Below are 53508 nucleotides of genomic sequence, written 5' to 3'. Positions count from 1 at the left end.
CCTCCAGGTAGCTCTCGTCTTGGGTGAAGGGCTCGAGCGGCACGTTGAGCTTGCGGCCCAGCCCAGCTCCCTTGCCGATCTCGTAGATGGCCCCGGTGCCGGGGAATAGGTAGCGCCCCGACTCGTGCAAGCTCAGCGTGAGCACCTCGGCCTCGTCGTAGTGGATCCACTGCACCCCGTCGCCGTGGTGCACATCTATATCGAGATAAGCCACCCGCAACCCGGCACGGGTGAGGTGCCGGATCGCCACCGAGAGGTCGTTGTAGACGCAAAATCCCGAACTACGGTCATACTGGGCGTGGTGCAGCCCACCTCCCAGCTGCAGCACCTCCCGGGCCTCCCCCCGCAGGATCATCCGGGCGGCCTCGAGCGTCCCCCCCACCAGCCAACGGGTGGCCTCGTCCATGCCGGGGAATATAGGGGTGTCGGCAGTCCCCAGGCCGTAGTGTTCGACATCGGCGGCAACCTCCCCCACCGAGCAACCCTCTACCCGCCGCACCAGCCGCTCGGCGTGAACCGTCAGAACCTCCTCGCGGGTGGCCGGTTGCAGGGGGCGCCGAGGAACCGCATGGCCCCATGCCTCGAGGAGGCTGAGCAGCATCTCCAACCTGCGCGGGCTAAAGGGGTGCTCCGGCCCGAAGGTATAGGTCTTATAGGCCGGATGATACAAAACGGGGACGCTCATAGCGTAAAGCGTCTTCCCTCTAGCCCTTTTTCTGCGGTGGCCAAATAACGTTAAAACCCTCTATCCGTAGCATCTCAGCGACCTGGTGGGTCATGGGGGTACCTACCCGCAGCACCGCGCGCACTGTCTTGGGATCATCGGGGTAGGTAAGCAGAGAGTGAATATTAATCCCTTCACGCCCCAGGAATTGGGTCAGCCGTCCCAGCTCGCCGGGGCGGTCGGGAAGGCGCACCTCGAGCCTGCCGCTGGGCTTTTCCACCCCGGTGAGGATCACCAGGGCGTCCAGCAGGTCGATCCCGGTAACGATCCCTACCAGCTCCTCTCCCTCCAACACTGGCAAGGCCCCGATCTTGCGGCGGCGCATCAGGCGGGCGGCCTCCTCCACCGGGTCCAAGGGATCCGCGCTCAGCACCGGTTGGCTCATGATCGAGCCCACTGCGGCCTCCAAGTGGCGGGGACCGCCCTCCGCCAATGGGCTCACCGCCAAGCGGATGTCCCGGTCGGTGACGATGCCCACCAGCTTGCCCGCCCGGGTCACCGGCAGGTGGCGGATATGGTGGTCTTGCATCACCTGGTAGGCCGAGCGCAAGGTGGCCCGCTCGTCCACGGTGAGCACCGGGCGTCGCATCACATCCCTCACCAACATCACGGGCTCCTTGGGCCTGGGCTCAGCCGAGCGAACGGGCCGCCCCTTGGGCAACAGGCTAAACCCGAGAACCCTCCGCTTAGCCGGCATCGGCGACCTGGGACTAGGCTCCCTTCAGGCCAGGGGCTTTTCCTCGCGCCGTCCAAAACGCACGCCCAGGCCCAAGAAAAAGCCGGAGGCCAGACACAGCAGCATGGTGAGCACCACCATCCCCATGGGGTTGGGGTAGGTGCGGTTGAGGGTAGAGGCCGCCGCCGAAAGCCGCACATAGTCCACCGAAAGATAAGCCAGCAGGATGAGGGCAACCACCAGCAAGGCGAAACCGATAAACAGCGGGATTCTTCCGAGCGCGCTTCTCATGCTATCAGTCTAGCGCACCCGGGCCTGGTGCCAAGCGAGGTAGTTCAAAACGTCCCCTGCCGGCCCAGGCATCGCCTTTAGGCCACAAGGCGTACGACATATAATTGACCCTATGCAAACCCTCCCCAAGTCCGAACCCCGCGACGAGCTGCTATTCAGCCTCATCGCCAAAGAGGAAGCCCGCCAGCGCGAGGGCCTCGAGCTCATCGCCAGCGAGAACTTCACCTCTCGCGCCGTGCGCGAAGCCACCGGGAGCGTGCTGACCAACAAATACGCCGAGGGCTATCCCGGCAAGCGCTACTACGGCGGCTGCGAGGTGATCGACGAGATCGAGCAGCTCGCCATCGACCGCGCGAAGGAGCTCTTCGGCGCGGCCTGGGCCAACGTGCAGCCGCACTCGGGCTCTAGCGCCAACCTCGCGGTGTACTACGCCCTGCTGGAGAAGGGCGATACCGTCATGGGCATGGCCCTCGACCAGGGAGGGCACCTCACCCACGGTTCGCCGGTCAACTTCTCCGGGCTCAACTACCGCGTCATCGGCTACCCCGTGGACCCCCAGACCGAGTACATCGACTACGACCTGGTGCGCAAGCTGGCCCTCGAGCACAGACCCAAGCTGATCATCGCCGGGGCCAGTGCCTACAGCCGCATCATCGACTTCGAGAGGTTCCGCGTCATCGCCGACGAGGTGGGCGCCTACCTGATGGCCGACATCGCCCACATCGCCGGGCTGGTGGCGGCTGGGCTGCACCCCTCGCCCATGCCGTACGCCCATGTGGTGACCTCCACCACCCACAAGACCCTGCGCGGGCCGCGCTCAGGGCTGATCCTCTCCAACGACCTCGAGATCGGGGCCAAGATCGACAAGATGATCTTCCCCGGCCTCCAGGGGGGGCCGCTCGAGCACGTCATCGCGGCCAAGGCGGTGGCCTTCTGGGAGGCGCTGCAACCCTCCTTCAAGGACTATGCCCGCCGCATCATCGAAAACGCCCAGGCCCTCGCCCAGAGCTTCCTCGAGCGCGGCTACCGGGTGGTCTCGGGCGGTACCGACAACCACCTCTTCGTGCTCGACCTGCGCCCTCAGGGCATCAAGGGCAACAAGGCCTCCAGCCTCCTCGACCAGGTCAACATCACCGTCTCCAAGAGCACCGTTCCCTACGACCCCGAGAAACCCTGGGTGACCTCGGGCATCCGCATCGGCACCCCGGCCATCACCACCCGCGGCTTTACCCCCGAGGAGATGCCCCTCATCGCCGCCTTCATCGACGAGGCCCTCACCCAGGGCCCCAGCCCCGAACTCAAAGCGCGGGTGCGCGAGCTGGCCCTCCAGCACCCCATGCCCTAGCCCGGCGGCTTCAATCGCACCGGGCCCTGGTTTTTGGGGGTACGCCCCACTTTACCGGCATAAAACTGCTCGATGATCGCGAAGTCTTTTACGATATCGCCGCTGGGCACAAAGTACCCGCCCACCCCGACCTCTTTGCTCGCGTAGTCCAGGTAGGCCAGCGCGATGGGAACCTTGGCCTCGAGGGCCATGTAATAAAACCCGCTGCGCCAGTGGTCGGCCCGGCTGCGCGTGCCCTCGGCGGCGATGACCAGCCAAAGCTCTTCGCGTTGGGCGAAGATCTCTGCCACTTGCTTGACAAAGTTCTTAGTCTTGTCGCGGTCAACGGGGATCCCACCCAGCCGCCGCATGAGCGGCCCCATGAGGCCGCCAAAAAGTTGCCGTTTGCCGATAAAGCTCATCTTGGTGCCGGTGGCCCAGGCCCACAAGATGGCATAGAAGAAGTCCACGTTGGAGGTATGGGGGTAACCCACCATCACCACCTTGGGGCCAGGTGGAGGCTCGAGGACGACCTTCCAACCAAGCAGCCTGAGCATCCCTGTTGCCAGGCGTTGGCGTAGGCCAAGGGGAGAGTGTACGGTGGGCATCCTTAGGGCAAAGTATAAGCGGCCAAGGTAAGCTTGGGTTAGGTGGGGGATACGTGAAAGCACATAGTCTGCGCCTTTATACCTCCGCCGCCATGCGGCTCGCCGACCAAAAAGCTGCTCGGGGGGGCTACCCCAGCCTGCTACTGATGGACGCCGCGGGGCGCGGGGTCGCCCAAGCCTTGCTGCGGAGCTATCCCGACCGGCGGGTGGTGGTGCTGTGCGGTAAGGGGAATAACGGCGGGGACGGGCTGGCAGCGGCCCGCTGGCTAAAGGTGTGGGGGTGTGAGGTCGAAGTCTACGCCGCCCCAGGGCAACAGGGGGAGGCAGCGGCCATGCGGCAGGCGCTCGAGGCCCACGGCGTGGAGGTGCAGCCCCTTTCGGCATGGGAGCCTAGGCCCCATACCGTGCTGCTCGATGCCCTTTTCGGCACCGGCCTGAACGGCCCCCTGCAAGGCTTTTACGCCGAGCTGGTGGAAAAGATCAACCAATCCGGTCTCAGCGTGGTGGCCGCCGATCTGCCCTCCGGGCTTCCCTACACCCCCCACGTCAAAGCTGACCTCACCGTGGCCCTGGCCGCCCTCAAGCGCGAGCACCTCTTCTACCCCCAACGCGCAGCTTGCGGAAAGATTCTGCTGGACGACATCGGGATGCCTCCCGGGGCCTTGGCAGACGAATCCTTGGCGGAACTTCTCACGCCCCAGGCCATGCAGGCCCTGCTGCCCTCCCGCCCTGGCGACGCCCATAAGGGCAGCGTGGGGCGGGTGCTGGTAGTGGGGGGTTACCCCAACTATACCGGGGCTCCGGCGCTGAGCGCCATCGCCGCCTATCGCGCCGGAGCGGGGCTAGTGACGGTAGCCTATCCCCAGGAAGCCGCAGTGGTTCCCCCGCTCGAGGCGGTACGCCTTCCGGTGGTGGGCTGGAGCCCAGCGGCCCTAAAGCCGGCCAAGGCCGAGGCGGTAGCGGTAGGGATGGGGGCCGGGCCATCGGGGAAGGAGGCGGCACAGGCCGTGCGTGCGCTGGGCCTCCCCACCCTTCTGGACGCCGATGCCCTGCACCCTGAGATCGTAGAGGAGTTCGCCGGGGCAGGGATTCCCACCGTCATCACCCCGCACCCTGGCGAGGCGGCCCGGCTGTTGCAAAGCTCCGCTCAGGAGGTGGCCCGCTTCCCCCTCGAGAGCGCCCGCACCCTGGCCGGGCGCTTTGCGGTGACGGTGGTGCTCAAGGGGGGGCCCACGGTGATCGCTGCAGGAGAGCGCCTGGCGGTCAATACCACCGGCAACCCGGCGATGGCCACGGGCGGGATGGGGGATGTACTCTCTGGGGTAATCGGGGCTTTGCTAGCGGCGGGGCTCGCGCCTTGGGACGCAGCCCGGCTGGGGGTCTACCTGCACGGCCTGGCCGGGGACCTGCTGGGGAGGGTGGGCCTGTTGGCCCACGAGCTCGCCGACGCCATACCCCAAGCCAGAGAACGGCTGGCCCAAGGGCAGGTCCGGCCTTACTGGCATTAGCAGACCGGTCACACTCCGGTATAATTCGCCGCAGTGGTGCGCCTGTACGTTCCCGCAACTTTGGCCAACCTGGGCTCTGGCTTCGATGCTTTGGGGGTGGCCCTGGACCTATATCTGGAGGTCGAAGCCCGCCTTGCCGCGCAGGACTCCTTTTTCTACGAGGGCGAGGGGAGTGTGCCCCCTCACCCTGATAACCTGATCCACCAGGCCTACCGCGCGGCCTGGGCCGAGATCGGGGAACCCCCTCCGGCCATCGCTATCAGGGCCTACAACCCGATCCCGCTCGCGCGGGGGATGGGCTCGAGCTCGGCGGCGTTGGTAGCGGGCGCGGCCCTGGCCGATCGCTTCTCGGGGGGCAGGCTGGGCAAGGACGGGGTGTTCCGGGTGACGGCCCAGCTCGAAGGTCACCCCGACAACGTAGCCCCGGCGGTTTACGGCGGCTTTGTAGCGGCCTTGGCCGATCCCCCTTTGGCCCTACCCCTACCCTCCCCCAAGGGCCTGAGGTTCGTGCTGGGGATTCCCGCCTACGAGGTTCCAACCCCCCTCGCGCGGGCCGCCCTGCCCCCAGCGATACCTCATGCCGATGCGGTCTTCAACCTGGCCCGGGCTGCTTTGTGGCCTGCGGCGCTCTTTTCAGGACGCCTGGATGCTCTGCGCGAGGCCGCACGGGACCGGCTCCACCAACCTTACCGGGCCCAGCTCATGCCGGGGCTCGAGGCCGCCTTAGAGCGGGCCTACCAGGCCGGGGCGTTGGCGGCCTTCGTCGGTGGGGCCGGACCAACCCTGGCCGCCCTCGCCCCTCAAAGTGCAGTTGCGGCCCTGCGGGAGGCGCTGTTGGAGTATGTTGGTACCCAGGGGAAAACCCTAGTCCTGGGCCTGGGCGAAGGATACCGGGAGGAACGCTAAAGAAGGCCACCTGTGGAAGGCAGCTTAGCAACAATCGGGCTTCTAGAACTGCTGGAGATGATCCACGAGAACCGCGGCTCGGGCGAGCTTCGCCTCGAGGTAGGGGGCCTACCGGTGCACTTACACTTCCTCGAGGGCGAGATTACCGGCGGAGGCATTCTGGACTGGGAGGGGCTGGAGGCCATCTCTACCCTGCCGTTGCAGCCTCAGGAGGGCTGGTTCCGCTTCACCAGCGCAGCGCCCGCTGGCCACGGCGACTCGGCGCCACCGCCTGCGCTGCGCTTCAAAGCCCTGATCGGCGAATGGGCGCGCCTTTACGACGAGTGGACCCGCTTCCGCCAGCTTTTCGACTCGCCCAGCCGGGTGTTGGAGGCTTTGCGGGCCTCTGAGCCCTATGGGCTCTTCATAGGTGGAAAGAGTATCCGAGGGGCCGCCAAGATCTGGGAGGTTCCGCTCATCATCGCAGCCGAACGAGCCTGGCGCGGTCTGCGCGAGGGCGACCTGATGCCCCTGCGCAAATACGCCTGGTTCGGGCTGCGTATCCGCCACCCTACCGCCCGCCGCACGCTGGCCGGGCAAGCCCCCCACCCTGACGACATCACCGTTCACCTCGACGGCAGCCGCAATCTAGGGGAAATAGTCCAGAGCGGCTACAGTATCGGCCTGGTGCGCCGTTACCTGATCCAGAGCATCCGCAAAGGCGAAATCGCCCCGCCCGGCAAAGGCTGGCTGCTGCGGGACTTGCTGTGGGAGGAAGAAGCCGAACACAGCGGCACGGTTCGCTGAGGGCACGGGTGACTTGGCTTCTGGGGCCTGAGGTTTTACTCACGCCGGGGCTCCCTCCCCTAAAAACCCCCATCCTTATCCAGGATGGGGGCTGCGAAACTCCCGTATTCGCGGCTACTTCTTGCGGGGGCGGTATTTGCCGTAGCTACCGCGCCAGATCTTGCCTCGACGAGTGCGACGATCTCCCTTGCCCATCCTTCACCCCTACAGGTTGCTACGCCGAAGCGCTGAGGAGCTTGTGCACGCTCCTGGCCAAGCGGGACTTCTTGCGGCTGGCGGCGCGCTTGTGCAAGGTGGAGCCCTTGGCAGCTTTGTCAATCAGGCTCTCGGCCAGGCGTAGAAACTTGGTGGCTTCTTCGGCATTGCCCTGCTGAGCCAGGGCTACGGCCTTCTTGCTGATGGTCTTGATCGTGGACTTCTTGGAACGGTTGGCCGCCCGCCGCTTGAGAGACTGACGGTGGCGCTTCATCGCCGAGGGATTACGGGTGGTTTTTTTCTGTGCCATGCTCCTCCCAGAGTTTGCTTTCTTGCGCCCGTTTCGGGCAAGCCAACCCCAAGGTTACCACACAGGATGGCTTCTAGCAATCGCCGCGGGTGGGCTGGGCACGCCCAGGTTTTTCCCCTGACTCCCTCGGTAATGACACGGGCGGTGCACGGAAACCCCGCATGGTCCCAAGCATTTAGTAGGGATCGAATTTAGTCGAGACCCAGTCATAGCGGACGCTGCCCTTGGCCCGCTCGATGCGGAAGACGATGTCGTAAAGCCCCGGGCTCACCCGGTACTGAAGCTGATCCTTGAAGGTGCCGGTGTAGGTCTTTGGCGTAGAAACGAGCTGTCCTCCCTGGCGAAGCTCGATGGTCACGCTACCTTCGGATAGCCCGCCGCTGAGCATGATCTTGACCGAATCGGCGATCCCGCTCACCCGGAGCTGCTTGGTGGCGGTGCCAGTGTACTTCCAGTAATAAACCGGGATGAAAGGCGGCGCGCCTATGGCCAGACCAAAATTCTCGGCATAGAGGTAAAGCCCCCCCAGCAGGACGGCCAGGATCAACAAGGTACGCACGGGTTTAGTATAGGGGCTCCCCTCGCAGGGCTTGGTTCACTTGAGCATCGTGAGGATGGAAGGCCGGCTATTTCCGTATACTTGGGGGCATGAACTCGGTTGCATCCCCCGTCGAGGCCTTGAAGCAGCTCGAGGCCGGCTCGGTCGAGATCATCCCCCACGAAAAGCTGCTGGAAAAACTCTCTTCGGGCAAAAAGCTCACCGTAAAGCTGGGCTTGGACCCCACCCGACCGGACATCCACATCGGCCATGCGGTGGTGCTCAGGAAGATGCGCCAGTTCCAGGAGTTGGGGCATAAAGTCGTCATCATCATCGGGGACTTCACCGCCATGATCGGCGACCCCTCCGGGCGCAGCGCCACCCGCCCCCCTCTCACCCTCGAGGAGACCCGCGCCAACGCCAAGAGCTATGTCGAGCAAGTCGGCAAGATCCTGATCACCGAGGACCAAGAGCGCTTCGAACTGCGCTACAACTCGGAGTGGCTGGAGAACCTGAACTTCAAGGAAGTCATCAAGCTGGCCTCGCAGCTTACGGTGGCCCAGATGCTCGAGCGCGAGGACTTCAAAAACCGCTACACCCAGGGCATCCCTATCTCCATCCACGAGTTCCTCTATCCCTTCGCCCAAGGGTACGACTCGGTGCCAATCCGGGCCGACGTGGAGATGGGGGGTACCGACCAGAAGTTCAACCTGCTGGTGGGCCGCGAGGTGCAGCGGGCCTACGGCCTCGAGGAGCAGGTGGCTTTCATCATGCCCCTGCTGGAGGGCCCCGACGGGCGCAAGATGTCCAAGAGCTACGACAACTACATCGGCATCACCGAGGAACCCGCCGAGATCTACCGCAAGCTGATGAAGGTAGGCGACGACCTGCTACCCAAGTACCTCGAGCTGTGCACCGACCTGACCCCCCAAGAGATCCGGCAGGTTCTCGAACGAGGCGGGCCAGTAGGGGCGCACCGGGTCCTGGCCCGGCTGGTGGCCGGAAGCTATGCCCTGCCGCGCATCCCGGCGCGGCTTGACCGCGGGTTGTACGAGGAGATGGGATACCGGCTCGAGGCGGCCGGGCGGGATAGCGAACCCCAGGCAGTGATGATCGTGGTGGCACCCCTAACCGGTTACTCCCTCAACGTCAGCGAGACCGTGCGCCAAGCCGAGGAACGGTACAACGAGGTCGCCAAGGGCGGCATCCCCGACGATATTCGCACCGTCCAGATCACCTCGAGCGAGCTCCAGGAGGGCCGGATCGGGGTCGCCAAGCTCTTTACCCTCTCCGGCCTCACCGAGTCCAACGGCGAGGCTAAACGCTTGATCCAAAACCGGGGCCTGCGGCTAGACGGCGAGGTCATCACCGACCCCAATCTGCTGGTCTCGCTGGACAAGCCGCGGGTGCTCCAGCGGGGCAAAGACAAGTTCGTACGGGTGCAGCTCACGGGGTGAGGCCACCACCGCCTCACCCTCCCTCCGCCGGGCGTAGCGGAATCTCGTGGCCGACTACATAGATCGTCCCGGCTTCCTCTTCCAGGCGCAGCCGGGGCAATGGGTAGCGCGGCGGGCCGTATACGGCCTTCCCGGCCTGCAAGGGGTCGTAGGCCCCAAAATGACAGGGGCAGCCCAGGAAGGGATGGTCGGAGCGGTAATTATAGGCGATGGAGCCCACCTCGGGGTCGGGCACGTACCGCACCGTGCAGCCTTGGTGGGTGCAGATGCGCGAGAGGGCCAGGAAGTGGGCCTCGCCCACGGTGAGACCGCCTTCTTGCGGCTGGGGCACCCGGATCAGCACCGCCTCGAGCAGCCGCGTGGCAGCCCCGATGGCGACCGGGTACTCGAAGTAGCGGAAATCCCAGGGCTGGGCCAGCGCAAAGACCCTAGCCACCTCGAGCCTCGGCCCCTCCTTCCACTGCGGCGCGCCGACCCCGGCTTTTCTGAGCTGGATGTTATAGGCCCGCAGGGCGAACCAGCCGAAAAACCCTGCCGTAGCCGTGCTGGGTAGGATCCAGATGAGGTCGCGCCGGGTGAGCTTCATAAACCCCCCAAGTACTCCAGCAATGCTTTCAGCTCCTCGTCGCTGAGCAAAACCGCGGGCATCTTTCCCCGCCCGTTCTTCACGATCTCGCTGACCGCCTGGGGCACTTTGACGATGGGGTTTCCGGCCAGCTTGGGCCCGACTCCCCCTTGGGCCTGCGCTCCGTGGCAGGCGGCGCACTTTTGCAGATAGACCTGCTGCCCCGACGCGCCGGGAGCGCTCTGTTGGGCCTTGGCCGTGGCGATGAGGTTTTGTACGCGCTCTCGAGCCTCGCCGCCGTTGGCCAGGTAGTTCTCCCAAGCCCGGATAGCCGCTTCGCGCTGGCCGAGTTGGAAGTAAGCATTCCCCAGGAAAAGCCAGCCCTCGGTGGCCTTGGGGTCGGCGCGCAGGGCGATCTGGAGGAACTGCACCGCTTCCTGTGGGCGGCCCCCCATAAAGAGCAGGATGCCCACCCGCCGCACCGCCTCGACGTTGCGGGGGTCTTGCTGGAGCACCCGAACGTAGGCTTGTGCAGCCCGGTCGAAGTCCTGGAGTTCCCAGGCCTTGTGTGCAAAAGCCAGCCAGTCCCCCGTCTGCCCACCCTGCTTGGCCCTCTCCTCCAGCCGCTTCAACTCCCGTGCTTCGGAGCGGGCGGTAACCGTGGTCTCGCCGGGCAGCCGGGGCAGGGTGAAGGCGTAAAGGCCCACCCCCAGCGCGATCACCCCCAGCGCCGCCACCCCCCAAAGCGCCGGAGGGAACCGGCGCGGGGGAGGCAGTTCGCCGGGAAGCGGTCCAATTTCCCGTTCCAACTTCACGATCTGCAACAGAAGCCGTTTGCGCTCTTCGCCCTCGGCCTCCTTAGCCTGGGCCTTGAGCAGCTGCAATTCGGCCTGGAGTTCTTCGGGGCGGGGGTTGGGGGGGAAAGGCCGAGCCGCCTGGCGCAACGGTAGCATCGCGTAGCCGATGGCGGCCAGCAAGACTAGCAAGGCGAGGATCAGGGTCATGGTCGGTCGAGTTCGGCTTCGGCGCGGCGCAGCTCCTCTTCGGAAACCTCCGCCGCGCCCGCCTCGAGCAAGCGCCGCCGGGCGGATTGCAGGTAAAAGTACAGGCCCGCCCCGATGAACCCCACCCCCACCAGCGGGGCCAGCCAGACCCAGAGGGTGAGCCCGGAGCGGGGCGGTTCGTAGAGGATCCAGGGCCCATAGCGGCTTACGAAGTAGGCTTTGATCTGCTCCTTGGTCTTGCCCTGGGCCAACTGCTCGGCGATGATGCGGCGCATCTCCTGGCTGATCCCGGCGTTGGACTCCGCCACCGATTCCCCCTGGCAGACCGGGCAGCGCAGTTCCCGGGCGATCTCGAAGACCCGGGGCGAAAAATCGGGGGGTGGGGTGTTGGCAGCGGGTTGGGCGAAGGCCGATCCCAGGAGCCAGAGGCAATACGCCATCAAAATGACCCCTGGTATCCGGCGTTTAGCGTTTGGCGTTTGGCGTTGCGCCATCCCCTATAGCACCTTCCTCAACAACTCCTGGAGCGTGGCCGGGCTCAGCGGCCCGGCGTGGCGGTAAAGCACCTTGCCGTCTTTGCCGATCAAGAAGGTCTCGGGCACCCCGTAGCCGCCATAGTCGATCCAGACCCGCCCGTTTGTGTCGATGCCGCTGGGGAAGGTGAGGCTGAACTCTTGGATGAACCCCAAGGCCGCCCCGGGGTTGGTATCCTGCACGTTCACCCCCAGGATCAGCAGGCGGTCTCTGTAGCGCCGCCAGGCGGCCTCGAGCAGGGGGGCCTCGTCACGGCAGGGCACGCACCAACTGGCCCATAGATTGAGCAGGATGGGTTTTCGACCCAGGTACTTGGAAAGCTGGAGCTGCTCCCCCCACTCCGCTCGGTACGGAGCGAAGGTGGGCAGGGTAAAATCCGGGGCCGGTTTTCCCACCAACACCGAAGGCAGCGCACCGGGGTCGCCCCGCCGCAAACCCCAGAACAACAGCGCCCCCAACCCGACCAGCAGGGCGAAGGGCCACAAGCGCTTCACGCGGTGGCCCCTCCGGGAGCCTTGGCCAAAGCCCGCACGCCCGCAGGCCATAGGATGTAGAGCGTCCCCAAAACCACGATCATCCCCGCCACCCACAACCACAGCACCAGCGGGGTGACGATCACCCGCACCGTAGCCCACACCCCCCGCTCGTCCTGGCCGAACTGCTGAAGGATGAAGTAGTAATCGTTGCCCGGGGTGTACTTCACCGCAGGGGAGGGCAACGGCTGGTTCATCGCCCGGTAGACGTTGAGCCGGGGCCGGTACTGCCCTTCCGCCCACAGGCCCTGACGAGAGGTGCCGCGCACCTCCAAGACCGCGACGGTGGCCAGGCGGTTGGGTTCTTGTAGCTGCCGCAGGTCGATCAGCCGCACCTCGAGCCCCACCTCTTTCCAGGTCTCCCCGAGGCGCAGGGTCTTCTGCGCCTCTACCCGGTAGGCCTGGCTGAAGGCGATGGCCAGACAGCCCAACGCCACCCCCACGTGAACGATGTGGCTGCCGAAGCGCCGCTTGTTGCTGAGGGCGAGATCCGCCAGGGCTCGGGCCGCCGAAATGCCCAGCGATCTGGCCCGCTCGCGCACCCCCTGGTCCACCATCAACCCCACCGCCGCCAGGTTATACAGGAAAAGCCCCACCGCTAGCGAAACCCCTACGGTCCAGCCCCGAGCCAACCCCACCAGCGTGCCGATCAACAGCACCGCCAACAGGATCTGCAGGTTACGCACCGCCTCAGGCTTGCTCCGCCGCCAGGGCAATACCGGCCCGATGCCCATCAGCGTCAGCATGAACACCCCGAAGGGGGCCGCCATCTGGTTGAAGAAGGGGGCCCCTACGGAAACCTTGGCCCCGCTCAGGGCCTCCACCACCAGCGGCCAGACCGTGCCGACCAGCACCACGAAGGTGAACACGGTGAAGAGGATGGCCCCACCCAGCAAGGCCCCTTCGCGGCTCACAAGGCGCACCTCCCCGGCATCGCGAAGCTCCGAGGAGACTCGGGAGAGGAAGTAAAAGCTGGCGAACGCCACCGAGAGCAAGAAGGCCAGAAACACCGGCCCCACCGGCCCTTCACCAAACGCGTGCACCGACTGGATGACCCCCGAGCGGGTCAGAAAGGTCATGAAGAAGGTGGCGACGAAGGTCAGGATCACCAATGCAAAGTTCCAGCTTCGCAACAGTCCCCGCCGCTCCTGCACCATGGAGGTGTGCAAGAAAGCCGTGGCGAGCAACCAGGGCAGGAAGGAGGCGTTTTCCACCGGGTCCCAGGCCCAGTACCCGCCCCAACCCAGCACCTCGTAGCTCCACCAGGCCCCGGCCATCTTGCCCGCGGTCAGGAAGCCCCAGGCGATCATGGTCCACCAGCGGGTCTCGTGCACCCAGCTCTGGTAGCGCCGGGTGGCCATCGCCGCTACCGCATAGGCAAACGGCACGCTGAAGCCTACGAAGCCCAGGTACATCAGCACCGGGTGCACCGCCATCATCCAGTGGTTTTGCAAGAGCGGGTTAGGCCCTGGCCCCTCGGTGGGCGGGGGGATCACCGCGTCGAAGGGATGGGCCAGAAAGACCATCACCGCGAAGAAGAACACCTGCACGGTGAAAAGCACCCCCAGCGCGATAGGGGCGCGGTAGGGATCGAGGCCGTTTTTGCCCCCGGGAAGGGCGCGGGTATGCACCCGCCAGGAGACGATCCAGGTATAGAGGGTTTGCAGGGTAGCCCATAGCAGGATGCTGCCCTCGAGCGCCGCCCAGGGGGTGACCAGCTTGACCCATAGGGGCGAGGTGCTGGAGTGGTGCTCCGCCACATACCGTACGCTGAAATCATCGCTGAGCAAGGCCCACTCGAGCGCCCCGAAGGCCACCAGGGCCGCGAGCAGGGCCAGCCCCGAGGTGCGTCGGGCGGCCTCGAGGTAGCGCCCGTCCCGCTGGAAATGGGCGAAGCCAGACAAACCCAGCCCGATCAGCGAGAAAAGGAGCGCAGCGACCAGCGAGAGTCCACCGAGGAGGCCGGGGGTCATGCCTACCTCCGCCTCACCTCGTGCGTCGCACGGGGTACGTCAAAAGGTCCCTTAAGCGTATCGCCTAAAACGTACGGCTTCATCTGGTCTCCTCGATCAGCTTGCGTACTTGGTCGGGGGTCCAGCCCGCTTTAGGTGCCTGGTAGGACTCCGAGTGTTTTACCAAGAGGGTATCCCCCCGAAAGCTCTGGCCCTGGAAGCGGCCCTCCACCACCACCCCCTGGCGCTCCTTGAAGAGCGCCGGAGGGGTACCCCGGGCCTCCACCGGAACCTCAGAAACCCCGTCGGAAAGGACAAAGCGCAGCTCGAGGGTGTCCTTGTTGTAGCGAACCGTCCCGGCTTTGACGATCCCGCCCAGCCGCACCGGCCGGTTTTGGTAGCGCGCAGGCTGCTGGAAGTACTCCGAAGGGGTGATGAAGTACACCAGGTTCTGCCCCAGGCCGCCAAAGACCATGTAGGCCAGTGCCGCGAGGACGACCAGGATGCCGAGGATGTATTTGGGTTTCATTCTTCCTTACTCCCTCCGCCGGTAGCGCCAGACCAAATAGCCCAGATACCCTAGCACCGCTCCGTAAGTAAGCAGGTAGGCCCAGACCACGAAGGGGTTGGCCGGGTTGAACAGGGGGTTATCCATCCATGGCCTCCTTATGGGCGCTCTGGGCGGCCAGGTACCCCTTGAAGCGGGCGAAACCGAAAAGGAGCAAGGTGAGGGCCGTTAGGGTCACCAAGAGCGCGGGGAGCATGGCCGGGTCGAACTGGCTTTTGCCGGTGGTGAGGTTGAAGCTTTGCACCTGGTGCAGGCTGCGCCACCAGATCACCGACATGTAGCTGATGGGCACGTTGATGACCCCCAAGATGCCCACCGCTGCGGCGGCCTTGGCCCTGAGCTCAGGATCTTCGATGGCCGCGCGCAGCACGAAGTAGCCCACGTAGACGGCAAAGAGGATGGCGGTGGTGGTGAGGCGGGGTTCCCACTCCCAGTACACCCCCCAGGTCGGGCGGGCATAGAGCATCCCCTGCACCAGGGTCAGGCCCATGAACAACAGGATCAGCTCGGCCATCACCGCGGCCATGCGGTCGTGGGCGGGTTTTCGGGTCACCAGGTAGGCCACCGAGTAGGCCAGGCAGCCGAAGCAGGCCAGATACCCCACCCAGGCCGTGGAGATATGAACGAAGACGATCCGGTAGACGTACCCCTGGCTCACCTCAGGGGGGGAGGTCAGCACGAAGTACAGGGCAACGAGAAAGGCCAGGGTGCCGGTTCCCAGGAGGGCCAGGGTCAGGCCGTCCAGGCGGGTAGCAGGGGTGCGCTCGAGGGTCTGCATACGGACTCCTTTCTATTGTCCGACAAGCGGCATGAGAATGGGTACGCTGGGCCGGGCCAGATGTAGAGCATGACGCTCACCCCTCCAGCACCCAGGGAAAAAGCAGGCTGCACACCGTAACGTAGATCACGTCGAAGACCAACAGAAGCTGCCACCAGTGGCGCATCTCGGCCACCGGCGTACCTTGGACCAAGGCGATGGTGGCCTGCACCGAGGAAAGCACCACCGGGACCACAATGGGGAACAAGAGCAAGGGCAGCAGCACCTCGCGCCCGCGCAAGCGGGCCAGCATCCCAGCGTAGAAGCTGGAGACGCTGGCGTAACCCAAGGTGCCCAATAGCAAGGTGAGCAAGAGCCCCGGCCAGGCCGAGAGCGGCAGGTAGAAAAGCCCGGCGGTGAACACGATCAGGACGATTCCCACCAACAGGAGCAGGAGCATCTGAAACAGCAGCTTGCCGAAGTAGATCCACTCCTTGCCGCCGGGGGTGAGCAGCAGGTCATCCAGGGTGTTGTCCTCGAGCTCGAGCCCGAAAGCCCGGCCCGCCAACAGGCTCCCGGCAAAAGCCAGCGCCACCCATAACACCCCCGGCGCGGCCTTGCGCAAGTCCTGGGGGTAGGGGCCAAAGGCCAGCCCCAGGATGAGCAGCATCACCGTGAGGAAAAACACCACCGCCAGTAGCCCGGCCCGCCCCCGCAGCTCGAGGGTCAAATCGCGCCAGGCCAACCAAAAAATCCTCCGCACCGCCCCTCCGCTTTCCAGGCTACCGGAGTACGCTCTGGGAGAAGATTCCACCGCCCTCACCGCTCACCCCTCGCGGTATGGCCCAACACCACCTGGCGGTCGGCCAGGGTGGAGATCCAGGTCCGGTCATGGGTGGCGATCACCACCCCGCCTCCCCTGCGCGCTTGGCGCACGATCTCGCCCAGGAGCTCCCGGCCTTGGGCATCCAGGGCCGCCTCCGGCTCGTCGAGGAGCCAGACCTCGGTCCCAAGCAACTGCATCCGGCCTAAGGCCAAACGCTTTTTCATCCCGCTCGAGTACGAGAGCACCGGCTTCTTGGGGGGTAACCCAAGGTGCGCGAGGAGCTGGCGGATCGCCCCCAGGTCTACCCTGCGGCCCTCCAGGCGCAGGGCATAGGCCAGGTTCTCCTCTCCCGAGAGGTGGCGGTAGAAGGCCGGGGGATTGGCCAGCAGGCCGACCTTGGCCTGAGCGCTCACCCTCCCTGCGGTGGGGCGCACCAACCCGGCCAGCAGGCGCAAGAGGGTGGTCTTGCCCGCCCCGTTGGGCCCCAAAAGCGCCACCACCTCACCCCCGGCCAGACTAAAATCCAGTTCCCGGATCACCCACTCCCGCCCGTAACGCTTGGAGAGGGCCTCGGCACGGAGCAGGTAGGGCGGCGGGGGGGAAGGGGTCATGGGGCGTAGCATACCGGGTAGGGGTAATTATAGCCGCTCGAGCAGCCAGGAAGGGGTGATCTTGAGAAAGAAGCCGTTGAGCTGGGTGTAGTAGCCGCTGAGGAGCAAGGCCCCGACCAGCATCAGAAAGGCCCCGGCGCCGCGCTCGACCCATTTGGTGAGGTGGCCGGTGCGGCGGATCAAGGCCACTGCCCGGTCGGCGAACACCGCCACCAGCAAAAACGGCACGGCCAACCCCAGAATGTAGATAAGCAGCAGTTCGGCCCCCCGCCCCTCCACCGTGGTGAGGGTGAGGATACCGCCCAGGATGGGGCCGATGCAAGGCGTCCAGCCCAAAGCCAGCACCACCCCCAGCACGAAAGCCCCCCAAGGCCGCGCCGTGTCGCCCTGATAGCGCAGGCCCACCCCCCTCGAGGCCAAGCTCTTGAGGCCGAAGAGGTTGAACATGTAAGCCCCAAACAGGATCATCACCGCCCCGCCAACCCGCCCCAGCAGGCTCTTGTGCTCGGCCAGCAGGTTACCCAGCAGGGTAAAAGGCAGCCCCAGCAGCAAGAACACCAGCCCGAACCCCCCCACGAAAAAGAGGGCGTTGAATAGAGGCCGCCCGCGCTCACCCCCCAAGTAGAGCAAATACGTGGGCACCAGCGGCAAAACGCAGGGCGACAAAAACGAGAAAAGCCCCGCGAAGAAAGCGGAAACAAAGGTAAGGGTCATGGCTTCAGATTAAAGGTGTACCGCGGCAGCCATACGTCAGGCGGTTTACACACCCCGCAGGTCCATCCTAGGCAAGGCTTGCGGGACATTCGTACTTCGCCCGGCCAAATGCCTGGGAGAAACCGCCCGGATGTTCTAGGCTATAGAAGATGTTTCGCTGGCGCAAAGCCTCTGCCGAACCCGCCGCGGTGATGGCCGCTTTGCACGAGGCGCTGCTCTCGGACGTGGAGCTCAAGCCGGTGCTGCGTAACCTGCTCTCGGCCACCACCCGCCAACTGGGCGCCGAGCGGGCCTCGATCTTTCTCTATCACCCGGCGGAACAGGACCTGCGGGGGGAGGTAGCCTCGGGGGCTCACCAGACCGTCACCACCATCGCCTTGCCGCTCTCGAGGAAAGGCCCCGTCCAAGAGGCCTTTTTCGCCCCCCCCGAGGGGATCGTCAAAGAAGGCGATTACCTGCTGCCCATCGTGTTGCAAGCGGCCCCTTCGGGCGGGAACCCCTACTGCTGGGTCACCCCAGAGCGCTCCTGCACCATCAGCCCCAAGGCCACCAAGGTCAACCGAGCGCTGGTCTGCCCCAGTTGCCGCCACTTCGGGGCGATGGGGGTGCTCTCCCTGGAGGGGCATTTCCCGGAGGGAACCCGCGAGCTGATGCCGCTCATCGCCCGCTCCACCGCCCTGGCGGTGCGCAACGCCCGGGTCTACGAGGAAGTGACCGAAAGCCGCGCCCGGCTAGCCCAGCGGAGCCGCCAGCTCGAGCTGGTGAGCGCGCTCTCCCGCCAAGTGGTGCGCAACCTCGACCTGGGGGCCATTCTCGAGACCCTGGCGGTGCGGCTGCACAAGGATTTCGGATACCATCGGGTGACCGTCGCGGTCAACCAAAACGACTTTTTGCAGGGGTTTCTCACGGTCAAGGAGGGGCAGGTCTACCGCACCCGGGGGCATAGCCGCATCCGCATTCCCATCCAGGGCTCGAGCGACCCCATGGCCCAGGCCGCCCGTTTGCGCCGCCCGGTGCTCGCTACCAAGGAGCAGCTTCCTCCTTGGGTGAACAGCGAGAGCATGGCGTTTGTGCCCATCACCGCCTTTTCACCTACATTCGTGGAGCCCGGAAAGCCAGCGCAGACCCAGACCGACATGGAGGTGCTGGGGGTGGTAGCGGTGGACCACGGCCCCAAGGGCACCGAGGTGGTGGTGGAAGACCTGTGGTATGTGCAGCTTTTGTGCAACACCGCGGGCGTAGCCATCAAGAACGCGCAGGTCTACGCCGAGCAGGCCCGGCTCTCCGAGGCCTTAGCCCTCGAGCGCAGCAAACTCACCGAGGCGCTCGAGCAGATGGGCGATGGGGTGATCGTGCTCGAAGAGGACCGGGGCTTCGCCAACCGCTTGGCGCGAGAGGCCTTGGGGCTGGAGCGCGAGGTAGAGCTTGGCGATCTGCCCGACTACCTCTACCCCGCGCTCGAGGGGCGGGAGCTCGAGGTGGAGCTAAAAGGCCGCACCTTCAGCGTGCTGGGCACCCGCGAGGGCCGGCTCAGGGTACTGGTGCTGCACGAAATCACCCAGCGCAAGCTAGCCGAGCAGGCCATACGTGAAAGCGAGTCGCGCAACCGGGCCATTCTGCAAGCCATCCCCGACATGCTCTTCGTGGTGAATCAGGAAGGGCGCATCCAGGAGTACAAGTCCGCCCGCGAGGAGCCCCTGCCGGTCTCGGGCGAGTCCTTTTTGGGCCGTACCCTTTCGGAGGTACTGCCTCCCGAAGCGGCCAACCGGGCCATGGAGGCGCTGCACGCGGCCCTTACCCAAGGCCGCCTGCCCTTTTTTGAATACCAGATCCGTACCGATGGGCGCTTGCGCGATTACGAAGGGCGGGCCGTGCAGATCGCCCCCCAGCAGGGCCTGCTCATCATCCGCGACGTGACCCCGCAAAAAGACGCCGAACGGATCAAAAGCGAGTTCATCGCGGCGGTGAGCCACGAGCTGCGCACCCCGCTGGCGGCCATCATGGGGTTTGCCGAGCTGCTCACCAGCGGGGAGATCCCGCTTGAAGAAGGCCAGGAGTTCTTGCGAATCATCTACGACAACGGACGGCGGCTGAAGAACATGGTGGATAACCTGCTGGACTCCTCGCGGCTCGAGGCGGGGCGCTTTGAGGTGTACAAGCGCCCGGTACAGCTCGAGGAAACCCTGCGGGGGGTAGCCGACAGCTTCGCCGGGGTGGCCCAGCTCTCCCAGGTGGAGTTCCACCGGGAGATCCCCCCCCTCCCGCCGGTCGAGGCCGACCCCGACCGCATCGGCCAGGTGATGGGCAACCTGCTCTCCAACGCTTTCAAGTTTACCCCTAAGGGCGGGAGGGTCACCCTGCGGGCCAGGCTCGAGGGCGACAGCCTGAAGATAGAGGTGGAGGACACCGGCCCGGGCATCCCCGAATCCGAACAAAGCCGGCTGTTCCAGCGCTACGGGCGCACCCAAAGTGCCGTCTCGCGCGGGGTGTCGGGGACCGGGCTGGGACTTTACATCTCCAAAGCCATCGTGGAGGCCCACGGCGGGCGGATCTGGGTGGAATCGGAGGTAGGCAAGGGCACCACCTTCAGCCTGACCCTCCCCCTCCATGCAACTCAGCCGCAACCAACCTAAGCAGCTCCTCCCCGCGAAAGGGTTTGGCCAAAAAGGCCTTGGCCCCCAACCCAAGGGCCATCTCCTCGTCGCGCTGACTGCTGCGGGCCGAGATCACCACCACCGGAGGGGTTCCCCGCACCGCCAGCTTTTGCAAAAGCTCGAGCCCATCCATCACCGGCATGGCGATATCGGTAACCACCAACCGGATCTCCGGGTGTTGCAACAAGACCTCCAGCGCCTCTGCCCCGTGGGCGGCTTGAAACACCTGATACCCCGCATTGGAGAGGATACGGGATGCCAGCAAGCGCATGTGGGGCTCGTCGTCTACCACCAGGAGGGTCACGGCCATGATATCGGCTTCAAGTGTAGCCCATTCCCCGAGGGCGAAAGGTGTTTTTGCGTCACGTAAGGACCCCGCTGGCTATGTCCTACCCCCCTCTAAGTGTGGGTAGCTACACGGCAGGCTAGCTGCCTCGAACCAAAAGGACTTGAGCTGGCTGATTATTCTAAGAAGATCATCGAGCCCCGGAGGCTTGACCACATACGCATTGGCTTGCAGGGCATAGGCCCTCTGAACGTCAGAATGGGCGTTCGAGGTGGTAAAAACCACTACCGTGAGGTGGCTAAGCTGAGGGTCTTGACGAATGGCCTGCAAGACATCAAAGCCGCTGAGACGTGGAAGATTGAGGTCTAATAGGATGAGGTCCGGCAAACTATCCTGGCTACGCGCTCCTCGAAGGAGTTCCAAGGCTTCTTGACCGTCACGGGCCAATAAAAGGGTATGCGGCAGCTCGCCCAGCTCTAGGGCTGCTTCCATCAAGAAGACGTCGGCGGGATTGTCTTCGACAAGAAGTATGCGGAGGGGAGGATTAGCCATGATGCTCCGGATCGGGGAGAAAAAACGTAAACGCGCAACCGGCGCCGGGAGTAGATTGCAGGGTCAAGCGGCCGCCGTGTTGCTCGGCAATCTTACGGCAAAGGGCTAACCCGATACCGTTACCCGGTGCATCCTCACGCCGTCCCAGCCGTTGAAAAAGGCCGAACACCTGCTCATGGTACTCTGGCGGAATTCCTGGGCCGTGATCACGCACGGTGAGCTGCCAGGCTCCTGGCACACGCTCGAGCTCTACCTCAATCCGGGGAGGACGCCCACCAAAAGTCAAAGCATTGCGCAAAAGATGCAGCAATAGGTCGCGTAGGCGCTCGGGATCTGCCTGAAGCAAGGGCGCTTGCTCCGGTAGGCGGAGGCGAGCTTGAGTTTCCCGGATCTGCGGTTCTAGCTTAGCCAGCACATCCCGCAGTACCTCATCCAGCGCCACCGGGCGGCGGGTTAAAGGGGGTGCCGAGAGCAGCGCGGTGTAGGCATAGAGGTCTTGGGTGAGAGTGCGTAGCCGGGCTGTCTCGTCGAGCAAAAAGTGCAAGATCCGCTCAGCCTGTCCATCCAATTGCTGACGGTAACGCAAGGCGAAAAGTTCGGCGAATTGCGCGATCAGACGTACCGGCTCTTGCATATCATGGGCGATCACGAAGGCGAGCCGTTGCCACTCTGCATTGGAGCGCTCGAGGGCAGCGTTTAGCGCCCGCAGCACGTGCAACCGCTCCCCCAATGTCGCCGTCAGGGCGCGCTGAAGGTCTTGGGCCTCTTCCAGTTCACCGGGATGCCAAGGTTCGGACCGTCCTCGCACGGTCTCTACATAAGTGGCAAAGGAGCGGCGTGGCCCTAGGGAATCCTTGGCGCTTTGTGGGGTAGCCCCACCCCAGCGGGCCACGGTAGCGATCTCGGGCCGCAGCCACACCACTCCTTCCGCCCAGTTGTTGCCCACTCCGATGGCTAGCAGGCCGCTGGCCCGGTCGCTAAGCTGGGCCGCAGGCGGCCAAAGTTCAGCCAAAGCGTCGGTATACAGAAAAGAGCCTTCCTGGGTGCGCAGCCAAGCGAGAAGGTTTTCTATCTCCGTGGGAGAAGGAGTCTGTCCACGAGCCCGCCAGCGCCCTTCAAAAAATACGATGACCCCACTGGCCCGCATAAGCCCAGCCAAGTCCAGCCGTTCGTCGCTCAGGGTTTCGAGAGGATCCAACGAATGGGCCACCGCTTCTACTAACCGTGCGTGTTGAGCATGCAAGCGAGCCCGAAAAGCATCGGTGTCGGCACGGGATTTAATCTGCACCTGCAAGCTAAGCAAGCGGCCTAAGTACTCCAACGCGGTGCGAATCTCAGGTGGTACTACGTAGGGGGTGAGGTGGTGGCAAGAGATCAACCCCCATAGACGCCCTTCCACCACGATGGAGACCGACAAGCTGGAGGCTACCCCCATATTCCGCAGGTACTGTATATGCATCGGCGAGGTAGCCCGCAGCACCGCTCCGCCCAGCGGGGTAGGTTGGCCGTTTTGGGGGTTAAGTAAGGGTTCGAGCGGCACAGGCTGAGCCTCCACATTCGCGGTCATCCGCAACAAATGCCGAAGGTAAAGAGCCCGAGCCTGAGCTGGAATATCCGATTCAGGAAAGCGGTGCCCCAAAAAGCTAAAGAGATCGGCCCGGCGCGCTTCAGCGATAACCTCGCCGCTAGCGTCGGGGGCGAAACGATAGATCATCACCCGGTCGAAACCGGAAATCTCTCGAACTACTTGCGCTGCCACCTGTACAAGCCCGTCCAACGTCGGTGCCCCCTCGAGGGCAAAAACCGCGTTGCGCAAGGCGTGCGGACCGGTTGGGTCATACCCTTGGCTGGCCTCGAATTCCAAGATCAGCAGATCCTGTACCCGGTGGGCAGTCAGCGCCCGGCGGCCAACCGGCAGATCCAGCGTGGTGCGGTACTGAAGGTTATCCGGCGATCCGACCGGCAAAGCGGCCAGCATTGGCTGGAGCGCCGCTTCTGACAAAACAGTCGCCAGCGAAGACCCACGCAGGCTTTCCGGGGGCTGACCAAGGTGGGCGGCGGTATTAACGCTGGTTTGCAGGATGAGCTGAGTATGCGCATCTACCGCGAGCAAGGCCCCGTGGGGCTGGATACTTCCCGGAATATGAATGGGCTCGCGGTCGCAGTTGTCAGGAGTAATGACCGGCCCGCCCAGATAGGTGGGGGGCAACAAGCCCGCCTCCTCGTAGCCCATGCTATCCCCCCCGCAAGAATTGGCCAAATAACGCAAATGTACAGCGCGCCCCCTCGGCGACCTGCTCTTCGCTGCCGGGCAGTACTTGCTGCCGCAAGATCTGACCAAAGGATTTCCACATCGCGCTGGTCTTGGGACCGTAACCAACGAAGTAGCGTAGCCCCCGCTCCGGGCTGAGGCCTAGGCTATTCTGGAGGTGCCGCGAGATCAACTGCCCGCCCAAGCTCGAGCCCTCCAAGACGTACATGGCCCCCAAGGCTTCCGGCACCTCTTGGGGCAGCCAAGACAAGGCCGTAGGAAGAGGGGGCAACTCCGCGCCCAAAGCAAGCAGGTCCGCGCGCAGCGCCGGGCTTTTGAGTCGCTCGCTAAGGCATAAAGCTGGCGGTAAAGGTAAGGTGCTCAGGCGGGATTCGAGGGGAGCCACTGCCTGATAAATCTGGCTCAGTAATATCACATAGCGCCCGCGGTCAAAGGCCGGATCGAAAACCGGCAGCAGCGCCTCAAGCCGCTCATGTTCACCACGGGTGGCCTCTTTTAGGTAGAGCATGATATCCGAAGCCCCCCCTCGTACGTGCATATTCATCCTCATCTCTACGGATTATTCAAAACTATAGCACCTTGCAGTTTAACATCTAAAACAAGTAGCTAGAATAAAATGGCGATAGAATTACCTTCGATTGCGATCTCCCCGCATAGCCCTCGAGCGTTAGCCGCAAGATCAGGGATAATCGAGGGGTGCTGCGGGTGGAGGAGGTGCGCAAAAGCTACCCCGGTTTCGTCCTCAGGGCCACCTTGGAAGTCCCTCTGGGGCAGACCCTGGCCCTTTTGGGGCCCTCGGGTTCGGGGAAGAGCACCCTGCTGCGGCTGGTGGCGGGCCTCGAGACCCCGGAGGCCGGGCGGATTACCTTTGGCGAGGCCGACCTCACCCCCCTCCCTCCCGAGCGGCGGGGGGTGGGGTTGGTATTCCAGGACTACGCCCTCTTCCCGCACCTCACCGTCTACGAAAACATCGCCTTCGGCCTGCGGGAGGGGCGCTGGAATGAAGCCCGCATCGCATCTCGGGTGCGGGAGATGCTCGAGCTGACCCACCTCTTTCCCCACGCCCGCAAACGCCCCGAAGCGCTCTCCGGCGGCGAGCGTCAGCGGGTGGCGCTGGCCCGGGCGCTGGCCCCCGAACCCCGGCTGCTCTTGCTGGATGAGCCCCTAGGGGCCTTGGACCTGCGGCTTCGTGAGGAGCTCCTGCTCGAGCTACGGGACATCCTGCGGCGCACCTCGGTCACGGCCTTGGTGGTGACCCACGACCAGGCCGAGGCCTTCGTGTTGGCCCATCGGGTGGCGGTGTTGCGCGCGGGCCGGGTGGTGCAATCGGACGCTCCGGAACAGCTGTACGCACGGCCTAAAGACGCCTGGACGGCCCGGTTCTTAGGGCACAAGAATGTTTTGAGCGCCCAGGAGAGCCGAAGCCTGGGCCTGCCCGAAGTCCCTCACCTGGTTCCCCCGGCGGCCCTGGAGCTCGGGGAAGGACACCCTGCTCGGGTGCTGGAGCGGCTGTTCTACGGGAGCCGGGTGGGGTTGTGGCTGGAGTTGCGGGGGCTCAGGCTGTACTGGGAAGGCCCCGACCCCGGGCTCAGCGAGGGCCAGGCCGTCGGCCTCACGATCCGGTTCGAGCACCTTTTGGCCCTCAACGAGGAGGCGGCATGAGCCGCTTCGCCATCCTCCTCTCCGGGCCGCTAGTACCCACCGCCCAGCTGAAGGCCCAATTGGCCGGGGCCCGGGCCATCGCCGCCGACGGCGGCATGGCCCACGCCGCCCCGCTCGGCTTGGAACCCGAGCTCTGGGTGGGCGACTTCGACTCGAGCCCCCCCGAGCTGCTCCAGCGCTACGCCCACGTCCCTCGCCAGGTCCACCCCACCGCCAAGGACAAGACCGACGGCGAACTCGCCCTCGAGGCGGCCCTGGCCCTGGGGGCGCGCGAACTCTGGCTGGTGGGGGCCCTGGGCGGGCGCACCGACCAGACCCTCGCCCACCTCACCCTGGCCCTCCGGCTGGCGGAGCAGGGCCTAAGGGTGCGGCTCTCGAGCGGAACCGAGGAAGCTTACCCACTGCTACCCGGAAAGCTCAGGCTCGAGCTGGCGCCGGGAAGGCGGCTCAGCGTGGTGGGCTTGAGCGACCTGGAGGGCTTGCGCCTAGGGGGAGTGCGCTGGCCGCTCGCCGGGGCGCGGGTGGAGCTGGGCTCGAGCCTCACCCTCTCCAACGAGACTCTAGGCCCGGTAGGGCTCGAGCTCAGCAAAGGCTACGGGGTAGTCTTCGTCTACCTCGACGGCGTAGCATAGGGCCATGACGCCGGTCGCTACCTTTTCCCTCGTCGCCCGCGACCCAGAAACCGGCGACCTGGGCATCGCCGTGGCCAGCAAGTTTTTGGCCGTGGGCTCCGTGGTGCCCTGGCTCGAGGCCGGGGTGGGGGCGGTCGCCACCCAGTCGTACGCCAACCCCCGGTTTGGCCCGCAGGGGTTGGCCCTGCTGAAAGCCGGAGCAGGGGTAGAGGAGGCGCTCACCACCTTTCGCCGCACCGATCCAGAGCTGGAAAAGCGCCAGTTTGGCCTGGTGAGCGCCCAGGGGGAAAGCCTCAGCTTTACCGGGGCGGAGTGCCACCCCTGGGCCGGGGGCCAGGCCGGCCCCAATTACGCCGCCCAGGGCAACCTCCTGGCCGGGCCGGAGGTGGTACAGGCGCTGGTAGAAACCTTCCATAGCCGCACCGACCTGCCCTTCCCGGAGCGCCTGACGGCGGCTTTGCTGGCCGCCGACCGAGCCGGAGGGGACCGGCGCGGACGGCAGTCGGCGGCCTTGGTGGTGGTGGGGGCGGGCAAGGGCTATGGCGGGATGGACCGCTGGGTCGACCTGCGGGTGGACGACCACCCCGACCCCTGCGCCGAGCTCGAGCGCCTCCTGAGGATCCACCGCCTCCTCTTCAGCAAACCGCAAAACCCCGAGCCCCTCTCGCCGGAAGACATCGCCTGGATCCAGGCCCTGCTGCGGCGAGAAGGGCACTATGCGGGAGACGTCAGCGGGGTCTGGGACGAGGCCACCGAGAGGGCCTTTGCTGAGCTCATCGGGATGGAAAACCTGGAGGAGCGCTACCCCGGCGGGCCCTACTTGGACCCGGAGGCCCTGGGCTATCTAAAAGGAAAATTCGATTCGGCAGAACCTGCCCGCTAAAAAGCCCGGCGGGGCCCCCTCGAGAAATGTGCGAGAATCTAAGGCAGGGTGAGGACGTGAGCGTTGTGGGAGCTGGAGGAGTAGTGCTTAACCAGGCCGGTGAGGTGTTGCTCTTGCGGGACCGCATGGGCTACTGGGTCTTCCCCAAGGGCCACGTAGACCAGGGAGAAAGCTTCGAGCAGGCCGCCATCCGCGAGGTGCGGGAGGAGACCGGAATCCAGGCCCGGGTGGTGAGCGCGCTCTCCCCTACCCGCTACACCAACCACCGAGGAATCCAGCGGGAAATCCACTGGTTTTTGATGCGCGGCGAGGGAAAAGTTCGGCTCGAGCCCGGCATGACCGGGGCGGGGTTCTTCGAACCCGAGGAGGCCCGGCGGCTGCTGGCTTTCCCTGAGGACCTGAGGCTGCTGCAAGAGGCCCTGGGGCTTGCCGGAGGTGCGCTTTGAGCGTGTATCGGCTCGAGGAGTGGGAACCCAACATCCACCCCTCGGCCTTCGTGGCCCCCGAGGCGGTGGTGATTGGGCGAGTGGAGGTGGGAGAAGGAGCCTCCCTATGGTTTGGCGCGGTGGCGCGGGGCGATGCCGAACGAATCGTGATCGGAGCGGGGAGCAACGTACAAGACGGGGCCGTCCTGCACGCCGACCCCGGCGATCCCTGCCTGCTCGGCAAAAACGTCACCGTAGGCCACCGGGCGGTAGTTCACGGGGCCACCGTGGAGGACGGGGCCCTGATCGGGATCGGGGCGGTGGTGCTCAACAAGGCCAAAATCGGCAAGGGGGCGGTGGTGGGGGCCGGAGCCTTGGTCCCCAGCGGGATGGAGGTACCCGCAGGGACGCTGGTGGTGGGGGTCCCCGCCAAAGTCAAAGGCCCCGCGGAAACCCCTCAGAACGCCCCCCGTTACCGAGCGCTGGCCCAGCGCTACAAGGGCGGGCTGTACGAGGTCAAGGCGATGCCCCATTACCGCCTCACGCTGCGGGGCCAGGACGCCCTCAACCCCTTCAGCGACCTGCACCTGTCGCTCAAGCGCGAACATCCTCAGGCCATCGGGCTTTTGCGCAGCGTGGCCGAGGGAAAATTGGAAGGCCTCGAGGGCAACGGCCCCATCCTGCACCTCCTCCTCCGCGAAGGGCTCATCAGCCAAGGCTAAGGGGGCCACCCGAGGGACGATTGTCCTGAGCAAGATGGCATACTCAGGGTAAGGCCATGCCACCCGCCCTACCCAACCCCGCTTCACGCCGCCTGACAGGAGCCGTGGTTGGGTTGGTGCTGTGCGCGCTGCTGGCCTCCACCGCCCATGCGCTGCGGGCCGTCCTACTGCTGCCCGAGGTGGCGCAGGCCGTATCGGCGCCACCCCAAGCGATGGGCCCGATGGCTCATGCAGACCACGAGTCCCCCGCCCACCCTCCGCATGACCACCACGAGCACTGCCCGCTCTGCACCATCCAGTTCACCGATCCTGGCCCCAGTACCGAGCGCGTGGTGGGCTGGGGCAGCCCCAGACATCAACCCCGGCTGAGGTTCGGCCCCCCGCAACCCCGACGCATCCACTATCTACCGACGGCCAGCCGGGCCCCTCCTATACCAGGCTTGAGTTTTTCGTGTCGGCTCGCCGGCCCTCATTCCGCTTGGCGAAAATGCGCCTCGGCTTGAGCCAGGAGAGCCCTACGACCTCAAGCCCTCGAGCCTAACCGGTGCTCACCGGTTATAGGAGTGTTCTCATGAAGATCCCACACTGGATCGCCGTGTTCGCCCTTGCCCTTCTACCTAGTGCCTTGGCCCACGCCACCGTCCGCACGGAGGCTGGCTTGGCCGAGTCCAAAACCGGAGCCTTTGAAACCTACCGCCTCCAGGTCCCGGTGGAAAAACCCCTGGCTACCGTGGAGGTCCGGCTGGTGGTGCCCGCGGGCTTCGTCCTCACCCGCTTTCTGCAAACCCCTGGCTGGGAACGCAGCGTGGTCAAGGACGCCAACGGCCTGATCACCGAGGTCACCTGGAGGGGCCGGATCGAAGAGGGAGAATTCGCCCGCTTCGTCTTCCAAGGCCGCAACCCCCAGTCGCCCACCAAGCTGTACTGGAAGGTCTACCAAAAGTACGCCGACGGCAGCGTGGTAGCCTGGGACAAAGAAGACCCCAGCGCCGATACCCCGGCTTCGTCGGTGGAGATCAAGTGAGGAGGCCCACATGCACCGCATCGTTGGCTGGATGCTCGCCCTCTCGCTGGGCTCGCTCGGCTTAGCCCACTCCCTGCAAATCGAGAACGCCTGGGTACGCCTTCTCCCGGGAAACACCACCGCGGCCTACATGACCCTCATCAACCCAGCGCTTGGGGAATCGGTGAAGATCGTGGGGGTCTCGAGCCCCATCGCCGCTCGGGTCAGCCTCCACACCACCTCGAGCACCGAGCACATGGGCCACGGAGAGATGACCGGCATGAAACCCCTGGACTCCCTCACCATCCCGCCCAAAGGACGCCTCGAGCTCAAGCCCGGCGGGATCCACCTGATGCTCGAGGGCCTCAAGCAACCCCTCAAGCTAGGCCAGAAAGTGCGCTTGGTGCTGCGCTTTGCCGATGGGCATACCCAGGCCCTCGAGGCCACCGTGAGGGACCAATGAGATCGCTGACCCTGCTCGCCGCCCTGGCCCTAGCCGGGGCGGCCCTGGCCCACGCCCTGCTCACCCAAGCCACCCCAGCCCCCGATAGCACCGTCAAGCGCCTGCCCGCGACCGTCCAGCTAGCCTTCTCGGAGCCGGTGGAGATGGCCCTCTCGAGCTTCAAGGTCTACTCGCTGGGTCCAAAGGACCTGGCCTCGGCCAAGCGCGAAGCTGCCCGCGTGTTCAGAACCCTGCTAGGGTCCACCAACGACCAGGCGCAACGGGCTGACGCCGGGGTGGTGGGCAACCCCCAGACCGCCGAGCGGGTGGAGCTCAAGCTCAAGGAAAGCCTCAAGCCCGGAGCCTACGCGGTGATGTGGCGGGTGCTCTCGGTGGATACCCATCCCAGCGAGGGCTTCTACGTCTTCGTCTACCAACCCTAAAGGCCCATGGAGCACGCCGAGGTCACCGCGCGCCTCCTGCTGTACCTAGGGGTTTTCGCCCTGGTGGGGTCGGGCTTCTTCGCCCGCTGGATCGGCCCCGAGCTGGCCCAAAGCTGCCGGGCCGCGCTGAGGGTTTTGCTCTTCGCCGGAGGTTTCCTTACGGCGACGGGCTCGTTGTACCTGGTCGTTCACATCAGCGAGATGCTGGGAAGCCCCTTTTGGGAACTGGCCCCGCGCTACCTCACCCAGACCCAGCAGGGCCAGTTGCTCCTGCTGCGGCTTTTGCTGGTAGCGGTCCTGCTCGCGCTGGGGCTAGGCCGCCCCTACCCCCTCGAGCGCCCCGCCTTCGTGCTGACGGCGCTGGGGCTGCTGGCCACCCTCACCCTCACCGCCCATGCTGGGGCTCAGGGGGGGCTGGCACTGCCCGGCCACCTGGTCCACACCGCCGTGGTAGTGGCCTGGGGGGGGAGCTTGCTGGCGTTGGGCCTGTTGTGGGACGGGCACCCTGAGCTGCGCCCTGCGGTGGAGCGCCTTTCTAAGCTGGGAGAGGTAGCCGTGGTTGTCTTCGTGCTGAGCGGGAGCCTGCTGGCCCTTATTCACCTCGGCGGCCGCCAGGAGCACTTCGCCATCAGCCTACCCCGCGCCGCCGCCAACCTCACCGCCTCGGATTATGGCGCAGCCCTGATGCGCAAACTCCTGGGGGTGGCGGCGACCCTGGGTACGGCGGCCCTCAACCGCTGGTGGCTATTGCCCAGGGTGCAAAGCGGGAACCGGCGAGCCTGGCTGGGCCGGCTGATCCGGCTCGAGGCCCTGTTGTTGTTGGGGGTGCTGGCCCTGACGGGGTTCCTGGCCAGCACTTCACCGCCCCCCTGAGGGAGCGGGCTCGATGGTGAGGTTCGGCTCGTTGCCGGGCTTCCACTTGATGGAGCAGCCGATGGCCAGCGCCTCGGCAACCGGGGGTTCACGGCCTTCCCGGAGGGCCTCGAGGGCCAGCTCGAGGGTGTGCTCACGTACCTGTGCCGCGTCTTTGGGCACGTCGTTGACCCGCCCGTGGTAGCGAAGCTTACGCTCCCGGTCGAACACGAAGAGCTCGGGGGTGCGGGTGGCTCCGTAGGCTTTGGCCACTTCCTGGCGTTCATCGAGCAGATAGGGAAAGGGGATGCCGTGTTCGGCTATGAAAGCATCCATGGCCTGAGGGGAGTCCTCAGGGTAGCGGGTGTAGTCGTTAGGGTTGATCCCGACGAAAGCCACTTGCCCCCGGTACCTTTGGGCCAGCGCGACAAGTTCGGCGATCGAGCCCTTCACGTAGGGGCAGTGGTTGCACATAAACACGATGGCCAGCACCGGCTCGCGGAAACCGGAGAGGCGGTAGAGGCGGCCCTGGGGGTCCGGCAATTCGGCGTCTATGAGGTCACTACCGAGGGGAAGGTTGGGGTAGTGCAGCATGGCTTTATTATTTTGCAGAATTCGAACGCGATTATAGAACCGCGAACAGTTATCGCCTCCCCACCTGGGTCGTACGCCAATCGCCAAGGGCCTTACAGCTCGATTAGGGCGTACTCGAAGGCGTTCACCACCCGCACCCCCTCTGGGCTCAGGTATTCCCGCTTGGGTTGCGCCTCGTAGAGGTGGACGTGCCCGTGCACGTGCAGCCGGGGGCGGTAAAGCCGGTGAAACAGCGCCAAAGCGGGGCTGCCGCGGTGGGCGAAGTCGCTCCCGGCGTGGGGGCCGGGGGGTGGGGCGTGGGTAAGGAGGATGTCTACCCCGTGCCCCCGCAGATAACGCCGGGGGAGGAGGGCCGGCGCCCAAGAGAGGACTCGAGCCGCGACCTCAGCCTCGGTGTACTGCCCGAAATCCCGGTCGTTGTAGCGGGGTACGCCACCCCATCCGGCGATGCGAACCCCGCCCACTTCCACGATGCGCCCGTGGGCGGGGATGGCTCCCCCCGGGGGAGTCAGGTGGCCCAGGTAGTCCTGTACGTATTCCTCCTTATGGTTGCCGTGAACAAATACCAAGGGAACGCTCACCTTGGTAGCGACGAACTCGATGTAGCTGCCAGGTAAATCTCCTGCGATGAGCACCAGATCAAACGGCGGCAGGTTCCCTGGGAAGCGGTTCTGGTGGATAAAGGGATGAATTTGATCCGATAGGGCTAGGATCCGCACGGTTTGGCCTAGATTACCCTACCTTTTGCGGGCAAGTAGAATACAGCCCATGGAGATCTCGGCGCTGGCCCTCGAGCCTCAGGCGGTCCCGCGGGTATGGGGTGGTCCTCGCCTGGCCCGCTTTACCGCTCAGGAGAGGCCTGATCCCATCGGGGAACTCTGGCTGGCTTACGACGAGAACCTAGTCTCGAGCCCTCCTTTCACCGGGCGGCGGCTCAACGAGGTGCTGCTCGAACTGGGGCCGGCATTTTTGGGACCGGTGCCGTACGGGCGGTACGGCTCAGAGCTGCCCCTTTTGATCAAGTTTCTGGATACCGCCGAATGGCTTTCGGTGCAGGTTCACCCCGATGACGCGTATGCCCACACCACCGAGGCGGCCAGCGGCTTTCACGGCAAGACCGAGGCCTGGTACGTGCTCGAGGGTACCAGCGAGCTGGTGTACGGCCTAAAGCACCCTATGACCCGCGAGGAACTGCGCCAGGGGTTGCTGGATGGGAGCGCTTGGGAAAAGCTGCATCGGGTGGATGTGGGGCCCGGAGAGGTTATCTTTGTCCCGGCGGGAACCATCCACGCCTTGGGGCCGGGGCTGCTGATCTACGAGGTGCAGCAGCGCTCCGACCTAACCTATAGGCTCTACGACTACGGGCGAGGCCGGGAATTGCACCTGGAGAAGGGCCTGGCGGTCTCCCGGCTCGAGCCTACCCCTGTCCCTAGACTACAACCCTACGCGGAAGGTCCCAAGGAGATCCTGCTGGCCTCGAGGGCTTTTGTGCTCGAACGCCACCGGCTTCAGGGGAGCGCTACGCTCCAGGCCCCCTGGGAGAGCTTCCTCCTCCTGACGCCGGTACGGGGCCAGGCCAGCTGGGAAGGGCGAGCGCTGCGTTGGGGCGAGACGCTGTTGATAGGGGCGGGAAAGCAGGTAAGACTTGGGGGGGATGCCGAGGTGCTGGGGGCGTTTATCCCTTCGCCGGAGCGGTTAGAGGGCTATCCATCGGCGGTGCAGTGCGGTTCCAGTTCCTAGGGCTCTGGTAGAGCCCATTAGAGTACCCAGCGATCTGTGGATAAGCTGTGGATAATTTTGTGGATGAATCCAGTTTCCCGGTGTTACACCTACAATTTGGACTCAAGATCTGTGGATAACTCGGGTATCAAGGTAAACCTGTAGATATAGCGGCGTTCGGGCGGTAACCAGGTGTACTGCACCTCCTCGACCCGATACTTTCCCAGATCGCGCCAGCGGTTAGGACCCTCGCGAGCAAAAACCCGCATGGGGCGTTTATCTGTGTAAGCCTCCAGCAAAATCCGGTTGCCCCCGGTGGGTTGCTGGTTACCCCGTAGCCCTTCTCCAGGGTAGACGATCCGCCCATCGGGCAAGAATTCGTTGCGATAACCGGACTCCCCCCTATCTACCAACAAGCTCCCCGAACCGATGCCCCGTAGGGTTTTGTGAATCCCTAAGACCTCCCGCCAGGACATCTGTGGCGAACCGCCTTCGGGGTGCTTAGCGTCTACCCTATACTTTCCCGATCTGCTTGACAGCCTTTCCCCCCTCGACTATCATCCTATGTGCTGCCCTTTGGACAACCCAAGGCAGCTGAAAACTGGCCCGGTGGTGTAGTTGGTTAACATACCCGCCTGTCACGTGGGAGATCGCGGGTTCAAGTCCCGTCCGGGCCGCCAAAACGCGCGCCGTGTGCGGCTGAAGCCCACGCTGTGCCCGGCGCGCCGCAGGCCAAGGTAGCTCAGTCGGTAGAGCATGCGACTGAAAATCGCAGTGTCGGCGGTTCGATTCCGCCCCTTGGCACCAGGAAAAAAGCCGATGGGGACGGCTCAAAATGAGATAACCGGGAGTTGAAAAGACTCCCGGTTGCTGCGTTCTGACGGCAACCTGACGGCAACGCGCTTCAGGCGGTGGGCTTCTCCGTGCCTAACAAATCGCTCACCGCCAGGGCGGCCTTCTTGCGCTGGAACGCGAAGACGTGCTGATAGGTCTGCTGGGTAAAGGCGACGTTGGAATGCCCTACCCGCTCAGAAAGTCCATCCCGGCCAGGGCCAGCAAGCTTACATGGGTATCGCGCAGATCGTGGAAGCGGATTCGCTTCACCCCGGCGCGCTGGATGATCCGCACGAACTCACGGTGAAGGTTCCCCGGCTCGATCGGCGTGCCTAGCGAGGTCGTGAACACCCAATCCTCGCCCATCTCGAGGCGTTTCTTCTCCTGCTTTTCCCGGTGCTGCCTGAGCACCTCGAGGACGTCCGGTCCCACGTCCACGGGGCGGTTTGACCGGTGGGTCTTAGGGGTGTGGATGACCTTTTTTCCCCAAACCACCGTGTAGTTGCGCCGCACCCAGATGCCGCCTGCGGACCAATCCACATCTGCCCTAACCCTCCTCAGGCTTGATCAGGCGTATCTCCAGCCTACAGCCGAGCGCGTTTGCGATTCCGCGGAGGCTGCGCACGCTGTGCCCGTCATAGTTGGGCGAGAAGAGCCGGGCGATCGAGGGTTGCTTCACCCCCAACCGCCGGGCTAGCTCGGCCTGGCTGAGCCCCGCCTCTTTGAGGGCCCGCGCTAGCTCCAGGCTTACCGGATTGGGCTCATGAGTGGCCTTACTCATCGTCATCCGGGAGGGCCTCGGTCACGGCGTCCATGCCATCGCGGGCGACCTCGGCAGCGGACTCGAGCTGGGTGAGCTGGGCGTAGAGGTCGCCCTCCAGGCGCTCGCGCTCGGCCTCGTCGAGATCGCCGTGGGCCAGCCGGTTGCGCAGCTCGAGGAAACGGATGCACTCGCGCTCGAGTTCGAGCAATTGGCGCTCGCTGCGTTCGCTAAGCCGTTCGAGTTCGGTCTTGACCATAAATCCTCCCAAGGCAGAAACATCGAAACTCCCTAGGGGAGCTTCTTTTCTAAGCGTTCAACCAGCATCTCGTGTTTGCGAATATGGGTTTGCCAGTCGCGGATGGCATCCTGATCGGGGTCGGGCTTGGCCAGCTAGAGGCGGATTTTCTCTTGGTGTAAAGCGATCTGGCGGCGGTGGCCCTCGATCTTTTTGCGGATGTCCTTGTTCCTGCCCACACCCCTACCTTAGCATATTTGCTAAAGATAGCGTATCTGAGAGGTGCTAAGCGTCTATTGCATCCATCCAGCGGCGCTCGAACCTCGGGGTAAAAGTGGGGGGGTGGTGGGTTTGAAAAAGTCCGTCCAGGGCACAAGCAGAAACGTCGGGATACACCTGAATTAGACCTTCGCCGTGTCGGCGGTTCGATTCCGCCCCTTGGCACCAAGGGTACCAAGCGCAAGGGTTGGAGAAGTAAAACATCCTGATTTACTGCCCCAGTCTGTGCGCCGAAGCACGGGGGGCAGTATGGTCATTGATGAAACCCCTGTAAACGCGGCAATATGCCGGCTCGAGCCCCGGCTACGCGCATCCAATAGGAAAGCGTCAAACCACTTCCCAAGCGTTGTTTCCATTCCAGGTTTATGACGTTTTAGCCCGCTCGACTTGCGCGCTTTCGCCCCTCTCACACCTCCACCCCAACGCCGCGCGTCCTGGGCGGCTCATAGAATTGCAGCAACAAAAAACACCAAAACGGCATTTTTACCGTCCTGGTGTTATCTGGAGCCGAAGGTGGGATTTGAACCCACGACCGCTCGATTACGAAGTACAATCAGGCGTATCCCGGCATTTCCACTTGTGTCCTAGGCGGGCTTTTTCAAACTCACTATTCCCCACTTTTACCCCTGGGTTGCCGTCAGGTTGCCGTCATCCCTTCCCTGGATGGGAACTAACGCTTGAACAACTCGAACCCCGCCGCCAGCACCCCCCCCAGCAACAGCCACACCACCGCCTGGATCAGCCCCGCATATTGTTTTTGTCCCTCAATTTTGGCCTCGAGCCGCCCTATGGCCTGATTGATCGCGGCCAAAGCCGAGGGCAGCCCCTCGAGCGCCTCCAGCCGCCGGGAGTGCTCATCGAGCACTGCCGAATGGCGCTCGTTGCCGCGCTCCAGGCGCTCGAGGCGCTCGTAGATTCGTTGCATCTCCGGCTCCATGTTTCCTCGCTCACTGCGCAATAGACGTCGTTTACTCTCTTATCTCGAGCGAAACTTCTCCGTCGAGCCAGATAACTGGATCATCATCGCTGGAGTCGTAGCTGTAGAGCCGCAGCGCGAATAGCCCGGTGGGGACGTTTGCTACGTCGCTTAAATCCACAGTCAGCCGCGCGCTGGCTGCCTCAAGGCTGAAGGCGGTCGAGTTGGTCAGTTGATCGATTGCGAATACAGCCTGGCCGAAGCGTCGCAGCTCCAGCACCCAGCGAGCGATGCTCCCTAGCTCGGCTGCAGGGGCTAGCTCCCCGTTTACCCGCAGCTCCAGCACCAGCGGGTTACGAGCGCTAACCCAAATCACAGCGGTGTTGTTATACGGCATCAGGGCTCCAAAGTAATTTTGAAGCTGGGGATGTTTACCGGGTTGCCGTTGGTGGTGGCCTGGTCGCTGGTTTCCTGCTCAACCCAGAGCAACCGCTCTAGCCCGGAGGTCACGTCCACCAACCCATAGCGCAGATCCCCTGCAGGGCGGGTGGCTGCCCAGGTAGTGCTTTTGGCTGCGAACACCAACTCGCGCCCTCCGCCTGCGCTGTTCTGGTGAGTAATGTCACCGCTGGCGATGGCGACCTCGGGGGTGAGCCGGGTCTTGCCGGTCGTGCCATCGTATAGGGCACGGGCCTCGGTGACGCTGGCCGGTTGCCCGGCGAACACGATGAGCCGCAGGTTCCCTGCAGCGGCGACCGCCTTAATCTCGTTGAGCCCCTTGTCGCAGATGTCCGGATGTACGTATGTTGGCATATGCCCTCCTTTACCTTATCCGCGCAGTTTGCGCGGGAGAAACGAGCCGAGCGGTGTATTTTGGCTCAATTAGACGCACCGTAAACGCCGTGCCTTCGAGCCTCGAGCCATACACCGCGATCAGCCGGCCCCTGATGTGTAGGACCCCCGAGGCTACAACCAGGGTGCTGGGGCCGAATAGAGCAACTGGCTGGCCCTCGAGGCGCAGCCTCCCGTTAGTGAAGCCCAGCAGATGGGTCTGGTTGAGAGAAAACGCCTGCCCTCTGGCGTGCAACCCCCCGTTTGTCAGCTCGAGGGCATTCCCGCTGGCCACCGCTAGCGCCCCCCCCCCCTTGGTGTGTAAGGGAACACTTTGCAGCGCAATCAAGTGGGTCTGGGCCAGGGCAATGCCCTGACCTTTGGCGCGTAGCACCGAAACCGCGAGCTGGAGCAGGTGGGACTGGCTAACAGCGACCCCCTGACCCCTAGCTGCGAGCGCTCCGCTAGCTACAGCCAGCAGATGCGTTTGGCTCAAAACTACGGTTTGCCCCTTGGCGCGTAGAGAGGTGCTGGCCAGAGAGAGAGCGCTGGTGGTAGCAACTGGGGCTGCGAAGACCAATAGAGTGTGTCCGGCCCCGTCGGTGGGGGTGGGGGTGCCAGCATTGACCTGATCGCGTCCTGGCTGGAAAGTTAGGCTGGCGTTGACAGGGTTGGATGTCGTCTTCCACCCGTAAAACGCTTTGAAGTTAGCCCAGGCCGCGCCGTTTTCTACTAGCATGTAGCTACCGTTATCCACCGCGGGGGCCGCACTCCAGGCGTTATCATCCTGGCCAATCGAGGTGTTGGCAAAGGCCCCGAACAGATAGAGGCTCGGTATCTGGGCGGGTGCCTGGGCAGGGATGCTGCGGGGGTTGATGCTGGCAGCTTGCACATAGGCCGTGAGGGGATTTTTGCGCACTACATAAGCGTCGCCTGTGCTCACGGCAATTCCCAGCGTTTGGGAGAAGGTCAGAGTGGTAGCGCTGACGCTCGCGACGATTGCGGTCTGTGCCGCGTTGGGACCAATCTCTACGTAATCCCCTACCTGCACTCCCAAAGCGACGAAATCCTTTCCGCTATCAACGAGCGTCGAGGTGCTCCCGCCGGTGGCGGTGCCGGAGCTTCGCACTGTCCAAGGACTCGATCCGGGGAAGCGCAAGGTCGTGGCCGTCCAAACTCCCTGAGCCCCCAGGTTGGTTTGGTCGAAGGTATAGCGCTCCGGTTGGTTGCTGCTGGATAATTCGGGCACGTCAGTATAGCGGCGCATCCAAACATACAGCGAACATCCCCCTGTATTGATCTTGTTCAAAAGCGCCAGGCCAGCGGGAGGTTCTTTGTTGGTACCGGTGTCGGTGGTGAGAAAAACCACCAAAGCGTCATCCGCCTGGCCATCCCCCAGTTTGATATCCCCCGCAATATAGGCATTGCCTGGTGGTTCTGTTTTGGCGTAGTAGGTCTCGTGCATTGATACCAAATAAGGAGCCGACGGACCCGGATCATCTACTTCTTCAAACGCGATGAGGACGGATTCCCACCACACCGCCGCCGACAGGGTCTCGTCTACCAATAAATCAGTATCGGTCCCAATGTAGTAGCCGCTGTGGACGCTGACATTTGCAGTCGCGGGGGCTTTGGCGGTGCTGCCGATAGAGATGGGGTTGGAAAATCTCGAGTCAGCAGTCAGCGTTTTCGGCGTTTCGCGATACCCTAGATCCCGGAACCACAACCGGGAAACCCCTGCTGGCAGTGGTTCAGCCCGTGCTCGGGGGATGTTGTTGGGCATCGAGCCTCGCTCGTCGTTTTCTTTGATGTACGCAGGCACAATGACCTTACCGCTCGAGGCTTGCAGCTCGTGCACCAAGCACACATATACATCCGTGTTCCAGCCACCTTTGGCTTGGAGGGTGATGATGTCGGCGGCGGAAATATCTTCTCCCAAACGAAACAGCCAGTGGAAATTCTCCACCGAGTTGGTCTGGGCCACGTGCCCGAGGACTTTCAGGGGACGCCCGTTTTTGTTGATCCGCAGCCGCAGCCCAGTGGCGTATTCTTGGGCTTCAGCCTCACTCCCGCCGCTAAAAAGCGGTTTGCAAAAAACCCGGATGTAGAGGTAGCGCCCGGACTGAACCGCCTGGTTTAGCTGGAATGAGTATGACGAAGTGGTAACCCCTTCGTATACTCCACTGTGACGTAATCCGACAACATTGGGCGCAGCCATACAGTCCTAGTTAGGGGGGCGCAGGGCACCCTCGATGTTTCCCGTCTCGAAGCCCACCAATCCTGAGGGGGTAGGGCGATACTGGGCTCGAGGTCGTGGCGGGGAGTGCGGAGAGCCGCACTCCAAAGGGGGGGCTCGAGGACTGGGTGAGCCCCACTGCTAACAGCGCCGCCAACGCTAATCCTGCGCGCATACCTACCCCAGCACCGCTTTGGCCTGATCCTTGCCCAATAGCTCCCGCAGCGCTTTCCAGGCTTGGTAAGCAGCTTCCGCGATGGATTTGGCAATTTCCCGCTCCCAGGAATCCACGCCGGGGTTGTCGATGAGCCACCGCGCGACATCGCGAAACCCAGGGGGCAGCAACGACACCGCTGCGTCATCGGCCACCTCGAGCAAGCTCACGCACCGCTCGGTTAGATCGGCCAGCTTCTTTTCCCCCGGCTCGTCGAGGTCGGCTAGCTCTGCTGCGATTTTGATCAGCTCGAGAAAGATTCCGCTAAACTGCATGGGTTCCTCCTTATAAGTCCTTTACTGCCTGAACCAGCGCCCCCGCCAGACGTAGCCGGGCCCCCCTGCCCAGTACGCCCGGTAGCGGGGCCCGCTCGATCCCATCCACTTCCCACAGCACCGCCGGGCGCTCATCGGGGAACGCGTCGATGTAGAGCCCGCCAAAGCGCGAATCGCTCGAGGGCCAAACCCTCGAGAGCCCGGCCCTCCGGGCCAGCCCCCTGGCGAAGCGCTCGGAAGCAGCCCCCGGCGCGTGGTAGACCAGCCCGCCCCCGCCGATCATGTTGAAATGGATGCTCACGAATAGATCGGCCCGCAGGTTGGCTGCAAAGCGCAGCCGCCAGGCAAGATCCGGCTTGCCCGAGATGCCCTGCCCGTTGCGGGTGAGATAGACATCGTGTCCGTCCTGCTCGAGCAGCATCCGGCAGGAGAGGGCCAGCTCGAGTGCCGCCGCCGCTTCGTGCCGCCGCAGGGGTGGGGGCCCTATTACTCCAGGGTCGTAGCCGGGGCCGGGAAAATTGCCGTGTCCGGGGTCCAAAACGATCCGCAAACGAAAAACCCCCTTCAGGTGCGGCTTGGCCGCTTCCCCTGAAAGGGGTGTCTACATTCAGTGTAGCACGTTATCGGCGGTTTCAATCCTCACTCGAGCGAAGGCTTGAGTGCGACCCGTTACCAGCGGAAAGTGGGCGGGGTGTTTTCTATCAGGTCCAGGGTGTAGTCCGTAGAAGTGCGGGTAAGCTGCGCCACCGGGGCGGCCCCGTTGGGAATAGCCGGATAGTTGGTGGTATCCCCCTCGACAAACAAGAGCCCCCCCAGCCCCACGCTCATCGGCTGAGAGACCATCTCCGATGTACTGGGATCGGTGTAGCTGTCGGCAGGGGATGCTAATTGAGGGAACGCCGCCATCACCACCCGGCATTTGGTGCCGGTCGCTGGGGTGGAGGGCAGGGTCAGGGTCTCGTCGATTATTTGCACCGGGGCCAGTCCGTCCAGGGTGAGCCCCAGCCGATTCTGCACCTGGAGGTCAAACCCGGTAAGCGTCACCGTCCCGGCTTCGGCGATACCGCCCGCGGAAAACAGAAAACGGCACAGCGCCTCGAGCTGGTTAGCCAGGGCCTCGGCGTGGCGGTCTAAGTGATATTCCTTGATGCGTCGGACTCCCCCTGATCCCGGTAGGCTGCTGATCTCGGTGTAGGGTTTGTAGGTTGGCATCATTCCTCCTTATAAGTATGCGCTCAGGCCGTAAATGCCCTCGTCGTATTGGGTGAAATTGGTTGCGTCGCCAAATACGTTGCGGGTAACCTCCAACTCAAACTCGCTATCGGCCTGCACCCCACCGGTGCTGTGGGCTTCGAGGTAGCGCCAGGCCCGCACCGTCCCCTCTAGCAGCCCCGGAGTTCCATCCGGGCGGGGAATATACACGCGGCGTCCCAGATGCTCAGGCCGCACGAGCATGTTCGCCGCTTGGCGCACCCGATAAATCTGCTTGGGGTTGAGTCCTTTTTCTACCTGATTTTGCGCTATAGCCATAGCCTGATCGGGGGTGAGCTGATAATCGATGTCCAGAGTTTTTTGCCGTATTCCATACCGCGACTGGCTGAGCGATAGCCCCGGCGCGATGTCGTAGGTCTCGCCAAAGGTGGCTACAACAAGATCGCCCCTGTCCAGCTTCTTGGCTAGCCCGGCTAGCTCTACCCGCACGCCGTAAACAGATAGGCCGGTGCCGTTGAAGCCAATGCTTTGTGAATACAGATAGAGATCATAGTCCAGCCGCACGCCCTGGGCCTGGGCATCCCACGCTGCGTATACCCAAATGTGGCCGTAGGAAAGCGGGGCTCCTAACTGCAAGCTCTCTTTGAATAGCTCGACGCTCGAGCCGTCCAGGGGGATGGTGGCGCTGCCGCTCTTGGGGTAGCCGGTAGTCCCTCCGTACTGTCCGGTGGCTAATTCGTAAATCCAGGTAGTTAGTATCCAATTCACCTGCAGGGTTTGGTCTCCCAGCACGGTTTGCGCTTGCAGCGGCCAGATGGCTAGCGTCCCGCGCCGGGTCTCTTTGCCGTATACGATGGGGGCATCGTTGAGCGCTTTATTCGTGAGGTCGGAGGGAGTGGGGTGCTCGACGGTAAATAGCGGGTTGGCTCCTTTGTTAGGATCAAACGAGCCCCGAAAGCCGAATGAGGCAGGCTCCAGCACCGCCACCGGACTGGCCGTGAAGCTGAATCCCTGGCTGCGCACCGTGCAGCGGTTGACCACCGTCGAGGGGTCAATCTCGCCGGGATCTATTTCCAAAATATCGGCGTTGGCAAGGGTGGGCCCTGGCGTGGCTTCAGGGGCCCAGGGGGGTGGCACCAGCATTAGGCGATTGGTCAGTGAGTTGATCCGTAAATAGTAACCCTCAAATGGAGCGACAGCCCGCTGGATCAGCTCGAGGAGCGACGGGGGATCGGTTTTATCCTCGGCTTTGGGCGGGAAATAGGCATAACCGGGGATATCGATGATGAAGGGCCCTTCTGCTCCAAGCAGCCGCAATTCCGGCAGTGGGTCGTAGTTTACGCCATACGTGTCGAGGATGGCTTGCAGACACTGTTTGGGCGTGTAGGGCCCCCCGCTGGGCGGCAGCAATACCTGACGGGTTGCAGGGATGCGGTCTAGCCGCCGTAGATAGGTCTCCCCGGTATAGTCCACTAGACCCCGGTTAGGGTCTATGGTGTTGATGAAAAACTGGTACAGCGAGGTATAGGGCTCAAGCCGCGAGCCAATGTAGTATTTGTTGTCTCGATCTAACTGGCCGCGATTGAAAAGGGCAAAATCGATGCTGGCGTCCACCACCGGGCCGGTGAGAGATTCTTCAAGTTGCAGCCGGACGGGGTCGGAGATGAGTTCGGGTGGCAGGTTGAGATCAAACTCGTACAATCGCAATTCAGAGCGATGCAAATCAAACGCGAGACAATAGCTCGGGCCCCCCAGCAGCGCTTGATTGCCTATCCCGAATAGCGAGCCGTTATAAAGATCCAGCCGGTTCCCCCGCCAGATGGGCAGAAGCCCACCTCCTGGGAGAAGAATTCCTTCCAGGATGTAAAACGCCAGGTCGCTGGTGTGGTTGGGGTCGGTAACGGGCAGCGGCATATTCACCCCAAGCTGGAGGGCGGGGACATGGCAAGCATGCCAAAATACGCCCAGCTATTTTTGTCAGAGTAATAACGCTGGGCTAGGGTTTGTGGGCCAGCGGCCACCAGCGGCAGCCATTTGATCTGGGCAGGCTCCCATAGGTAGCGATTGTTGTGGGGGTCATAGGGCTGCTCCACGTCCACCGGATCGAACAACTGGACGCCGAACACTCGGCCTACATAGGTATGCGCCTCCTGGGAAAACACCAGCGTGCCGTCATCGGGATTCCAGCCGTGTACCAGGTTGCCACCATAAGGAGCACGCACTTGGATTGGGCCGAGGCTGCCTGAAACCACGTTGCCGTCCGCGTCAAGCTGGATTGAAAAAGCGAACAAATCGCTGTTTATATCTAATAAAACTCCCTCCAAGCTCCCCGAGTATTGCTGGCGCAGATACGTCAAATTGGCACTATAGCCGTGTATCCACTCCGTGTTCCCTGCAAACTGCAACCCCGTTAGTTCCTGGGTATCCGGGTCTCGTATCAACTCCAATCGCTCTATCAGGATTCGATCGGTTAGCGGCACAGCAATTAGCAAATGGGTTTGGGTATCGTTGAACCCGATAGGAGTGATTACCCCGGCTTTGGGTGGGCTAGTGCGCAGGATATACGGCCCTATCCGATAATTTTCTGTCGGAACATAATTCACCGGCTCCCTCACCAATCCGACTACATAACCGCTGCCCCCAAACGGCGGGGTTGCGAGTACGGCAAAATAGCGCTCATCCCCCCCGAAAGGGCCGGGGACTTGGCCTTTAGCGATCCGAATGTCGGGATTTGGCCCCAGAGTATACGGGAACAGGGTCACCGGATCCGTAAGGTGAAAGGCGTACGGCTTGGGATCAGAACGGAACAGTCCCCAAAACGCTTGCGCACGAATCTCCCCTGCGCCAGAGTGAAAATATGCCCCGAACAGCCCCACCCTGGCGTAATCTTCCAGCGTCCACCAGCGCTTGACGCTGGGAAGCTCAAAGTTGCTCATGTCCATCGGGTAGCGCCGTACTCGAGGCGGCGTGAGCGGCGAGACTCCGAGATTCACAGTTCCAGCACCCCCTCAGCCGTCCAGATAGCGTCCGCTCGGTAGAGGATCACACTCAAACTGATGCCCTCGCCGGCGGACTTGTTATAGCGTTTAGCCGCCAGCACCAGCGCTCCAACAGCCGCGTAGCTGCGCTGAGTGGCCGTGTAGTGCTCAATCTCTTGCCACTCCACCAAAACCAGCCGAGCGGGGGGATCAGATTGCACCTGACGTTTGCCGTCCCGGCGAATGTCTTGCTGTATGCGCTCAGGTGATCCAGTGAGCACCGGCTCTGCCAGTGTTGGCAGATCTATAGGCTGCCCTGACGCATCCATAGGGTCGATAAACTCGAAGGTAACCGTGTTGGTGGCATTCTCCACCGACTCCGGCATGGGTAGGGTTACGGCGCTCCCTGCGGGATTGAGGGGGGTGACGGTGATCGGCGTGTAGCTCATCGAACGAGTTGCACCTCCTTGAGCACGTCTAGCGCTACCTGGCGCATCAGACTGCGTAGCTCGGCCCGCGTCGCTGGATCTTTGAGATCCCCCTGCAGTGTGGCGTTCAGGACGGCCTCGACATTGTAGGTAATGGAAGGGGTCGAGGATTGCAAGCTCGAGCGCTCGGCGGCGGCTTTTTGCGATGCGGGCTCGGGTTTGTTGAAGAGAAAATTGAGCAATAGCAACCCTGCGCCAATGGCTAGCCCTATTGGACCTAGCACGCCGCTGCTGGCAATGGATTGAGCCAGTTGGGTTGCTATGGGCCCCAGGATGGCCTCGAGCATTTTATTGAGGAAGAAGTCCGTGGCTGAGCCCAGGGCTTGCTTTAGGGCCCCCGCCACGTCCCCGGAGAGAATCCCCCGGACCAGGGCTTTGGGGAACGACAGGGCGATGTCGGTTAGCTGGGCTTCGAATTGCTGAAGCTGCTTCTGGGATTCCTCCTCGCGCTTTTGCCGGTCGCGCTCGAACGCGTCCATCCCCTGGTCGCTGCCGTAGCCCTCGCGCTCGAGCTTGCGGTAGTCGGTGGACCCCAAATTAGTCGCATCGCCAAACGCTTGGCCCCTAGCCAGGATGATTTGCCGCAGCGTATCCAGTAGCTCTTTGGCTTTCTCGTTGCCGCGCTCGGCTTCAGCTTCGAGGTCACTAAAGAGCCCGCTGAGGGAATCGTCGGATAGATTGCCCTCGATAGTCACTTGCAGGCCGTCCCGCATTTCCCCTTGTTTGCGTACAAAGCGGTCGAGCGGGGCTTCGGTGCCGCGCAGAGAGTTGGTGAGCTTATCCAGCAAATTGGAGACGATCTCGAGCTGGGCCTGGGCTCGCTCGGCTTCCTGGGGCGAAGAGAACCCCAGGGCCAGCGCGTCTTTGAGATTCCCCTCCAGCACGGCTAGCTGCTCGATAGCGGCCAGGGGGGTACCGGCCGCTGCGGCTAGGGTTTCCAGGGATTTCCTGAACTCGTCCAGCCCGGTTTTAGCGTAGTCGGCGCCGTCGGCCACCTTGCGCCCGGTTTTGACGATCTCGTCGCCGTACTCGGCGCTCTCCCGGATGGCCCGCTCGATTACGGCGGGATCGGCGGTGAGGGTGGCGATGGCCGTCTTGAGCCGGTCGATCTCGTTTTCCGCGTCTATGCCGTACTGCTCGAGTTCCTTGACATACTGCTCCAGCAGTTGCGGCGAGAGCCCCAACAGCTCCTCGGGGGTCATCTCGCTCACCCGCAGTCGGAGCATCACCGCATCGGTCTGTTTCTGCAGCCGCTCGGGGATTTGATAGAACTCATCCAGGGCTCGCTCCCCCGCCCGCTGGGCGGCCGTGCTCAGCCCCTGGCCCCAGGTATCGCCCAGGGAATTGATGAAGCTCGAGGGAAACGCCAGTGCGGCCAGCATTTGGGCGGCGTCAAACTTCAAGCCAGTTTTGAGCAGGTCTTCAAAAGCGCTCTTGAAGTCGGGGTAGCTGCGGCGCACGGCGGCCAGGGTGGCTTGTATTCCGTCGCCGTAGAGGGATTGCAGCCGGGCCAGGGCTTGCTGGGATAGGAACTCTGCGGCTTGGGTGCCGCTTTCCTCGAGGGTTTTCTGCAACTCCTTGCGCCCTGTGCTGATCTGTTTGAGCAGGTCGTCAACGCCCTTTTTTGCCTGCTCCGTGGTGGCCGCTCGCCCCAGGGCCTGCGCTTTCTTCTCCAAGCTCGCTAATGCGCCCGCATACTGGTTGACGTTACGGGTGTCGGAAAAGAGCGTTTTTTGTCGCTCTAGCTCATCGCTGAGGGCTTTTATGCGCGTTTCAAAATTCGATTTGGAAATATCCTCGAGGGTCTTTTTGACATCGGCCAGCCCGCCCAGCACCGCCGATTTGCGCTCGGTGGTGGTGGCGGATTTCTCGAGAGCTTGAAGCTGCCGCCCCAGCTTCTCTAGCTCGGCGCGGTATTGCTCGGCGGAAAGCCGCCCCAGGGAAAAGCGGTCCTGGAGAATCTTTAGCTGGTCCTGCAGCTCGCGGGCTTGCTTGACTACGGCGTCTTCGGATTTCTTGTCTTTGCCGGGGGAGATGTCGGGAATGGCAAGCGGTTTTGGAGACGGTGGGGATTCCTTACGCGGAGGCGGCGTTTTAGCGTTAGCCGCCTGTAATTTCGCTTCAGCTTCCTGAAGTCTGCGACGCTGTTCCTCGAGTAGCTTTAGGTCGCCCTCGAGCGAGCCGGTGACGAAAAAACGTCCCACCGTGATCGGTCCAACCTTTAGCGGCTGTCCCTCCGGGCTGGTGGTCTTCTCGAGCTGCTGCACCGCTTCCCGTAGGAGCCGCACCTGGGAAGCCACCGGGGCGGTGCCATTTCGTACAGATTCGATTTCCCGGCGGTAGTCCCTGGCCGCTTCCGTGGCTTCACGGAATCCGGCGGCAACGTTCCCCACCCAGCGGGCGAACGGCCCTGCCACGTTTTCCAGGAACAGGGCGATGGCGGGTTGCAAATTTTGCCCGATCTCCCGGCGGGTGTTGGCGATTTCCGCTTCAAGCTGCTGGAACTTGCCCAAAGCGGTGTCCTTGAGGGTATTGGCTAACTGCTCGGTGGCTCCGCTGGCACTCTCCAGCCCCTTTCTGAAGTCCCCGATAGCGTTAGCGGATTTGCCCAAGGCTACAGCGGTGTTGAGGGCGAAGGTGTCCATCCCCTGGGCCAATAGCTGAATCCCCCTGGGCCCGGCGGCTACCCGATTGAGATTTTGTAAGACTTCGGCGTAGCTGCGGGTGGTCCCGTCGGCTTTCAAGATGGTGAGCCCCAGCTTTTCGAACGCATCTTTGGCGGTTGCCGGGGGCTGAATCAACGAGTTGATGACCGAACGCAGCCCGGTGGCTGCTTCCGCAGCGGGGATTCCTTTGTCTTTGAGCGCAGCGAAGGTCGCCCCTAGGTCCTCGACCTCGAGCCCCACGCTCTTGGCTGTACCTGCTACGCTAGCGATGGCCGGCACCAGGTCGGCTAGCGACAGCTTCGAATCCTGGGCGGTCTTGCCCAGCACGTCTATAATCCGTCCGGCTTCGTTTATGTTATAGCCCAGCCCGGAGACGATATCCGACACCGCCTTGGCGGAGTCGGTGAGGTCGAGAAATTTCCCGGTGGCGGAGTTGATTTCGGCGGCGGCCAGATTGGTGGATTTGGCCGTCAACTCCATCGCGGTGCTGGCGTCGTATCCGGCTTTGACCAATTCGCCCAGGGTGAGGCTCACGTCGGTTTCGCTAAAGACTTTCGACGCTTCGGCAATCTCTCTGATCTTGGCGGCGGCGGCCCCCAGGTTTTGCTCCCCGGCCAATTTGAGCTGGACCAGCCCTTGCTCGTAGCGGGCGAACTCCTGCACGGATTGTCCGATGAACTGTTTGGTGGCCCCCAGGGCGTTCTGGAAAGCGTTATACAGAGCGTTGCCCAGAAATACGCCTACCGCATCCAGCCCCAGCGAACGCACCAGCTGATCCCCTGGGCCGATGGCTTTTTTGGCTTCGGTGCTGAACGCTTCCCCGAACTCGCGGCCGCCCGCGCCGCCGCCCGATTTGGCTTTGGCTTCAGCTTGGCCCAGCACCCGCTGCAGGGCTTGTAGGAACTCATCCTCGTTAGCGAAGCCCAACCTATAGATGAGGTCTCCCAGGTTTAGCTGCTCGGCCACAGTCCCCCCTATTTGCCGGTGAAGGCCCGCAAAATGCTAATCCACCAGAACTCCCCCAGCCCCTGCTCGAGTTCCCAGCGCATGCTGTGGTCGGCTAGCCCAAGGTCAAACGCTAACGCTTGGCGGGGGTCAGTTAGCCCGAGCATCTGGCTGGGCCGCATCCCGTAGCGCCGCGCCGCTTGATCCAGCAGCTTGGCTGAGTCGCTGACGAAAAAACTCCGCCAGTTGGGCATCCAGCCCGTTCTGGCGGCTCACCTCCACGAGCACTTGCTGGGCTTCGGGGATCGTGAGCATCGCCGGGTCGCAGGGATCCAGGGCGCAGGCTACTACCCACTGCCGGGCGGTGTTCACCAGCCGCTCGAGCAGGGCTTCCTCGGGTTCCTGCCCCCGCGCTTCCTGCACGGCGTACGCCAGCAAGAAGCCGGGGATTTCCTTGAGGGCAAGCACCCACTGGGCCGGGGAAAGCGGCTTGAGCCGCACCACCTGGCCCCCTACACGCACCTCCCCCGGCTGGCCGGAGGTGGAGCCGGGGGCGGGCTCGAGCGCGGCCAGACGGGCTTCCAGTTCGGCCACGCGGGCGCGTAATTCCTCGATTAACTTGGCCTGGCTAGCCACTAGCCCTCCAGGTAAATCGAAACGATCTTGTTCTGGGTGGGATCGTAGAGCCCATCTACCGTGACCGGCACGCTCATGCCGTTTTCGCCGTCGGTGTTGACGGTGATGTTCCCGTTGATGCTCAAGACGGCCCGGTAGAAGATGGCCACCAGCTTGCGGCCGTCAGAGTACTCTTCCTCCAGCTTGATCTTGCGCTCCACCACAGTGGTACGCGAGCCGATGGGGAACTCCACCCGCGCGGTGCGGGTCCAGGTGTAATCCACCTCGAGCGTGGCCTGAGCCGGGATAGCCCCGGTGGAGAGCCGATAGATCACGCTGCGCCCGAACTGGTCGCGGGGAATGAAGATGTAATCGGTCCCGGCCACGTAGGTGGTGGTGCCGCCGACGTTGGTCACTACCGGGGCTACCGAGGTCTTGACCGGATTGGCCAGCACCCCGTTGCCGTTGGCGTCCAACACAACCTGCTCGTTGGTCACCACCACGTCACCCCCGGCCAGGGCGGTGAGGTCGGAGTCCTCGAGTCCGAAGGCCAGGCGCAGGTTGTCCTGAGTGATCTCGTGCAGCACCACCTGGATCTGCGCCGACTGCTGGTTGATGGCCTGCTTCACCACCACCAACGGGGCCCGATCCTGCTTCTGCTTGGTGGTCTGCCCGATGTTGAGGGTAGCGTCAGCCCCCAAGAGCCCCAGGGGGCGCAGACTGGCTTCACTGGCCCCTACCGGGCCCTCGAACATGCGGGCCCCCGCACTGAATCCGATTTTGTTGGTGTCTACCGCCGAACGTCCCATGTGTCCTCCTATGCGATGCGTAAGCGCACCGTAACCAGCACGCTGATGTATTCCTGATCCTGCGTAAGCTCCATTTGCTGGCTCGAGACCCACTGCGCCTGACGCAGCGGGCCCATTTCCCAACGGGCCAGGGAGCAGAAGTTCTCGATCTCCTCAGCGATCTCTGCGGCTTGGAACACGTCTTCAGCCCAGACCAGCAGATTGACCTCCCAGTCCCGCAGGGCTTCGTGCGTCGTGGCTTTGCCGCCCTGGTTGCGGCTGCCCAGCCCCAGCACCACGCCGGGGATGGGATGGGGGCGAAGCCGCACCGAGTCCCCGATGATCCGGGCCCCCGCGTCGAGGGTGGAAGCCCCCAGCACGTGGCCGGTGAGGGCCACCAGGGGCGGGTAACTCTCGAGCGCGGCGTAAAATTGCCGCAACGCGGCGGCTTGAATGCTAGCCACGCTGATACCCCCTGACGAAAGCGGCGGGCGCAATCGACTTTAGCCGTGTAGCCACGGTGTGCCGCAGCACGCTATGGCCCACCTTCCCCGGCGCGAGGTAACGGCTGACCTCGCCCCGAGTGCGCCAGCGCCCAAACACGTTCTTGTTGCCGATCCGGCGGATGCCGCTGGCCCCGCCGGGGCCGCTATCCAGCCGCGATCCCGGCCCGCCTACGTAGAGCCCGGCGACTCGACGAGTTAGCTTCCGACTATTCAATCCGTGCCGTCGCATCCAGACGCCAATGTATGCTGCTGGCACCCAGTGAGGGCGGAACCCTAGTTCAAGGGCCGCGTTTTTGACGTTGCCGGGTAGTCCCCAAACCACCGAACCGTTGGGTAGTTCGGCGTGGGTGATGGAGTTACGACGCTCGCCAGTGTCCACGTGGCGGGTGGCCCGCACCTTGGCTTCGTTGGTGAGTTCTACCGCCACGCTCACCAGCCCCGCCGTGAGCTTGCGGCGCAGCTTGGCGCGAACGCTGGGATCAAGGGCCACGGCGCACCTCCCTCGAGGCCAGCTCGAGCCGCCATTCCGGGCCGCTGTTGGCGTGGCGCAGAATCCGCCACTGGCGGGATTGGCCGCTGGCGAGGTCTTCGGTTACCGCGATGTCGGATGGGGTCAAATCCTCGGCGCTTTGCACGTAGAGCGTGGCGGAGAAAATGCCCTCCAGCGCAGCGGCCCGCTCCCAGGGACGGGTAGGGCTGACGAGCTGAGCGGGCTGCTCGAGCAGCAACGCACCGATCTCATCCACGCGGAATCCTGCGTCGAGGCGCTGCTTGGTGGTGTAAATCCTGGCAAGCACGTTATTCATGCCAGCCCTCCAGCGATGCGGTTGACGTAGGGAGCCAGATAGGTTTCAGCTTCCGGCACGCTGAGCTGGGCGTAGCGCATGGAATAGCTGAGATCACCCCGGCTGGCGGTCGCCATCTGGCTGCGCTGCGCGTCGGAGAGGCCCAGGTAGGCGTTGATCAGCAAGCTGGCCGCTTTGAGCACCCCCTGGGGGATGGCGGCGCTGCCCCGCTGCCCGGCCACCGTCCACACGCCGGGGGCCCAGGCCACCAATCGGCCCTCGGCGTCGGTGGCCTCGAGCCCCAGGGCGGTGAGGGTCCAGGTGATACCGGCGGGCGCGGGCTCGCCGTTGATGGTAGCGACGCTGGTAACATCCGGCGGCAGGGGCAGGACGTAGGATTTAGCGCTCAGATAGACGCGCTGAATGAAAGGCTGGCTCGAGCCCCACACGCGGCGGGTGTAGCCCTCGATGGCTTGCTCGGCATAGGTCAGTGCATCCCCGGCCAGGGGATGCGGGGAAGGATAACCCGCCATCCGGAGCAGGTCATCGGCATAGGGAGCGAGCCAGCCCACGTTACTCCTCGTCGGCGGGTACGGCCTCGAGGGCGTACTCTTCGCTCAAGCGCTCGAGTTCCGCCGCAGGAATGAGCGGCCAGTCGGCACCCGCCGACTTGGTGCGCTCGACCACGACGGTGCCCACCACCACACGGCCGTAGGGCGCGTCGGCCTTGAGCCGCACCGGCACCAGCCCCTCGGGGGCCGGGGTGGTCTTGAGGGTTTCGGCTTTCTCGTTCTTCTTAGCCATGCGTTACCCCCTACTTGGGCAGCACGCCGGAGCGGCGCACGATGGCATCCGGCCACTGGTAGCCCAGGCCCACGAACTCCTGCAGCTGCAGCACGTTGATAAAGTTCTCCCGGCGGTAGGGCTCGATGCGGATGGAAAGCGCGTCCCCGATCACCGGAATATCGCGGTGCACCAGATAGATGGTGGCGGCGTTGCTGCTGCTGCCCTGGGTCTCGTTGGTGGGCAGGTGGGGCACGGAGTAAATCGGGATGCCCCGGTGCACGCCGATGGGCATGGGGCCGGGCTGATTGGCGAAGCGCTGCAGCCAAGCATCCCCTCCAGGGGTCTGCCGAGCGGCCAGGATGTCGCCGTAGTCGTCGCCCAGGGCTACCGGCAGATAGTACGCCAGCCGATTGACGTCGCTGCGATAGCGCACGGGCATGGCCCGCAGCAAGCTGGTGAGAATGTCCTGGGTGAACGCGTCGCCGTTAGCAGAGGAAGCCACCACGGTCACGCCGGTTTTGTAGCGCAGCCCCAGAATCTTGGTGGGGTTGGGAGCTACGCCGTTAGAGAGAAAGAACGCCCGGTCCTCCTCGTACTGGGCCGCGCCGCGCATGGCTGGGAGCAGCACGCTCTGAATGAAGCTGGGCCCCTGGGCGTTGAAAAGGCTGAAGCTATCCGGCACCGTTACCTTGGAGTTAAGTTCAGTGACCTCGATCTCAAAGGTGTCCAGGGTGGGGTCGCTCTCGGTGATGGCGGTGGTGGAGGTGCGCCCCCAAGTGTGGCTGATGCCGCCCCGATCGAAGCGGGGGAAAGTGCGCTTGTTGGTGCCGCCCATCGGCACGCTGGCCCAGTGGTTGCGAGCGATGATGTCGGGCTCGGGGCGCACCACGAACTGCCGGGCCAGCTCGTTGTAAACGACCGTGCCGTTGGCCTCGACGCTGATGGCGCGGGTGTCAATCCCGTTGCGGCGCAGGATGTTGTCGATTTCCTGCCGCTCGGTGGGCGTGGGAGAGCGCCGCTGAAGCTGGGGGATCACCGAGCGGGCCAGCACTTCAGAGAGAATCTCGTCGGTAGTCTGACGGCGCGAACGTACCGAAACGCCCCCGTCGGTCACCACCGCCAGGGGGGGCTCGGGCAAGCGGGATAGAGCTTCGGTGACGGCCTGAGCGGCGGCGCGAGCAGCGCGTTCCTCGAGGGTGGGCTCACGCTCGGCGCTTTCCAAACGCTCCCGAAGCTCAGGGTTGCCCTCGAGTTCCTGCCGCGCCTGGGCCTCGGCCTGGGTCGGCGGGGTGCCCTCGGCCTCGAGTTGGGCGGTGCGGGCCTGAAGCCAGCGCTCGAGGGCCGGGGGCTGCTGCTCCCGAGCCGCGCGCTCGGTGGGGGTTTCTGCCACACCGGCGGCCCGCTCAGCGGGGGTGCGAAAGTCGAGGTTGATGTTGAGGTCAACCTGCTGGCTGCGCTCCTGGTTAGGAGCTTGGGATTGGGCCTGTTCTGCTTCCATGTTTTCCTCCGTAGTACGCATACCGATGCCTAGGGCCGTGTGCCGTTGTAGGTGGGCTCGAGCGCGGCGGGCCACCTCCTCGCGAGATAGGGTCGCGGTGGCGGGCACCTCGAAGCGCCCGGCCTCGAGATCCGAGAGGGCCCGCTCGAGCAGGCCCTCGTCCACCGCGTGGGTGCGGGCGTCATGGTGGGGGAACCACATCAGCCGCGCCGCGTCTGTTAGGCTGCGGGCTTCGAAGACCGCCGGGTCCACCACCGCAAACTGCCAGGGGGCCAGGATGTCGGCCCGAATCTCGAGCACCTCCGCCCCCGGCACCGCCGGAAGGTCGGTGAGGGTCAGCCCGGCCAGCTCCGGCTCGGAGGCCAGCCGGTAGTAAACCTCGCTCTCTTTGCCCCCTACCGCTTGGGTGCGGGATTCGAGGGGCACGAACTCTAGGCTGGCCCCGGTGATCCGGCCCGCGTCTACCAGGGCTTGGGTTTCCGGGTCCAGCACCTCGACCTCCACCTCGAGCTGGGGGGCGAAGTCTACCCGCCGGGCCAGCCCTACGAAGGGCTTTCCCCGGATGCCCCGTAGCTCCGGCAGGTTGTGCTGCAAGGAGATGGTGCGGTGCTGCAAGAACGCCGGCAGCCAGTCGCGCATCAGCGCTTCGACGGTGATGGTGGTACCGTACTCATCCACCACCGTGTCGTTGCTGGCCCGCACCAGCACTACGCCCTGGCGTAGCTGCCGCAGTTGCAGCGGGATGCGGTGGGTGGGGTTGTGGGAACGAATGAGCAAAGAAAAATCCCCCTCGAGGTGCCCGGTGGGCCTTCCCCTAGGGGGATGTATGAGTTAACTATAGCACATTCAATCTTCGTATGTGGCGAGTTCTTCGGGGGTGAGGGGGTCGGCCCTAACTTCGGAGGCACGAACCCACTCGCCAGGGATGAGGCCGCTAATGGCCTCGGCCTCGGCCTCGGAAAAGCCCAGTCGCACCAGGTATTGGTAATGCTCCTGGGGCGCAGCGACTTTCCATTCCTCGAAGCTCTCCGACATGGCGGTCTTGGGTTAAGGCGCTTACAGGCGCTCGAGTTCAGGCCCCCGTTCAACCTGAACGTACTGGCTATACCACTCACGGGGCGAATGCACCA

Annotated in this window: 65 protein-coding genes and 2 tRNA genes (2 of these 67 cut by a window edge); 18 read left to right on the top strand and 49 right to left on the bottom strand. The window is 63.8% G+C overall.

Going from position 1 to position 53508, the window contains the following annotated elements; all coding sequences use genetic code 11:
* From DNA98_RS01190 to DNA98_RS01180, 3 genes are all read right to left on the bottom strand, one after another.
* Nucleotides 1-685, bottom strand: the 5' portion of a protein-coding gene (locus DNA98_RS01190) for an acetoin utilization protein AcuC (protein WP_110524772.1). 452 nt of this gene lie to the left of the window's left edge; the window shows 685 of its 1137 coding nt (coding positions 1-685); its start codon is at nt 683-685; its stop codon lies beyond the left edge, outside the window.
* Between the two features lie 19 nt (nt 686-704).
* Entirely contained in the window at nt 705-1331 is a 627-nt protein-coding gene (locus DNA98_RS01185) for a CBS and ACT domain-containing protein (protein ID WP_110525372.1), read from the bottom strand.
* Between the two features lie 114 nt (nt 1332-1445).
* Nucleotides 1446-1691, bottom strand: a complete 246-nt coding sequence (locus DNA98_RS01180) for a hypothetical protein (protein WP_110524770.1) — start codon at nt 1689-1691, stop codon at nt 1446-1448.
* 112 nt (nt 1692-1803) lie between these two features.
* Here DNA98_RS01180 and glyA point away from each other — a divergent pair, with 112 nt between their 5' ends.
* The gene (gene glyA, locus DNA98_RS01175) at nt 1804-3036 is read left to right on the top strand and encodes a serine hydroxymethyltransferase (RefSeq protein WP_110524768.1); all 1233 of its coding nucleotides are present in this window, start codon (nt 1804-1806) and stop codon (nt 3034-3036) included.
* Here glyA and DNA98_RS01170 read toward each other — a convergent pair.
* Nucleotides 3033-3623, bottom strand: coding sequence for a lysophospholipid acyltransferase family protein (locus DNA98_RS01170; RefSeq protein WP_110524766.1), 591 nt, complete (start codon nt 3621-3623; stop codon nt 3033-3035). The genes glyA and DNA98_RS01170 overlap by 4 nt on opposite strands.
* A gap of 68 nt (nt 3624-3691) precedes the next feature.
* Here DNA98_RS01170 and DNA98_RS01165 point away from each other — a divergent pair, with 68 nt between their 5' ends.
* Genes DNA98_RS01165 through DNA98_RS01155 form a run of 3 tightly spaced genes read left to right on the top strand, consistent with a single transcriptional unit; the run spans nt 3692 to nt 6823 of the window.
* Nucleotides 3692-5131 carry an NAD(P)H-hydrate dehydratase gene (locus tag DNA98_RS01165; RefSeq protein ID WP_110525370.1) on the top strand — a complete coding sequence of 480 codons (1440 nt, stop codon included), beginning with the start codon at nt 3692-3694 and terminating at the stop codon, nt 5129-5131.
* Nucleotides 5132-5164: 33 nt separating this feature from the next.
* On the top strand, nt 5165-6037 hold the full coding sequence (thrB, locus tag DNA98_RS01160; protein ID WP_110524764.1) for a homoserine kinase: 873 nt from the start codon (nt 5165-5167) through the stop codon (nt 6035-6037).
* Between the two features lie 12 nt (nt 6038-6049).
* Nucleotides 6050-6823, top strand: coding sequence for a DUF4388 domain-containing protein (locus DNA98_RS01155; RefSeq protein WP_110524762.1), 774 nt, complete (start codon nt 6050-6052; stop codon nt 6821-6823).
* A gap of 114 nt (nt 6824-6937) precedes the next feature.
* Here DNA98_RS01155 and DNA98_RS01150 read toward each other — a convergent pair whose 3' ends face one another.
* The 3 genes from DNA98_RS01150 to DNA98_RS01140 all read right to left on the bottom strand — a co-directional run bounded on the left by DNA98_RS01150 (nt 6938) and on the right by DNA98_RS01140 (nt 7887).
* Complete coding sequence (locus DNA98_RS01150) at nt 6938-7018, bottom strand: 30S ribosomal protein THX (protein ID WP_083771707.1); 81 nt, start codon at nt 7016-7018, stop codon at nt 6938-6940.
* A 19-nt stretch (nt 7019-7037) separates the two neighbouring features.
* Nucleotides 7038-7328 carry a 30S ribosomal protein S20 gene (gene rpsT, locus DNA98_RS01145; protein WP_110524760.1) on the bottom strand — a complete coding sequence of 97 codons (291 nt, stop codon included), beginning with the start codon at nt 7326-7328 and terminating at the stop codon, nt 7038-7040.
* A gap of 175 nt (nt 7329-7503) precedes the next feature.
* Nucleotides 7504-7887, bottom strand: a complete 384-nt coding sequence (locus DNA98_RS01140; RefSeq protein WP_110524758.1) for a hypothetical protein — start codon at nt 7885-7887, stop codon at nt 7504-7506.
* A gap of 89 nt (nt 7888-7976) precedes the next feature.
* Between DNA98_RS01140 and tyrS the strand changes: the two genes are divergently transcribed.
* Nucleotides 7977-9323 carry a tyrosine--tRNA ligase gene (gene tyrS, locus DNA98_RS01135; protein WP_110524754.1) on the top strand — a complete coding sequence of 449 codons (1347 nt, stop codon included), beginning with the start codon at nt 7977-7979 and terminating at the stop codon, nt 9321-9323.
* 13 nt (nt 9324-9336) lie between these two features.
* On the opposite strand, the gene DNA98_RS01130 is transcribed toward tyrS, so the two are convergent.
* From DNA98_RS01130 to DNA98_RS01085, 10 genes are all read right to left on the bottom strand, one after another.
* Nucleotides 9337-9909 carry a ubiquinol-cytochrome c reductase iron-sulfur subunit gene (locus DNA98_RS01130; protein WP_110524752.1) on the bottom strand — a complete coding sequence of 191 codons (573 nt, stop codon included), beginning with the start codon at nt 9907-9909 and terminating at the stop codon, nt 9337-9339.
* On the bottom strand, nt 9906-10892 hold the full coding sequence (locus DNA98_RS01125; protein ID WP_110524750.1) for a c-type cytochrome: 987 nt from the start codon (nt 10890-10892) through the stop codon (nt 9906-9908). Before DNA98_RS01125 ends, DNA98_RS01130 begins: the two co-directional genes overlap by 4 nt.
* Entirely contained in the window at nt 10889-11332 is a 444-nt protein-coding gene (locus tag DNA98_RS01120; protein ID WP_110524748.1) for a cytochrome c-type biogenesis protein, read from the bottom strand. Before DNA98_RS01120 ends, DNA98_RS01125 begins: the two co-directional genes overlap by 4 nt.
* Before the next feature lie 57 nt (nt 11333-11389).
* Nucleotides 11390-11920, bottom strand: a complete 531-nt coding sequence (locus DNA98_RS01115) for a TlpA disulfide reductase family protein (protein WP_233492990.1) — start codon at nt 11918-11920, stop codon at nt 11390-11392.
* Nucleotides 11917-13932 (bottom strand): heme lyase CcmF/NrfE family subunit, encoded by a 2016-nt coding sequence (locus DNA98_RS01110; protein ID WP_110524744.1) that lies wholly within the window; start codon nt 13930-13932, stop codon nt 11917-11919. The genes DNA98_RS01115 and DNA98_RS01110 overlap by 4 nt, the downstream gene beginning before the upstream one ends.
* A gap of 79 nt (nt 13933-14011) precedes the next feature.
* The gene (gene ccmE, locus DNA98_RS01105; RefSeq protein ID WP_110524742.1) at nt 14012-14440 is read right to left on the bottom strand and encodes a cytochrome c maturation protein CcmE; all 429 of its coding nucleotides are present in this window, start codon (nt 14438-14440) and stop codon (nt 14012-14014) included.
* A 118-nt stretch (nt 14441-14558) separates the two neighbouring features.
* The gene (ccsA, locus tag DNA98_RS01100; protein WP_110524740.1) at nt 14559-15257 is read right to left on the bottom strand and encodes a cytochrome c biogenesis protein CcsA; all 699 of its coding nucleotides are present in this window, start codon (nt 15255-15257) and stop codon (nt 14559-14561) included.
* A 76-nt stretch (nt 15258-15333) separates the two neighbouring features.
* Nucleotides 15334-15999 carry a heme exporter protein CcmB gene (locus tag DNA98_RS01095; RefSeq protein WP_110524739.1) on the bottom strand — a complete coding sequence of 222 codons (666 nt, stop codon included), beginning with the start codon at nt 15997-15999 and terminating at the stop codon, nt 15334-15336.
* A gap of 56 nt (nt 16000-16055) precedes the next feature.
* Nucleotides 16056-16673, bottom strand: a complete 618-nt coding sequence (locus DNA98_RS01090) for an ABC transporter ATP-binding protein (RefSeq protein ID WP_233492989.1) — start codon at nt 16671-16673, stop codon at nt 16056-16058.
* A 27-nt stretch (nt 16674-16700) separates the two neighbouring features.
* Nucleotides 16701-17387 (bottom strand): cytochrome c biogenesis CcdA family protein, encoded by a 687-nt coding sequence (locus DNA98_RS01085; RefSeq protein WP_110524735.1) that lies wholly within the window; start codon nt 17385-17387, stop codon nt 16701-16703.
* A gap of 149 nt (nt 17388-17536) precedes the next feature.
* Here DNA98_RS01085 and DNA98_RS01080 point away from each other — a divergent pair, with 149 nt between their 5' ends.
* The gene (locus DNA98_RS01080) at nt 17537-20020 is read left to right on the top strand and encodes an ATP-binding protein (RefSeq protein WP_110524733.1); all 2484 of its coding nucleotides are present in this window, start codon (nt 17537-17539) and stop codon (nt 20018-20020) included.
* Here DNA98_RS01080 and DNA98_RS01075 read toward each other — a convergent pair.
* The 4 genes from DNA98_RS01075 to DNA98_RS01060 form a co-directional block, all read right to left on the bottom strand.
* On the bottom strand, nt 19974-20351 hold the full coding sequence (locus DNA98_RS01075; RefSeq protein ID WP_110524731.1) for a response regulator: 378 nt from the start codon (nt 20349-20351) through the stop codon (nt 19974-19976). The two genes, DNA98_RS01080 and DNA98_RS01075, sit on opposite strands and share 47 nt — an antisense overlap.
* Nucleotides 20352-20423: 72 nt before the next feature.
* Nucleotides 20424-20879, bottom strand: coding sequence for a response regulator (locus tag DNA98_RS18455; RefSeq protein ID WP_110524729.1), 456 nt, complete (start codon nt 20877-20879; stop codon nt 20424-20426).
* Complete coding sequence (locus DNA98_RS01065; protein ID WP_110524727.1) at nt 20872-23112, bottom strand: ATP-binding protein; 2241 nt, start codon at nt 23110-23112, stop codon at nt 20872-20874. Before DNA98_RS01065 ends, DNA98_RS18455 begins: the two co-directional genes overlap by 8 nt.
* A 1-nt stretch (nt 23113) precedes the next feature.
* Nucleotides 23114-23689: a biliverdin-producing heme oxygenase gene (locus tag DNA98_RS01060; RefSeq protein ID WP_158531587.1), complete on the bottom strand. Its 576-nt coding sequence runs from the start codon at nt 23687-23689 to the stop codon at nt 23114-23116.
* Between the two features lie 158 nt (nt 23690-23847).
* Between DNA98_RS01060 and DNA98_RS01055 the strand changes: the two genes are divergently transcribed.
* The 9 genes from DNA98_RS01055 to DNA98_RS01015 all read left to right on the top strand — a co-directional run bounded on the left by DNA98_RS01055 (nt 23848) and on the right by DNA98_RS01015 (nt 30236).
* Nucleotides 23848-24813, top strand: a complete 966-nt coding sequence (locus DNA98_RS01055) for an ABC transporter ATP-binding protein (RefSeq protein ID WP_233492988.1) — start codon at nt 23848-23850, stop codon at nt 24811-24813.
* Entirely contained in the window at nt 24810-25445 is a 636-nt protein-coding gene (locus DNA98_RS01050; RefSeq protein WP_110524723.1) for a thiamine diphosphokinase, read from the top strand. The genes DNA98_RS01055 and DNA98_RS01050 overlap by 4 nt, the downstream gene beginning before the upstream one ends.
* A gap of 4 nt (nt 25446-25449) precedes the next feature.
* Nucleotides 25450-26328: a DUF1028 domain-containing protein gene (locus DNA98_RS01045; RefSeq protein ID WP_110524721.1), complete on the top strand. Its 879-nt coding sequence runs from the start codon at nt 25450-25452 to the stop codon at nt 26326-26328.
* Nucleotides 26329-26354: 26 nt separating this feature from the next.
* Nucleotides 26355-26774 (top strand): NUDIX hydrolase, encoded by a 420-nt coding sequence (locus tag DNA98_RS01040; protein ID WP_110524719.1) that lies wholly within the window; start codon nt 26355-26357, stop codon nt 26772-26774.
* Nucleotides 26771-27475: a gamma carbonic anhydrase family protein gene (locus DNA98_RS01035; protein WP_110524717.1), complete on the top strand. Its 705-nt coding sequence runs from the start codon at nt 26771-26773 to the stop codon at nt 27473-27475. Before DNA98_RS01040 ends, DNA98_RS01035 begins: the two co-directional genes overlap by 4 nt.
* Nucleotides 27476-28046: 571 nt before the next feature.
* Nucleotides 28047-28499, top strand: coding sequence for a DUF1775 domain-containing protein (locus DNA98_RS01030; RefSeq protein ID WP_110524715.1), 453 nt, complete (start codon nt 28047-28049; stop codon nt 28497-28499).
* A gap of 10 nt (nt 28500-28509) precedes the next feature.
* The gene (locus DNA98_RS01025; RefSeq protein ID WP_110524712.1) at nt 28510-28941 is read left to right on the top strand and encodes a copper chaperone PCu(A)C; all 432 of its coding nucleotides are present in this window, start codon (nt 28510-28512) and stop codon (nt 28939-28941) included.
* The gene (locus DNA98_RS01020) at nt 28938-29363 is read left to right on the top strand and encodes a copper resistance CopC family protein (RefSeq protein WP_110524710.1); all 426 of its coding nucleotides are present in this window, start codon (nt 28938-28940) and stop codon (nt 29361-29363) included. The genes DNA98_RS01025 and DNA98_RS01020 overlap by 4 nt, the downstream gene beginning before the upstream one ends.
* Before the next feature lie 6 nt (nt 29364-29369).
* Nucleotides 29370-30236 (top strand): CopD family protein, encoded by an 867-nt coding sequence (locus tag DNA98_RS01015; RefSeq protein ID WP_110524708.1) that lies wholly within the window; start codon nt 29370-29372, stop codon nt 30234-30236.
* Here DNA98_RS01015 and DNA98_RS01010 read toward each other — a convergent pair.
* The gene (locus tag DNA98_RS01010) at nt 30222-30809 is read right to left on the bottom strand and encodes a thioredoxin family protein (protein WP_110524706.1); all 588 of its coding nucleotides are present in this window, start codon (nt 30807-30809) and stop codon (nt 30222-30224) included. The two genes, DNA98_RS01015 and DNA98_RS01010, sit on opposite strands and share 15 nt — an antisense overlap.
* 92 nt (nt 30810-30901) lie before the next feature.
* Entirely contained in the window at nt 30902-31528 is a 627-nt protein-coding gene (locus DNA98_RS01005) for a metallophosphoesterase (protein WP_110524704.1), read from the bottom strand.
* Between the two features lie 49 nt (nt 31529-31577).
* Here DNA98_RS01005 and DNA98_RS01000 point away from each other — a divergent pair, with 49 nt between their 5' ends.
* On the top strand, nt 31578-32549 hold the full coding sequence (locus DNA98_RS01000; RefSeq protein WP_174719983.1) for a type I phosphomannose isomerase catalytic subunit: 972 nt from the start codon (nt 31578-31580) through the stop codon (nt 32547-32549).
* A gap of 89 nt (nt 32550-32638) precedes the next feature.
* Here DNA98_RS01000 and DNA98_RS00995 read toward each other — a convergent pair whose 3' ends face one another.
* Nucleotides 32639-33004 (bottom strand): hypothetical protein, encoded by a 366-nt coding sequence (locus tag DNA98_RS00995; protein WP_110524702.1) that lies wholly within the window; start codon nt 33002-33004, stop codon nt 32639-32641.
* 127 nt (nt 33005-33131) lie between these two features.
* On the opposite strand from DNA98_RS00995, the gene DNA98_RS00990 reads away from it, so the two are divergent.
* Together DNA98_RS00990 and DNA98_RS00985 are read left to right on the top strand one after the other, a co-directional pair.
* Nucleotides 33132-33208, top strand: a tRNA-Asp gene (locus tag DNA98_RS00990).
* A 51-nt stretch (nt 33209-33259) separates the two neighbouring features.
* Nucleotides 33260-33335 (top strand) — tRNA-Phe (locus DNA98_RS00985).
* A gap of 213 nt (nt 33336-33548) precedes the next feature.
* Here the strand turns inward: DNA98_RS00985 and DNA98_RS00980 are convergent.
* The 25 genes from DNA98_RS00980 to DNA98_RS00865 all read right to left on the bottom strand — a co-directional run.
* Complete coding sequence (locus DNA98_RS00980; RefSeq protein ID WP_158531586.1) at nt 33549-33902, bottom strand: tyrosine-type recombinase/integrase; 354 nt, start codon at nt 33900-33902, stop codon at nt 33549-33551.
* A 7-nt stretch (nt 33903-33909) separates the two neighbouring features.
* A complete protein-coding gene (locus DNA98_RS00975; RefSeq protein ID WP_158531585.1) occupies nt 33910-34143 on the bottom strand; it encodes an XRE family transcriptional regulator in 234 nt (77 codons plus the stop codon).
* Nucleotides 34136-34381, bottom strand: coding sequence for a hypothetical protein (locus DNA98_RS00970; RefSeq protein ID WP_110524696.1), 246 nt, complete (start codon nt 34379-34381; stop codon nt 34136-34138). Before DNA98_RS00970 ends, DNA98_RS00975 begins: the two co-directional genes overlap by 8 nt.
* Nucleotides 34382-35309: 928 nt before the next feature.
* Nucleotides 35310-35564, bottom strand: coding sequence for a hypothetical protein (locus DNA98_RS00965; protein ID WP_129865520.1), 255 nt, complete (start codon nt 35562-35564; stop codon nt 35310-35312).
* A gap of 43 nt (nt 35565-35607) precedes the next feature.
* Nucleotides 35608-35931 (bottom strand): hypothetical protein, encoded by a 324-nt coding sequence (locus tag DNA98_RS00960; protein ID WP_129865521.1) that lies wholly within the window; start codon nt 35929-35931, stop codon nt 35608-35610.
* Nucleotides 35932-35951: 20 nt separating this feature from the next.
* Nucleotides 35952-36368: a hypothetical protein gene (locus DNA98_RS00955; protein WP_110524691.1), complete on the bottom strand. Its 417-nt coding sequence runs from the start codon at nt 36366-36368 to the stop codon at nt 35952-35954.
* 10 nt (nt 36369-36378) lie between these two features.
* Entirely contained in the window at nt 36379-38604 is a 2226-nt protein-coding gene (locus tag DNA98_RS00950; protein ID WP_110524689.1) for a hypothetical protein, read from the bottom strand.
* A gap of 195 nt (nt 38605-38799) precedes the next feature.
* A complete protein-coding gene (locus tag DNA98_RS00945; RefSeq protein ID WP_110524687.1) occupies nt 38800-39111 on the bottom strand; it encodes a hypothetical protein in 312 nt (103 codons plus the stop codon).
* Between the two features lie 10 nt (nt 39112-39121).
* Entirely contained in the window at nt 39122-39661 is a 540-nt protein-coding gene (locus DNA98_RS00940) for an N-acetylmuramoyl-L-alanine amidase (protein ID WP_158531584.1), read from the bottom strand.
* A gap of 119 nt (nt 39662-39780) precedes the next feature.
* The gene (locus DNA98_RS00935; RefSeq protein WP_110524683.1) at nt 39781-40326 is read right to left on the bottom strand and encodes a hypothetical protein; all 546 of its coding nucleotides are present in this window, start codon (nt 40324-40326) and stop codon (nt 39781-39783) included.
* Between the two features lie 6 nt (nt 40327-40332).
* Nucleotides 40333-42237 (bottom strand): hypothetical protein, encoded by a 1905-nt coding sequence (locus DNA98_RS00930; RefSeq protein WP_110524681.1) that lies wholly within the window; start codon nt 42235-42237, stop codon nt 40333-40335.
* Between the two features lie 2 nt (nt 42238-42239).
* Nucleotides 42240-43259, bottom strand: a complete 1020-nt coding sequence (locus DNA98_RS00925; protein WP_146237969.1) for a hypothetical protein — start codon at nt 43257-43259, stop codon at nt 42240-42242.
* A 53-nt stretch (nt 43260-43312) separates the two neighbouring features.
* Entirely contained in the window at nt 43313-43750 is a 438-nt protein-coding gene (locus DNA98_RS00920) for a hypothetical protein (RefSeq protein WP_110524677.1), read from the bottom strand.
* Entirely contained in the window at nt 43747-47421 is a 3675-nt protein-coding gene (locus tag DNA98_RS00915) for a phage tail tape measure protein (protein ID WP_158531583.1), read from the bottom strand. Before DNA98_RS00915 ends, DNA98_RS00920 begins: the two co-directional genes overlap by 4 nt.
* 8 nt (nt 47422-47429) lie before the next feature.
* Entirely contained in the window at nt 47430-47567 is a 138-nt protein-coding gene (locus tag DNA98_RS17720; RefSeq protein ID WP_158531582.1) for a hypothetical protein, read from the bottom strand.
* The gene (locus tag DNA98_RS00910; RefSeq protein ID WP_110524674.1) at nt 47551-48036 is read right to left on the bottom strand and encodes a hypothetical protein; all 486 of its coding nucleotides are present in this window, start codon (nt 48034-48036) and stop codon (nt 47551-47553) included. The genes DNA98_RS17720 and DNA98_RS00910 overlap by 17 nt, the downstream gene beginning before the upstream one ends.
* Nucleotides 48036-48824 (bottom strand): hypothetical protein, encoded by a 789-nt coding sequence (locus tag DNA98_RS00905; RefSeq protein ID WP_110524671.1) that lies wholly within the window; start codon nt 48822-48824, stop codon nt 48036-48038. Before DNA98_RS00905 ends, DNA98_RS00910 begins: the two co-directional genes overlap by 1 nt.
* Nucleotides 48825-48832: 8 nt before the next feature.
* Nucleotides 48833-49267, bottom strand: a complete 435-nt coding sequence (locus DNA98_RS00900; protein ID WP_129865528.1) for a hypothetical protein — start codon at nt 49265-49267, stop codon at nt 48833-48835.
* The gene (locus DNA98_RS00895; protein WP_110524667.1) at nt 49260-49799 is read right to left on the bottom strand and encodes a hypothetical protein; all 540 of its coding nucleotides are present in this window, start codon (nt 49797-49799) and stop codon (nt 49260-49262) included. The genes DNA98_RS00900 and DNA98_RS00895 overlap by 8 nt, the downstream gene beginning before the upstream one ends.
* Nucleotides 49789-50115, bottom strand: coding sequence for a hypothetical protein (locus DNA98_RS00890; protein ID WP_110524665.1), 327 nt, complete (start codon nt 50113-50115; stop codon nt 49789-49791). The genes DNA98_RS00895 and DNA98_RS00890 overlap by 11 nt, the downstream gene beginning before the upstream one ends.
* Nucleotides 50112-50666, bottom strand: coding sequence for a hypothetical protein (locus tag DNA98_RS00885; RefSeq protein WP_110524662.1), 555 nt, complete (start codon nt 50664-50666; stop codon nt 50112-50114). Before DNA98_RS00885 ends, DNA98_RS00890 begins: the two co-directional genes overlap by 4 nt.
* Nucleotide 50667: 1 nt before the next feature.
* Complete coding sequence (locus DNA98_RS00880) at nt 50668-50898, bottom strand: hypothetical protein (RefSeq protein ID WP_110524660.1); 231 nt, start codon at nt 50896-50898, stop codon at nt 50668-50670.
* 10 nt (nt 50899-50908) lie between these two features.
* A complete protein-coding gene (locus DNA98_RS00875) occupies nt 50909-53155 on the bottom strand; it encodes a phage major capsid protein (RefSeq protein ID WP_110524658.1) in 2247 nt (748 codons plus the stop codon).
* 69 nt (nt 53156-53224) lie between these two features.
* Complete coding sequence (locus DNA98_RS00870; RefSeq protein ID WP_110524656.1) at nt 53225-53413, bottom strand: hypothetical protein; 189 nt, start codon at nt 53411-53413, stop codon at nt 53225-53227.
* A 21-nt stretch (nt 53414-53434) separates the two neighbouring features.
* Nucleotides 53435-53508, bottom strand: partial view of a hypothetical protein gene (locus DNA98_RS00865; RefSeq protein ID WP_110524654.1) — the end only. Its footprint extends 181 nt past the window's final position; the window shows 74 of its 255 coding nt (coding positions 182-255); the start codon falls outside the window, past its right edge — the gene reads right to left on this strand; it ends in the stop codon at nt 53435-53437.

Origin of the sequence: Meiothermus sp. Pnk-1 (assembly GCF_003226535.1) — a bacterium.
Lineage (GTDB): Bacteria > Deinococcota > Deinococci > Deinococcales > Thermaceae > Allomeiothermus.
The sequence above is the reverse complement of the archived record's forward strand: the minus strand, read 5'-3'. Positions and strand labels throughout refer to the sequence as shown.

Bases quoted from the DNA above. Each gene is read 5' to 3' on its own strand.
- tyrS (WP_110524754.1), top strand. From the start codon at position 7,977: ATGAACTCGGTTGCATCCCCCGTCGAGGCCTTGAAGCAGCTCGAGGCC.
- DNA98_RS00955 (WP_110524691.1), bottom strand. From the start codon at position 36,368: ATGCCAACATACGTACATCCGGACATCTGCGACAAGGGGCTCAACGAG.
- DNA98_RS01045 (WP_110524721.1), top strand. From the start codon at position 25,450: ATGACGCCGGTCGCTACCTTTTCCCTCGTCGCCCGCGACCCAGAAACC.
- glyA (WP_110524768.1), top strand. From the start codon at position 1,804: ATGCAAACCCTCCCCAAGTCCGAACCCCGCGACGAGCTGCTATTCAGC.
- DNA98_RS00965 (WP_129865520.1), bottom strand. From the start codon at position 35,564: ATGCAACGAATCTACGAGCGCCTCGAGCGCCTGGAGCGCGGCAACGAG.
- DNA98_RS01090 (WP_233492989.1), bottom strand. From the start codon at position 16,673: ATGACCCCTTCCCCCCCGCCGCCCTACCTGCTCCGTGCCGAGGCCCTC.
- DNA98_RS01025 (WP_110524712.1), top strand. From the start codon at position 28,510: ATGCACCGCATCGTTGGCTGGATGCTCGCCCTCTCGCTGGGCTCGCTC.
- DNA98_RS01060 (WP_158531587.1), bottom strand. From the start codon at position 23,689: ATGCACGTACGAGGGGGGGCTTCGGATATCATGCTCTACCTAAAAGAG.
- DNA98_RS01150 (WP_083771707.1), bottom strand. From the start codon at position 7,018: ATGGGCAAGGGAGATCGTCGCACTCGTCGAGGCAAGATCTGGCGCGGT.
- DNA98_RS01075 (WP_110524731.1), bottom strand. From the start codon at position 20,351: ATGGCCGTGACCCTCCTGGTGGTAGACGACGAGCCCCACATGCGCTTG.
- DNA98_RS01080 (WP_110524733.1), top strand. From the start codon at position 17,537: ATGTTTCGCTGGCGCAAAGCCTCTGCCGAACCCGCCGCGGTGATGGCC.
- DNA98_RS01010 (WP_110524706.1), bottom strand. From the start codon at position 30,809: ATGCTGCACTACCCCAACCTTCCCCTCGGTAGTGACCTCATAGACGCC.
- DNA98_RS00950 (WP_110524689.1), bottom strand. From the start codon at position 38,604: ATGGCTGCGCCCAATGTTGTCGGATTACGTCACAGTGGAGTATACGAA.
- DNA98_RS00945 (WP_110524687.1), bottom strand. From the start codon at position 39,111: ATGCAGTTTAGCGGAATCTTTCTCGAGCTGATCAAAATCGCAGCAGAG.
- DNA98_RS00905 (WP_110524671.1), bottom strand. From the start codon at position 48,824: ATGGGACGTTCGGCGGTAGACACCAACAAAATCGGATTCAGTGCGGGG.
- DNA98_RS01180 (WP_110524770.1), bottom strand. From the start codon at position 1,691: ATGAGAAGCGCGCTCGGAAGAATCCCGCTGTTTATCGGTTTCGCCTTG.
- DNA98_RS00920 (WP_110524677.1), bottom strand. From the start codon at position 43,750: ATGAGCTACACGCCGATCACCGTCACCCCCCTCAATCCCGCAGGGAGC.
- DNA98_RS01030 (WP_110524715.1), top strand. From the start codon at position 28,047: ATGAAGATCCCACACTGGATCGCCGTGTTCGCCCTTGCCCTTCTACCT.
- DNA98_RS01050 (WP_110524723.1), top strand. From the start codon at position 24,810: ATGAGCCGCTTCGCCATCCTCCTCTCCGGGCCGCTAGTACCCACCGCC.
- DNA98_RS17720 (WP_158531582.1), bottom strand. From the start codon at position 47,567: ATGCTCGGGCTAACTGACCCCCGCCAAGCGTTAGCGTTTGACCTTGGG.
- DNA98_RS00975 (WP_158531585.1), bottom strand. From the start codon at position 34,143: ATGAGTAAGGCCACTCATGAGCCCAATCCGGTAAGCCTGGAGCTAGCG.
- DNA98_RS01125 (WP_110524750.1), bottom strand. From the start codon at position 10,892: ATGACCCTGATCCTCGCCTTGCTAGTCTTGCTGGCCGCCATCGGCTAC.
- DNA98_RS00935 (WP_110524683.1), bottom strand. From the start codon at position 40,326: ATGATGCCAACCTACAAACCCTACACCGAGATCAGCAGCCTACCGGGA.
- DNA98_RS00890 (WP_110524665.1), bottom strand. From the start codon at position 50,115: ATGAATAACGTGCTTGCCAGGATTTACACCACCAAGCAGCGCCTCGAC.
- DNA98_RS01120 (WP_110524748.1), bottom strand. From the start codon at position 11,332: ATGGCGTATTGCCTCTGGCTCCTGGGATCGGCCTTCGCCCAACCCGCT.
- DNA98_RS01015 (WP_110524708.1), top strand. From the start codon at position 29,370: ATGGAGCACGCCGAGGTCACCGCGCGCCTCCTGCTGTACCTAGGGGTT.
- DNA98_RS00995 (WP_110524702.1), bottom strand. From the start codon at position 33,004: ATGTCCTGGCGGGAGGTCTTAGGGATTCACAAAACCCTACGGGGCATC.
- rpsT (WP_110524760.1), bottom strand. From the start codon at position 7,328: ATGGCACAGAAAAAAACCACCCGTAATCCCTCGGCGATGAAGCGCCAC.
- DNA98_RS01065 (WP_110524727.1), bottom strand. From the start codon at position 23,112: ATGGGCTACGAGGAGGCGGGCTTGTTGCCCCCCACCTATCTGGGCGGG.
- DNA98_RS01085 (WP_110524735.1), bottom strand. From the start codon at position 17,387: ATGACCCTTACCTTTGTTTCCGCTTTCTTCGCGGGGCTTTTCTCGTTT.
- DNA98_RS00880 (WP_110524660.1), bottom strand. From the start codon at position 50,898: ATGGCTAAGAAGAACGAGAAAGCCGAAACCCTCAAGACCACCCCGGCC.
- ccsA (WP_110524740.1), bottom strand. From the start codon at position 15,257: ATGCAGACCCTCGAGCGCACCCCTGCTACCCGCCTGGACGGCCTGACC.
- DNA98_RS00970 (WP_110524696.1), bottom strand. From the start codon at position 34,381: ATGGTCAAGACCGAACTCGAACGGCTTAGCGAACGCAGCGAGCGCCAA.
- DNA98_RS01170 (WP_110524766.1), bottom strand. From the start codon at position 3,623: ATGCCCACCGTACACTCTCCCCTTGGCCTACGCCAACGCCTGGCAACA.
- DNA98_RS01185 (WP_110525372.1), bottom strand. From the start codon at position 1,331: ATGTTGGTGAGGGATGTGATGCGACGCCCGGTGCTCACCGTGGACGAG.
- DNA98_RS01130 (WP_110524752.1), bottom strand. From the start codon at position 9,909: ATGAAGCTCACCCGGCGCGACCTCATCTGGATCCTACCCAGCACGGCT.
- ccmE (WP_110524742.1), bottom strand. From the start codon at position 14,440: ATGAAACCCAAATACATCCTCGGCATCCTGGTCGTCCTCGCGGCACTG.
- DNA98_RS00925 (WP_146237969.1), bottom strand. From the start codon at position 43,259: ATGAGCAACTTTGAGCTTCCCAGCGTCAAGCGCTGGTGGACGCTGGAA.
- DNA98_RS01020 (WP_110524710.1), top strand. From the start codon at position 28,938: ATGAGATCGCTGACCCTGCTCGCCGCCCTGGCCCTAGCCGGGGCGGCC.
- DNA98_RS00870 (WP_110524656.1), bottom strand. From the start codon at position 53,413: ATGTCGGAGAGCTTCGAGGAATGGAAAGTCGCTGCGCCCCAGGAGCAT.
- DNA98_RS00930 (WP_110524681.1), bottom strand. From the start codon at position 42,237: ATGCCGCTGCCCGTTACCGACCCCAACCACACCAGCGACCTGGCGTTT.
- DNA98_RS01000 (WP_174719983.1), top strand. From the start codon at position 31,578: ATGGAGATCTCGGCGCTGGCCCTCGAGCCTCAGGCGGTCCCGCGGGTA.
- DNA98_RS01040 (WP_110524719.1), top strand. From the start codon at position 26,355: ATGTGCGAGAATCTAAGGCAGGGTGAGGACGTGAGCGTTGTGGGAGCT.
- DNA98_RS18455 (WP_110524729.1), bottom strand. From the start codon at position 20,879: ATGGCTAATCCTCCCCTCCGCATACTTCTTGTCGAAGACAATCCCGCC.
- DNA98_RS01110 (WP_110524744.1), bottom strand. From the start codon at position 13,932: ATGACCCCCGGCCTCCTCGGTGGACTCTCGCTGGTCGCTGCGCTCCTT.